Genomic DNA, 56,205 nt, shown 5'->3' with positions numbered 1-56,205 from the left:
GCCGGACACGCGCACGCGGGTGTGCTCGTCACCCTCGGCATCCTGCTCGCCACCCTGACCACGGTCGTCGACGCGAGCCCGGGGTGGGCGGCGGCCGGCGCGATCGCCGTGCTGGTCGCGGCGATCTTCATCCCGGCCGGGTTCTTCCTGTCCGTCCTCGGCCGCGACCCCGCGAAGCCCGGGCCGATGCTCGCGTCGATCTGGATCGGGGCGGCGTGCCTCGTGACCGGGCTCGTGATCTCGGGGATCACGGTGATCAGCGCGGGCGTCTCCGCGCTCTAGGCCTCAGCGCGGGCGTCTCCGCGCTCTAGGCCTCAGCGCAGGTGCTCGCGCGCGAAGCTCAGCGCCTGGCCCAGCATCGACGCGCGCTCGGGCCGGGTCCGCGCGTTCTGTGTGTTGATCTCGACGACGACCTGCCCGGCGAATCCGCTGTCGATCAAATGGCGGCACACCTCGACGCACGGCTGCGTGCCGTGGCCGGGGATGAGATGTTCGTCGACCGACGCGCCGCGGCCGTCCGCAAGGTGCAGGTGCGAGAGCCCGCCGCCCATCCGGCGCGCCAGATCGAGAGCGTCCATGCCGGCGGTCGCGGTGTGCGACAGGTCCAGCGTGTAGTGCTGGTGCCCGGAATCGGTGGGGTCGTACGACGGGCTGAACGCCGACAGCGCCGCACCCGGACCGCCACGGCGGCGCAGCCGCTGGGCCGTCCGTTCCCGTCCGCCGAAGAAGCTGTCGGCGCGCATCGGGAACATGTTCTCGACCGCGACCACGGCGCCGGTCTTCTCCTCGAGCTCGGCCACCTGGTCGACGAACCCGTCGGCGTATCGCCGCTGCCAGCGGAACGGCGGATGGACCACGACGTTCGAGGCCCCCAGCGCCTCGGCGACCTCGACGGACCGGTCCAGCTTCGCGACGGGGTCGGCGCCCCACACGCGCTGCGAGATCAGCAGGCACGGCACGTGCAGGGCCTGCACGGGCACCGCGTACTTGCGGACCAGCCGCTTGACCGCGGAGACGTCCTGGCTGACCGACTCGGCCCACACCATCAACTCGACGCCGTCGTAGCCGACCTCGGCCGCGTACCGGAACGCCGCTTCCGTGTTTTCCGGGTACACGGAGGCCGTGGACAGTCCGACGAGGATCTTCCGATCCGGCATGCGCGCTGTCCCCACGATCTTCCCCTCCGCCGATGCCCGGTCAGCGCGTGCTGAGCAGGAAGGCCAGCGGACCGAGCGTCACGAACACGCCGGCGACGAGCGCGATCACCAGGCTGGTGATGTCGTCGGTGCGGCGCAGGATCCGCACCATGGCGACCAGTCCGACGATCACGAGGACCGCCAGGACGAGCGCGACCATCGGCAGCATGTCCCACAGCTTCTCGAAGCCCTTGAACATCAGTGCGCCGGCGATGAGCGCGACCGCGCCCTGGCCGAGCAGGACGGCCCACTGCTTGGCGCCGCTGGGCTCGGGCTCGAAGTCGTCGAGATCGTCGAGTTCGGCGTCGTCGACGTCCGTGTCCACGTCGACCGGTTCGACGTCGGCGGGCTCGGCGTCGGCCGGCTTTGCGTCGGCAGGCTTGGCGTCGGGCCGGGCGATGCCCTGGCGCAGCAGGTCACCGGCGAGGGACTGCCCCGACAGCATCCGCGGCTCGGGGTCGCCACCGCGCGGGAGCGGGGAAACGGCCTCGATGACGGTGGTCGTGGTCGTCGAGTTGGTCGGCGTCACCGAACGCCAGCCGGTGTCGACCGGCTCGGGGCGCTTAGGCACGTCGGCCTTCACCGCGGGTGCGACGACCGTCGGTGCGTCCGCGGCGGTGGGCCGGACCGGCGGCTTCTTCTCCGGTTGGGCCGGCTTCGGGGGCTGGGCCTTCACCTCGGGCTTTGTCTCCGGCTTGGCCGCGACACCGGTGCCGGGACGGTCCTGGACGGCCCGGTTCCCGACGATCTTGTTCTCGGCGGGCCGGCTGGTAGCGGCATCGCTGCGGACGGCCGGACCGAGGACCGCGCGGCCCTGGACGTTGGCGGGCGGGACGACCGCGGTCGCCGCGGCCTGCGGCGCCGCAACGGGAGCGGGCTTCGGCGCCGCATCAGGCGCGGGTGCGTCGGCCTCGGGCTCGGCGTCGGAACCGGGGGCGGCGACGCGCCCGTTCCGGACGGCCGGGAACTCGCCGGTCAGTTCGGCGACGGAGATGCCGCCCTTGACGCCGCGGCGTCGTCGGCCACCGGCACCGGAGCCGACGCGCTGGCCGTTGCGGGCCAACAGCTCCGCAACCGAGATTGCTTGGCTGTCACCTTCGGGCTCAGTCATCGAGCGCTCACCACCAGTTCTCCACCCATGTCCGTATCGAGCTTGCGAAGAATCAGACCCTCACGCAGTGCCCACGGGCAAATCTCGAGCGTGTCGATCCCCAGCGCGCGCATGCTGGCCTCCGCAACGAGAGCACCGGCCACGATCTGCTGAGAGCGGTCGGAACTCACGCCTTCCAATTCTGCACGGTCCGACGTGGTCATCCGCGAGATGAACGCGATCAGCTGCCGCAGGCCGCTCGCCGTGAGGGTCCGCTTGACGCGCGGACCTGCGGCGGACGGTGCGGCGCCGGTCAGCCGGGCCAGCGAACGGAAGGTCTTGGAGGTGCCGACGTGCAGGTCCGCCTCGCCCGACGCGCGCAGCTGCTTCGCCGGGGCCACCAGCTCGGCGTCGAGCCAGTCCCGCAGCACCGCGACGCGACGCTTGCCGGGCGGGTCCTCCTGCAGCCAGTCCCGGGTCAGGCGTCCGGCGCCCAGCTGCAGCGAGAACGCCACCTCCGGGTCCTCGTCGCCGCCGGCCGTGAGCTCCAGCGAGCCGCCGCCGATGTCGAGGTTGAGGATGCGGCCGGCGCTCCAGCCGTACCAGCGGCGCACCGCGAGGAATGTCAGCCGGGCCTCGTCGACGCCGGACAGCACCTCGAGGTTCACGCCCGTCTCGGCGCGCACCCGGGAGAGCACGGCCTCGGAGTTGTTGGCGTCGCGCACCGCGGATGTCGCGAACGCCATCAGCTCACCGCAGCCGGACGACTGCGCGATGCCGGCGAAGTCCTGCACGGTCGCGACCAGCCGGTCGGCGCCGAGTGACGTGATGTCGCCCCGGTCGTCCGTGTTCTCGGCCAGCCGGAGCGTGGCTTTCGTGGAACTCATCGGTGTGGGGTGCCCACCACGATGTGCGTCCACCACGAGCAGGTGGACGGTGTTGCTTCCGACGTCAAGTACCCCAAGGCGCACACGGCTACGGTACTGGGTCTACCGTCGGGCACTGTGACAGCAGGCAGCACCGGCGGCTCCCACAAGATCGCGCCCACGCCGGAAGTGGATCTCGACTTCCCGCGCGAGTGGGTCCAGTTCGTCGACCCCGAGAACCCCGAACACACCATCAAAGCCGACATGACGTGGCTCCTTTCGCGCTGGACCTGCGTGTTCGGCACGCCCGCGTGCCAGGGCACGGTGGCCGGTCGCCCCGACGACGGCTGCTGCTCGCACGGCGCCTTCCTCTCCGACGAGGAGGACCGCGAGAAACTCGACGCCTCGGTGAGGATGCTCACACCCGAGGACTGGCAGTTCATGGAGAAGGGCCTCGGGAAGAAGGGGTACGTCGAGGAGGACGACCTCGAGGACGAGCCCGCGCTGCGCACCCGCAGGTACAAGGGCGCCTGCATCTTCCTCAACCGCCCGGGCTTCGAGGGTGGCATCGGCTGCGCGCTGCATCAGATGGCGCTGCGCAAGGGCATCGAGCCGCTCGAGGTCAAGCCCGACGTGTGCTGGCAGTTGCCGATCCGCCGCACCCAGGAGTGGGTGGACCGTCCCGACGGCGAGCAGATCCTCGAGACGACGGTCACCGAGTACGACCGCCGCGGCTGGGGTGAGGGCGGCGAGGACCTCGCGTGGTACTGCTCCGGGTCTCCCGACGCGCACGTCGGCAGCAAGCCGGTGTGGCAGTCGTACGCGCCCGAACTGACCGAACTGCTCGGCAAGGCCGCGTACGACGAGCTGGCGTCGCTGTGTCGCCGCCGCGAGGGGCTCGGGCTCATCGCGGTGCACCCGGCGACCACCGCCGCGCAGGCGAAGGCGCAGCCGACGCAGGACTGAACCGACCGCGCTACGGCCGAATGTCACACGCGTTCAATCCAACTGAACGCATGTGACATTCGGCCGGACGCTCACTCCTCGAGCTTGTACCCGAGGCCGCGGACCGTGACGAGGTGCTTGGGCTTGCCGGGGTCGGCCTCGATCTTGGCGCGCAGCCGCTTCACGTGGACGTCCAGGGTCTTGGTGTCGCCCACGTAGTCGGCGCCCCACACCCGGTCGATGAGCTGCCCACGGGTGAGGACGCGCCCGGAGTTGCGCAGCAGGTACTCGAGCAGGTCGAACTCCTTGAGCGGCAACGACACCGGCTCACCGGCGACGTGGACGAGGTGCCGTTCGACGTCCATCCGTACCGGGCCGGCCTCGAGGACGCCGTCGTCGGCGCCCGCCTCGGCCTCCGCGTCCGCGCCGCGGCGCAGCACGGCCCGGATGCGGGCGATGAGTTCGCGGGCCGAGTACGGCTTGGTGACGTAGTCGTCGGCGCCGAGTTCCAGGCCGACGACCTTGTCGATCTCGCTGTCGCGGGCCGTGACCATGATGACCGGCACCGACGACTTGGCCCGCAACTGCTTGCAGACGTCGGTTCCGCTCATCCCGGGAAGCATGACGTCGAGCAGGACGATGTCGGCGCCGGAGCGCTCGAACTCGGCCAGCGCGGACGGCCCGTCACCGACGATGGTGGTCTCGAACCCCTCCTTGCGGAGCAGGAACGCGAGCGGATCGGCCAGCGATTCCTCGTCCTCCACGATCAGCACACTCGTCAACGGTTGGCCTCCAAACTCGTGCCGCGGCGCATCACGACGCGGCTTTCTTCTCGATTTTCTCGATGATTGCGGGTTGGTGGGTCGCACCGGGCGGGGCGGCGTCGGCCGCGTCGAAGTGTCCGGGGATCTGCAGCGTGAACGTGGATCCGGTGCCGGGCCGGCTCCACAGGTCGATGGATCCGTTGTGGTTGGCGGCGACGTGTTTGACGATGGCCAACCCCAGGCCGGTGCCGCCGGTCGCGCGTGAGCGGGCCTTGTCGACGCGGAAGAAGCGCTCGAACACGCGCTCCTGGTCCTCCTTGGCAATGCCGATGCCACGGTCGGTGACCGCGATGGCGATGTTGTCGCCCCGGACCGTCCGACTCAACGACACCGCGGTTCCCTTGGGCGAGTACGCGATCGCGTTCTCGACGAGGTTCGACAGCGCGGTCACCAGCAGGGTGCGGTCCCCCATCACCTCGAGCCCGCTGGGGGCGTCGGCGTGGACGGTGATCTCGGCGGTCTCGGCGGCGACCGTGGACCGGCGCAGCGCCTCGGCGACGACGTCGTCGACCTCGACCACGTCGAGGTCGGGCAGCTTCTCCGCGCCCTGCAGTCGCGACAGCGCGATCAGTTCGGTGACCATGTTGCCCAGCCGGTGCGACTCGCTGAGGACGCGCTGACCGAAGTAGCGCACCGAATCGGGGTCGTCGGCGGATTCGAGGAGCGCCTCCGCGAGCAGACCCATCGCGCCGACCGGCGTCTTGAGTTCGTGGCTGACGTTGGCGACGAAGTCGCGGCGGGTGGCCTCCATGCGGACCTGCTCTGAGTCGTCGTCGGCGAACACCACGACGAACCGGCGGTCCGACTCGCTCAGCAGCCGCACGATGCCGCGCACCGCCATCTTGTCCCGGCCGCGCTGCGACGTGCGCCGTGTGAGATCCACCTCGACGGGCTCACCGGTCTCGAACACCTCGGTGGCCGCGACCCACGCACGGTCGTCGATCATGCGGTTGCGCACCAGCCCCAACTCCTCGGCGCGCGGGTTGACCAGGACGACGTCGTTGAACTTGTCGACGACGGCGATGCCGCTGTCGGAGGTTCGGACGATCAGATCGAGCACCTGCGACAGGGTCAGACCGGCCTGGGACTGCTGCCGTCGCGCCCGTCGGGCAGCGAGTCGGGGAACCAGCACCGCACCGACAATGCAGCCGACGACGGCGGCCGCGACGGCCAAGAGCACGGCCTGAACAACAGTCACACGTGAATCGTACGTTCGACTAACCCTGGCCCGAAGCCGGGTGTGACGGTTTTCCCGCACGTCATAGGCCCGAGAGCTGGAGTTTTCCGCTCGTTCACCATCCGTTTCCGTTCTCCGCCGAACCGCGCGTCGAAACGACGAAGGCCGGTACGGATCGGCGATCCGTACCGGCCTTGGAGCCGTATCGGCGGAGGACTACTTGGCGCCCTGGTTCGCGACGGCGGCGGCACCGGCCGCGGCGGCCGCCGGGTCGAGGTATGTGCCGCCCGGGTTCAGCGGCTTCAGGTTCTCGTCCAGGTCGTAGCGCAGCGGAATACCGGTGGGGATGTTCAGGCCCGCGATGTCCTCGTCGGAGATGCCGTCGAGGTGCTTGACCAGTGCACGCAGTGAGTTGCCGTGCGCGGTGACGAGGACGGTCTTGCCCGCCTGCAGGTCGGCCGCGATGGTCTCGTCCCAGTACGGGATGAGGCGCTTGACGACGTCGAGCAGGCACTCCGTCAGCGGGACCTCGGGCAGGTCGGCGTAGCGCGCGTCCTGGTCCTGGCTGTACTCGCTGCCGGCCTCGATCGCGGGCGGCGGGGTGTCGTAGCTACGACGCCACAGCATGAACTGGTCCTCGCCGAACTCGGCCTTGGTCTGGGCCTTGTTCTTGCCCTGCAGCGCACCGTAGTGGCGCTCGTTGAGCCGCCAGTCCCGCACGACCGGGATCCAGTGCCGATCGCACGCGTCGAGCGCGAGGTTCGCGGTGCTGATCGCGCGACGCAGCAGCGACGTGTAGAGCACGTCCGGGAGCAGGTTGTGCTCGGCGAGCAGTTCACCGGCACGCTTGCCCTCGGCCATGCCCTTGTCGGTGAGGTGCACGTCCACCCAGCCGGTGAACAGGTTCAGCGCGTTCCATTCGCTCTCGCCGTGGCGGAGCAGCACAAGTGTTCCGGTACTCATGCCCCCAATCCTGGCATGACCGGCTCGGACGCCCGCGACAGCCATCGGTGTGCACCCCGTGACTTCGTCACGACAGGCCGACGGTGTGATGCGACTCCCACCGTTCGATCACCGGGCCGAACTCGTCCAGGAAGGCCCGGACATGGTCCGTGGTGCCGTGATCGTCGAACGAGCAACGGGTGTCCCAGTGCTCGCCGGATGAAAGCGGTGCATGTCGAGGCGTCCTCTGGTAGACCGACCGGTCGCCACACCGTAAGAGCGAGAAGGCAAGTCGATTCGGTCCACCCGGAACGACTGAAGGGACCCTCCATGCGCTCGAGGCGCTCGAAGGGTCCCTTCAGCTGTCGACGGGGGCTCAGCCCAGCCCGGCCGTCAGGCTCAGAGGTACTTGCCGCACACCGGCCACGCGCCGCGGCCCTGGCCGGCCAGCACGTTCTCGGCGACGCGGATCTGCTCCGCGCGGGAGTTCTCGTGGGCCATCCCGGAGCCGCCGTAGGCCTTCCAGGTGCTGGAGGTGAACTGCAGGCCGCCGTAGAAGCCGTTGCCGGTGTTCGCGGCCCAGTTGCCGCTGCTCTCGCACTGTGCGACGGCGTCCCAGTTGCCGGACGCGGCGTTGGCGGTGCCGGCGCTCATCGCGAGCGGTGCGGCGACGAGGGCGGCGGTGGCGGCGACGGTACCGATGGTGCGCTTGACGTTGAACTTTGCCATTGGGGGGTGGATCCTCTCCGTGTCTGCGACGAGGCGGCCGGCGGACGACGTGACGGTCGATCCGGGCTCTCGATGGGCCTCGTCTCTGCCCCTCATAGGTCTTGCGGTTCCGATCCCGCGGGGCAGATCAGCGGTGGCGGGTCGGTGGCTTGCGTGTCTTTCGCGTCTTGCTCCCGATGTCTTGCGTCTCGGGCTGGTTACAACCGTAGGAGCCCATCACGGAAAGGTCACGGGTCGATTTTTTGAGACGGCCGTACGCGAAAATGGCCATGAGCAGGTAAAAGTCGCAGATCAGCGACCGTGAATCGCGGGAAACTACCCGCGTCGTTGCATATCCGTTATGTGACCCGGATCACATGAAATGCGTGAAGGGTGTCACAAAATCTCGGCCGGATAACGCCGGAACGGCATCGTGCGACGTCAGCGAGACCCGGCGGGCGGGCCCCACGTCGGGGCGCCGGAAGTCTCGTCGGGCCCCTCGACGAGGTGCTTGAACGGCTCCAGATTCGTCAGCGACTCGCCGCGCGAGAGGCGCCACGCCCACTCCCGCTTGATGGAGGTCGCGAAGCCGAGCTCGAGCAGCACGTTGAAGTCGCCGTCCGCCGCCTCGAGGACCTGCCCCAGGACGCGGTCCAGCTCGTCCCCGGTCACCGCGTGCGCGGAGATCCGCCCGACCAGATAGATGTCGCCGATCTTGTCGATCGTGTAGTGCACGCCGTACAGCCTGCGGTTGCGGCGCAGCAGGTACTTGTAGACGCCCTCGAAGTTCTCGTCGGGCTTGCGGCACACGAACGCCTCGACACGCACACCGTGGTTGCCGACCGTGAGCAGCGTCGACGTCTCGAGCTTGTGCTCACCAGGCAACTCGACGACGAACTGGTTCTCGCCCCGGCGGCTGTACTCGAGTTCGCGCTCCTTCAGCGCCGCGTCGATGACGTCCGCGATGCCGTTCCGGGTCGGATCCGGTTCGCTCATGCGCGCACTCCACTCGTCCGGCGCAGCTTCCACAGCCCACGCGACCTGCGCGGCGAGAAGTCGCCGCCCTCCCCCACCGTCCGCTGGTACTTCGCGCTCGCGGCCCGGTAGCTGGCGAGCAGCGCGTCCGCGGTGTGCTCCCAGGAGAAGTTCTCGGCGTGGCGGGTCGCCCGGGCGGCCAGTTCGTCGAGCCGATCCGGCATCGTGACCAGCGACTGCAGCGCCGACGCCCAGTCGTCGGTGCGGTGCCCCTGCACCAGCAGACCGGTCTGTCCGTCACGGACCGCCACTCCCAGCCCACCGACGTCGGCCGCGATGACGGGCGTTCCACACGCCTGCGCCTCGATCGCGACCAGGCCGAAGGACTCGGAGTAGCTGGGCACCGCGACGAGGTCGGACGCCCGGTAGACGTCGGCGAGCCGGTCCGGCGGCTGGGGCGGCAGGAACGTCACACGCGTGCGGATGCCGAGCGTGTCCGCCAGCTCGATCAGCGAGTCGGGACGCTCGAGGCCCGTGCCGGACGGGCCGCCGACCACCAGCACTCGCAGCGCCAGCCCAGGTTCCCGCGCGACGACCTCGGCCGCCGCCCGCAACAGGACGTCGGGCGCCTTGAGCGGCTGGATCCGGCCGACGAACGTCACGATCGTCTCCGACGGGTCCAGCCCCAGCGCGGCACGCGCCTCGAGCCGGTCGCCGGGCCGGTACCGGGCCAGGTCCGCGCCCGGGGCGACGACGTCGATCTTGCTCGGCGAGGCACCGTAGATCGAGGTGAGCTGCGCGGCCTCGTCGGTGGTGTTGGCGGTGAGGCGGTCGGCCTCGGCGACCACCTGCTGCTCACCGATCTGCCGCGCCGCCGGCTCGGGGGTGTCGCCGTCGGCGAGGGACGCATTCTTCACGGCCGCGAGCGTGTGCGCGGTGTGGACGAGCGGCACACCCCACCGGTCCCGGGCGAGCCAGCCGACCTGACCCGACAGCCAGTAGTGCGAGTGCACGAGGTCGTAGTAGCCCGGCTCGTGCCGGACCTCCTCGCGCAGCACCCCCGCCGCGAACGCGCACAGCTGCGTGGGCAATTCGTGCTTGTCGAGGCCCTCGTACGGGCCGGCGGCGATGTTGCGGACGCGGACACCCGGCGCGGCTTCCTGGACCACCGGCGTGGCCGACGACGTCGCCCGGGTGAAGATGTCGACCTCCACGCCACGACGCGCGAGTTGGAGCGCGGTCTGCAGCACGTACACGTTCATTCCGCCCGCGTCGCCGGTGCCAGGCTGGGCCAGCGGCGACGTGTGTACGGAGAGAACGGCGACCCGGCGGGGTCCCGCGCTGTGCTTGGGTGTCACGCGTCCATACTGCCCTGTCGCTCGGTCAGGGGGTAATTGCGGCCGACACGCTCTCACCGACCGGGACACCCCCGTCGATTCCGGCCACGAAGGCCCGCACCTCGCCGACGAACCGGTGCGGATCCTCGACGAACGGCCCGTGTCCGCACCCCTCCCAGTACGACGCGGTGACGCCGGGGATGAGCGCGGCAGCGTGCTCACCTGCGGAGACGTCGACGACGGCGTCGGCGGTGCCGTGCAGGACCAGCGCCGGGACGTCGAGGGTGCGCAGCAGGTCGTCGTGGCCGACGGCACGGGTGAACAGCGCCGCCCGCACCCGCGGCGGGGTCGACAGGCTGGCCCCGAACAGCGCCTGCGACCACGCGCCCTTGCCGGACGCGTCGTCGATCGGGCCGGTGAGCGCGGTCCCGAAGCCGCCGAGCGCCCCGATCGCGGTCGCCGGGTCCTCGGCCATCGCGGCGGGGATCGCGGCCTTCATCGCCGCGCCCACTCTGCCGCCCGCCTCGCCGCGGCCGATGCTCGTGATGGCGCCGACGAACACGAGGCCGTCGACCGCCGTAGTGCCGTGCGCGGCAAGGTAATCGCAGATCACCAGGCCGCCGTAGGACCAGCCCAGCAGGACCGCTCCGGACGTGACGCCCTCGGCCGTCAGGACCGCGTCGACGTCCGCCGCCCAGTTCGCCGAGTCGTCGTAGCCGGACGCCGGGACGTCCGAGTAGCCGTGCCCGCGCAGGTCGACGGCGATCACCCGGTGGTGCTCGGCCAGGTCGGCGAGCACGTCCTCGCCCCAGCAGCGCGACGACTGCGCCCAACCGTGGATCAGCACGAGCGGACGTGCCTGCGCGTGGCCGAGCGTTCGGTAGACGAGGGTGGTGCCGTCGGCACTGACGGTTTCGCGAATGGCCATGCGGCCACCCTAGGGGCAGCCCCTACTCGGCGCCGCGCGCGCGGTATGCGAGGTACGCGCCGCCTGCGACGACGAACGCGGCGACGCCCGCGGCCACCGCCACGGCGAATCCCGCGCCGGTGCCGAAGTGGTCGATCGTCTGGCCCGCGACCGCCGATCCCACCGCGACACCCACACCGAGTCCGGTGACGGTCCACGTGATGCCCTCGGTGAGCTTCGTGTGCGGAACCACCGACTCCACGAGCGTGGTCGCGACGATCATCGTCGGCGCGACGGTGACGCCGGCGAGCGCGAGCGCGCCGGTGAGGGTGGGGATCGAGTCGACCGCCAGCAGCGGCCACAGCAGGACCGCGACCGCGGCGGTCGCGAACATCAACTGGCGGCGCAGCGCCGCCCCGGGACGCAGCGCGCCGAACACGACGCCCGCGACGGCGGACGCACCCGCGAACAGCGCGAGCGCGATCGTCGCGGCGGCCGGGATGCCGCGCTCGGTGGCGAACGCGATGCTCGTGACGTCGACGGCACCGAAGATCGTGCCCATCCCGAGCATCACCGCGACCAGCGCCCACATCGCCGGGGTGCGGACGACGGATCCGCCCGAGTCCTCGGTGTGGGCGAGCGCCGCGGGTTCGGTGTCGCGCTGTGCGACCAGCGCGAAGGTGCCGATCAACAGGAAGATCAGCGCCAGCAACGGACCGGCCTCCGGGAACACCGACACCGACAGGCCCACCGAGATCACCGGCCCCGCGATGAAGCACACCTCGTCGAGCACGGACTCGAACGCGAACGCCGTGCGCAGCTGCGGCTGTCCGCGGTACAGCACGGTCCAGCGAGCGCGGACCATGGCCCCGATGGTCGGCATGCACCCGGCCGGGATCGCGAGCAGGAACAGCACGACATCGGGGGCGCCGAGCCGCACGCACAGCAGCAGCGCGGCCAGCGCGCACGCGCTGACCCCCGCCGCCGCCGGCAGCACCCGGCGCTGCCCGTAGCGGTCGACGGCCCGCGAGACGAGCGGGGTGATCGCGGCGTAGGCGAGAGCGAACACCGCCGACAGCGCGCCGGCCACCCCGTAGTCGCCGCGCAGCTGCGACAGCATCGTCACGATCCCGATGCCGACCATCGCGATGGGCAGACGCGCGACGAACCCCGCCGCGGAGAAGGCCGCGGCACCGCGGGCGGAGAAGATCTCCCGGTAGGTACCGATCATCGCCGGTCGACTCCTCACGCGTCCTCGAAGAGGCGCGGGTGCCGTCCTCCGGTGGTCAGATGTGCGAACAGTTTCGCACCCTTGCCCGACGGTGGTGTCCGCGTGTAACCATTCACCGTATGAGCGTTCTGGTCTGTTTCCACGCCCACCCCGACGACGAGGTGTTCGTGACGGGCGGGGTGATGCGTCAGGCGGCCGACGCGGGCCATCGCGTCGTCGTGGTCACCGCGACGGATGGCGCACTGGGCGAGGTGCCCGACGGTCTGCTCGTCGACGGCGAGACCCTCGCGCACCGCCGTCGGCGCGAACTCGAGGCGTCGACGAGCGTGCTGGGTGCCCACCGCGTGGTGATGCTCCACTACGCCGATTCGGGCATGGCGGGGACGCCGGACAACGCGAATCCGGACGCGTTCTGCAACGCCGACGTCGAGGAGGCCGCGGCGCGTCTCGCGGCGGTCCTCGTCGAGGAGTCCGCGGACGTCCTGACCATCTACGACCCCAACGGCGGCTACGGGCACCCCGATCACGTGCAGGTCCACCACGTAGGGGTGCGGGCGGCGGAACTGGCCGGCACCCCGCACGTGTACGAGGCCGCGCTCAGCCGCGACCACATCCGACGCCTGATGCAGGCCAACCCCGACTGGTCGGAGGACGCAGCGCCACCGGACCTCGACTCGATCGGGCTGTCGGACGCGGAGATCACGACCGTCATCGACGTCAGCGCCGCAATCCCCGCCAAGCGGGCCGCGATGTTCGCGCACGAGACGCAGATCGGCGACTTCGGCCCGTTCCTACAGATGCCCGAGGAGATGTTGCAGGCGGCATTCGGTCTGGAGTGGTTCCGCCGCCGCGGCGCCTCGGACGGACTGACCGAGAGCGCGCTCCCCCTGTAACCGCCAACTGCCTGCGGATTCGCCGGGCCCGGGCTTAGCATCGCGGCATGCCCGGCCTTCTCGCGCGCTACCGGCGGAGCGGCGCCGACCCGCCGTTCGGCGATCCGCTCGCGGCGCACGACGTCGCGATGGAGGGGTACTTCTGGCGGTTCACGCAGCGCGACACCGGCCGCGTGCTGATCGCGCTCGCGGGCATCAACCGCGCCGACGACGGCCGCTGGGCCACTCTGGGGCTGGCCGCCCATCCCGGTGGATTCCTGCGCACGACAGCGCATCCGGTGGCGGGCGCCGACCCCGACCGGCTCGGCGCGTTCGCGGGCAACGCTTTTCACGGCACCGCGGACCGGCTGCGCGTCGACCTGGGTCCAGCTGCGCGGCTGGACGTCCGCATCACCGATCCGGTGCCGTGGCCGCGGCGCAGCCTGGGCGGGTCCGGCCTCTTCCACGTCGTGCCCGCGCTCAACCAGTACTGGCACCCGTGGCTGCTGGGCGGTCGTGCCGTCGGGTGGGCGGACGTGGACAGCGAGCGGTGGGACCTCGACGGCGCCCAGGTGTACGGCGAGAAGAACTGGGGCAAGGAAGGTTTCCCGGACTCGTGGTGGTGGGGTCAGGCGCAGGGCTTCGACGACCCCCGGGTGTGCGTCGCGTTCGCCGGCGGCGATGTCACGGCGGGGCCACTGCGGACCGAGGTCACCTCGGTGGTGGTGGCGCTGCCGGACGGTGCCGTGCTGCGGCTGGCCAACCCGATCACCGCCCCGATCCGCGCGCGGGTGGCCGACGGGGCCTGGCTACTCAGGGGCGGTAGCCGACGGTGGTCCGTCGAGATCGAGGGGCACGCCCCGCTGTCCGGCGCGTGCGTCCTGCCGGTGCCGCTGCCGGCACAGCGCCGGAACGTCCCCGGCGCGTTGCACCACCTCGCGGGGAGACTGCGCGTCGCGGTGCGCCGCAACGGTCGCTGCGTGTTTTCCGGTGAATCCCGGCTGGCCGGGCTCGAGTGGGGCGGGATCCCACGGGCACACGACGAACTCCGACGGCGGGAAGCGGGCGGAGGGGGCGGGCAGGACTGACCGCCCGCGCCGACCGCCCTGCCTGGGCGCTGTCACACCCGCACAGTCGCCTTCCGCATGGCCACCAACGGATTCGAGTACAGCGAACTGAGCGAGACGACGGCGGCCGCGTGCTCCTGGACCCGGTTGCCGAAGCCCGTGATGCGCACGTCGGAGCTCCCCGCCCGGGACGCCTTCGACAACGCCTGTCCCACGTGCGGCACGGCCTCGGGGTAGTCGGTGAACGCCTGCCCGCCGAGGGTCACCCGGTCGGGGTTGAACAGGTCGCGCAGCATCGCCACGGCCCGCCCCAGGATCCGCGCTCGCTCGGCTAGGATGTCGTGCGCCGCAACCGATCCCGCGCGCGCCTCCCGGTACAGCGCGGCGATCGGCGGGAGGTCGTCGCCCGCCGGCAGCACCCCGGCCCGCTGCGCCGCGCGCAGCACGCCCCGGTCGCTCACCGCGGCCTCGAGGCACCCGGTGGCACCGCAATCGCACAGCACGGTCGAATCGGTGGGCAGGTGCGCGACGGAACCGGGTCCGGCCGCGGGCGTGTGCACCTTCCCGTCGAGTGTCAGTGCGAGACCGACGGTTTCACGCGCATAGAAGTACAGACCACTGCCGCGCGCCTCGGTGTTCTCGGCGCGCTGCGGGGTGAGCAGCAGTTCGGACGCGGCCATCGCCTCGACGTGCGCCGCCACCGACACCGGCAGCCCGAACCCGGCGCCGACGACGTCACCGACCCGCGCCGCGGTCCAGCCGAGGCGCGCGTGGTCGACCACACCGGTGTCGGGGTCGACCCGGCCGCCGAGCGCAACACCCACCCACAGGGGGCGCCGACGGTGCCAGCGGGCCGCGAAGCCGCGGGCGCTGGCCGTGATCGTCGCGAGCGCGGCGTCCGGCGCGCCGCGCGGGGTCGGGATCTCCACCGCGCCGAGGATCCGTCCGCGCAGGTCGGAGGCGATCACACTGGTGACGATCGCTCCGACATGGATGCCGACGGTGAGGTGCTGTTCGTGATCGACCTCGAACGGGATGCGGGGACGACCGATCGCCCCGGAGACGGCGAGGTCGGGGCGTTCGCGCAGCAGTCCGGCGGACAGCATCGCCGACACGTGCCGGTTGACGGTCGCGATGCTCGCACCGGACGCCCGGGTGGCGTCGTCGCGGTAGAGGGGTCCGCTCGCGGCGGCCGCCCGGAACACCGCCGCGGACGGGCCGTCGGCGATGCCCAGGGTGGGCGGGACGATCCGCGGACGGACGGCGGGACGCACGGGTCTCGCGGTGGCGGGTCGGGTGGTCACGGATCTCGTTCGGGGTGCGTGGGGTGCTGCGGTGAGCATGCGGTGGTCCTTGCCTCGTCCCGCTCGGGGACGGCTGTCGACGCGGTCGGGGGACGCGCTGCCGACGGGCGATCAGCTCCGACGCGGAGGTCGGGCGATCAGCGAGAAACGGGGTGTGAGCAGCGCAGAATCAGCGGCGAGAGATGCGGCAGGGACAACAGAGTTCCCGCGGATGCGGCAGCCGGGAACCCAACGCGGCGGTCACATAGGTGACCCGCGGGGCGGAGGTGGCGCCGGATGACATGTCGATCAAGCTAGCATCCGCGGGCCCCGTCCACCGAGCCCGTGCCCGGTCCGACGGCCGTGTCGGCACTACGATCGGGCCATGAGCCTGTCACCGGACACCCGCGTCGCCGTCGTCACCGGAGCCAGCTCCGGCATCGGGGAAGCCACCGCCCGCACCCTCGCCGCGCAGGGATTCCACGTCGTCCTCGGCGCCCGCCGACTCGACCGCCTCGAGGAGATCGCCGCGGAGATCGGGGGCACGGCACTCGAACTCGACGTGACGGACGAGGATTCGGTGGACGCCTTCTGCGCGGTCCTCCCCCGCGTCGACGTGCTCGTCAACAACGCCGGCGGCGCCAAGGGTCTCGCCCCGGTCCTGGAGGCGGACCTCGACGACTGGCGGTGGATGTGGGAGACCAACGTCCTCGGCACCCTGCGGATGACGAAGGCGCTGCTGCCCAAGCTCATCGAGTCCGGCGACGGGCTGATCGTCACGGTCACGTCGGTGGCGGCGTTCACCGCGTACGACAACGGCTCGGGCTACACGTCCGCGAAGCACGCGCAGGCGGTGCTGCACCGCACGCTGCGCGGCGAACTCCTCGGCAAGCCGGTCCGGCTCACCGAGATCGCCCCGGGCGCGGTGGAGACCGAGTTCTCGCTGGTGCGCTTCGGGGGCGACGAGGAGCGCGCTGCCAAGGTGTACGAGGGCATCACGCCCCTGGTCGCGCAGGACATCGCCGAGATCGTCGGCTTCGTCGCGTCCCGCCCGCCGCACGTGAACCTGGACCAGATCATCGTCAAGCCGCGCGATCAGGCCGACAGCGGACGATTCCACCGCACCGCGCAGTCCTGACAGCGGTCCGGGTAAACCGGCCGCTCGATCAGTCGACGCACGGGATGCCGCCGGAGGTGTCGGCGGCGATGGGCGCCCCCTGCGCACCGGACGTCGGGATGACGGCTGCGGCCGCGCTCGGGGCGGGTGTGTCGAGGAGCGTCATCAGATCGTCGGCGAGGTCGCGTCCGATCACGATGCGGACGTGGTCGGCCGCAACCGACGTGTCGGACTCGGTCTCGGCCCCGAGTTCGTCGGCCAGGCTCTGCGCGACGGCCTCCGCGCCGGTGCCGTAGGCGATCGTCGTGGTCGCCGTGCTACTCGCGGTGGCCGTGGAACCCGCTGTGTACCCGCGCAGTTGGAGCGCGGTGGCGACGGCCGCGGCGAGTCCGTTGTGGCTGGTGCCGTTGAGAACATCGACGGTGATCCGCGGGTCGGGAGTCGGCGCCGCGGACGTCGTCGGTGCGGCGCTCGCCGACGCCTGCGACCCGCTGAACAATCGAGCGACCTCTCCGCGGAGCCGGTTCGCGTCGACGACGTTCACGTCCTGTCCGTTGACCGTGTCGTACCCCTCGATCGGCAACGTGTAGAAGTCCACGCTGCCGTCGGTCAGGTTGCGCGAGTGCAGCGCGAAATCGACAGGGTCGAAACGGGAGTCGATGACGATATCGTTCTTGACGGCGTCCGCCAGCCCCCGCATCTTGGTCAGGTTGCCGAACACCCCGGTCGACTTCAGGTTCCGGATGACGGCACTGAGGAACGCCTGCTGCCGGTGGGTGCGGTCGAGGTCGCCGTTGTCGAGACCGTGTCGCTGCCGCACGAACGAGAGCGCCTGCGACGGATCGAGGAACTGCCGGCCGGCCGGGAAGCTCGCCCCCGAGTACTCGGAGTCGTCGACCGGCGCGTTCAGACACACCTCGAGCGGGCCGAGGACCTTCGCGATGTCGTAGAAGCCGACCAGGTTGACCTCGGCGAAATGGTCGATCGGCACGCGCAGCAGGTTCTGCACGGTCTTCAACGTCGAGCGCCGCCCGGCGTCACGGGCCTTCTGCTCGCGCTCCGCCGGATCGGTCACCCCCTGCGCCTCGAGCTCGGAGTCGGCGTCGGCCTTCGCCAACCCGTACGCCTCCTTGATCTTGCGTTTGCCGTAGCCGGGAACCTCGACGTAGTCGTCGCGCGGGATCGCCGCCGCGGTCGCCCGGCTGCCGTCGCCCGGCACGTGCAGCAGGATCAACGTGTTGGTGTTGTAGCCGCCGACGTCGCTGTCCCCGGCGTGCAACTGGTCGGTGACGAACGCCGCGGGAAGATCGTTGCCGTCCATGTCCTTTCGGCTGTCGAGGCCGATCAGCAGGATGTTCGAGTCGCCATGCGACGACGCGCCGTTCTCGTCGGACACCGCGTCGAGCGCATCCGATCGGGTGAGCCCCGAGATCAAGTCCCGCTGGGCACCCCACGCGAGACCCGTCGAAGTGAGGATCAACACGGACGCCACAGCGCCGGTCGCCCGTGCGAACACGGGCGACCGACGCCGACGGGGAGCCTGATGGCGACCCCGTGCCGTGGATGCTCGGCGCGTTTGCACCGCGCCACGGTAGCCCATCTTCCTGAAAGAAGTCTGGGAGCTACAGCCACCGGCCGAACTTGCGGATGAACAGCACCTTCACGCATTGGGTGAGGACGCAGTAGGTCACCAACGTCAGCACCAGCCACGGGAAGTACGTCCACGGCAGTGGCACCAGCCCGAGCGACTGCCCCCAGCCCGAGAACGGGAAGACCAGGCCGAAGACGCAGGCCGCACCGGTCGTGATCATGACCGGCAGCGACGCCCGGGACTGGACGAACGGAATCCGCTGGGTGCGGATCATGTGGACGATCAGCGTCTGCGAGATCAGCGACTCGACGAACCAGCCCGACTGGAACAGTGCGGCGTGCTCGGGGTTGTTCGCGCCGAACACGAACCACATGAGCGCGAACGTCGTGATGTCGAAGATCGAGCTGATCGGCCCGATGAAGACCATGAACTTCGCGATGCTGTCCGCCGCCCACTGCCGCGGCCGCCGGACGAACTCCTCGTCGACGCGGTCCCACGGAATCGTGAGCATCGACAGGTCGTACACCAGGTTCTGCACCAGGACGACGGCCGGGATCATCGGGAGGAACGGCAGCAGCGCGCTCGCGACGAGCACCGAGAAGACGTTGCCGAAGTTCGAACTCGCGGTCATCTTGATGTACTTGAGGATGTTGCCGAACGTGCGCCGGCCCTCGATCACACCGTTTTCGAGGACCCCGAGGTCCTTCTCGAGCAGGATGATGTCGGCGGACTCGCGGGCGATGTCCACCGCCGTGTCCACCGAGATGCCGACGTCGGCGTTGCGTAGCGCGGGCGCATCGTTGACGCCGTCGCCGAGGAAGCCGACGGTGTGACCGCGCCGCTTGAGCGCGTCGACGATGCGGGCCTTCTGCAGCGGGTTCACCTTGGCGAACACGGTTGTGTCGTCGACGATCTCGTCGAGTGCTGCGTCGTCGAGAACGTCGATCTCCGCGCCCGTGACGACGGTGCCCACGTCGATGCCCACCTTGCCGCACACCGTTTCCGCGACGATCGGGTTGTCGCCGGTGATGACCTTGACGGCGGTGCCGTGCCCGCGCAGCGCAGCGATGGCGGGTGCCGCGGATTCCTTGGGCGGGTCGAGGAAGGTGAGGAATCCGACGAGAGTCATCTCGGACTCGTCCTGCGTCGAGTACTCCCGCTCGTGCCGTTCCACCTGGTCGTGGGCGAGGCGTCGCGTCGCGACCGCGAGCACCCGCTTGCCCTGGCTGTTGTAGCCGGCGACCAGTCGGTCGAGTTCCGCGAGCAGCCCGGGCGTGAGGTCCCGTGTGGTGTCCCCGACGATCGCGGTGGTGCACACCGCGAGGACCTCGTCGACAGCGCCCTTGGTGACGATCAGATCGCCATCGGCGGCGTCGACGACCACGGACATACGGCGGCGCTTGAAGTCGAACGGGATCTCGTCGACCAGTCCGTGAGCACGGTTGACGTCGTCGATCGTCTCCGGCCCCGCAGCGGCGATGACCGCCTTGTCGAGCATGTTGCGCAGTCCGGTCTGGAAGTGCGAGTTCATCGCCGCCAGGCGCAGCGTCCGCTCGCTCACCTGCCCCTCGGTGTCGAGGTGCTCCTCGAGCACGATCCGATCCTCGGTGAGGGTGCCGGTCTTGTCCGTGCACAGCACGTCCATGGCCCCGAAGTTCTGGATCGAGTTGAGCTGCTTGATGATCACCTTGTGCCGCGACATCGACACGGCACCCTTCGCCAGGTTGGCCGTGACGACGAGCGGCAACATCTCCGGGGTCAAGCCGACCGCGACGGCGACGCCGAACAGCAGCGCCTCGGTCCAGTTCTTGGTCAGGCCGTTGATGACGAAGACGGCCGGCACCATGATCGTCATGAACCGGATCAGCATGAAGCTGACCTTGCGGACTCCGATGTCGAAGCTGGTCTCGGGACGCTTACCCCCGAGCCCGGCGGTCATCGCGCCGAAGTAGGTGCTGCGGCCGGTGTCGACGACGACCGCCGTGCCGGACCCGGAGACCACCGACGTCCCCATGAAACCGAGATTCTCGATATCGAGGACGTGTGCAGAGTCCGGCGTGACAGGATCGGCGGTCTTCTCGGTCGGCATCGACTCGCCGGTCAGCATGGCCTGGTTGACCTGCAGGTCCTTTGCCCGGATGAAGCGGACGTCGCCGGGAATCATGTCACCGGCCGCGAGTTGGACGACGTCACCGGGCAGCAGTTCCTCGATCGGCAACTCGATGGTGACGGACTTGCCGTCTACCTGCCGTGTGATGGCGGCGGTGGTCGTGACCATGGCCTTGAGCGCTTCGGCCGCTTGACTCGACCGATACTCCTGCCAGAATCGCAGGGTGACGCTCACCGTGATCATCACCGCCACGGTGATGACGCCCTTGTAGTCCGCGCCCTCCTGCGGATCGGCGAGAACCACGTCGGTCAGATACATGACCGCGCCGATGACTACCAGGATCAGGATGAACGGGTTCTTGAACGTGCCCAGGAACTGGACGATCACGGGAGCCGGACGGTCATGCCGAACCTCGTTGAGTCCGTGGACACGACGGAGAGGTTCGATCTGGTCGGTCCGCAGACCCTGCGCGGTGGTCCGCAGGTCCGCCAGCACACCCGACACCGCGAGACTCGCGGATCGGGCAAGCTTCGTGGTCTGGTCCTCGGTGAGGAAGGCGGCCCTAGCGGCGCCTGGCTTCTTCGGCTTCGTGGCCGGTGCCGAAACGGCATTCATCGACATGGGTGATGTCTTTCGGTCAGCGCACCCACCACCCGGTAGGCACGTTCGAACGTCTTGTGGGACAGGTGAATACCTGAAGGAAAGCGGTCCGGTCGTCAGCGGAACATTCCGCCACCCAGCGAGGCGGCGATGACGGCCGGCGGCGTGTAGGACGCGCGCAGGTTCGCCCGCTCCTGCGGGGTGAGATTGCGCCGCGCCCAGAACTTGCGCACGTTCGACAGAGTGAAGGCCATGGCTGTCTCCTTGCATGGAAAATCAACCAGGGCAGGACATTTCGTACACGAGAGACTACGCCGCGTCGTCACGAACGCACACGCGACAACTGGTCGGTTGCGCGTCGAGACGAAGAGACGTCAGGCCACTCGGGGCAGGATCCGGCCGAGGCTGAGGAACTGTTGGTTCGCGGGACTCGGATAGCGACTGTCGCTACTACTGGTGTCAGTACTCACCGGGGGTTCCTCACCTCCTCGAAGCCGGGACGCACGGGGGCGTCGAGCCACGCACGGGGAGTTCACCCGGACCGGATCCGGGTGGGCACCCCTCTCGTCAGAGCTTTGGCACTACGCGACGTGTCCCGGTATGGGAAGCCACTTTGGGTCACCCCTTCATCCGGGGAGACCTGTCCTAACCTTGGGCGTCTCTCGACGTCGTCAGATCAGTGGCCTGTGTTCACGTAGGAGCCTCACCTATCGAGGTGCTTTGCCAAGCAAGCATGACGCGGCCGCAGCAGCCTTGTCAATCCCGCGTCGGTCCATGTCCGCGCGTGTGGCCACGAGTAGCCTCGCGGCATGCAGCACCGATTGCACCAGGGAGAACTCCTGAACGCGCGCGGACGACTGGCCCAGACCGGGTGGGCGACCGCGGAGGTCCGACGCTACGACCGCGCAGCGATCTCGGCGCCGTCGTGGCGGGTGAAGGAGTGGGACTACTACTGCGTCCTCACTCCGGACCACGGGCTGGCGCTCACGGTCGCGGACAACGGCTACATGGGTCTGTTGGGCGTCTCGTGGCTCGATTTCGGGGCCCGCCGCGAGGTCACCGAGAACGTGATGCTGCCGTTCCCGATGGGCCGGATGGGCCTGCCGGCCAGTGCGGATCGCGGCGACGTCGTCGCCGACCACGAGAAGATGCGGATCGCGTTCCGCCACGTCACCGATGGCCGCGTCCTGACGGTCGACTACCCGGGGTTCGACGGTGGTCGCGGACTGCGCGGCGAACTGCACCTGACGCAGCCACCGACCGCGACATCGGATCACTCCGCAGGCACCGCTCCCGCCCGCATGGTGATCGCGACGCCGTTCCCCAAGGTCCCCAAGGCGTTCTACTACAACCAGAAGATCAACTGCCTTCGAGCGACCGGCGAGATCACCGTCGGGACAGACACTTTCACGTTCGATCCGAAATCCGCTGTGGGAGTGTTCGACTGGGGTCGGGGCGTGTGGACATACGACAACATCTGGTACTGGGGGTCGGCGTCGGGCGTCGTCGACGGTCGACCGTTCGGCTTCAACATCGGGTACGGGTTCGGGGACACGTCCGCGGCGAGCGAGAACATGGTGTTCGTCGACGGCGTCGCACACAAGCTCGATCAGGTGACGTTCCATCTCCCCGAGGGGACGTACGACGGGGCGCCGTGGAAGTTCAGCAGCAACGACGGACGCTTCGAGATGGCATTCGAGCCGATCCTCGATCGTTCTGCCGCAGTGGATTTCAAGGTGCTCCGGTCGCTTCAGCACCAGGTGTTCGGACGGTTCACCGGACACGTGGTGCTCGACGACGGCAGCCGGGTCGCGGTCACAAACCTCCTCGGGTTCGCCGAGGAGGTCCGCAACCGCTGGTGAACCGGCGGGCTCACCACTCCCGGAAGGTCGGGGTGGGCGCGGGATCGACGGTCGACGCCGGGCCGCCTTCGAGTTTCTCCGCATACTCCTTGTTCGCCCGACGCACCCGGTACGCCGAGTGCCCAACGAGCGCAACGAACAGGGGCACGCAGGTGAGCAGGACTGCCTGAATCATGCGCAATCACTCCTAGTTCATGTTGAGCGAACTCGACGGCGGGGCGCTCGGCTCCGGCCGCCGGACGCTGTCGCGCATGCCGTCGACGGCCTCGGTGGCCGCCCCCTTCAGCACGCCCTCCAGTGTCACCTCCTCGCCCTTGGCGGCGTCGCCGGCCGCCGTGCCGATCCCGCCGACGCCGAGGTCCACGGCCAGCCCAGCCGCGGCCTTACCTCCGGCGTTCCCGATGCCGTCGACGACCAGTCCGCCGGCCCCGCCCTTGCCGATCAGCCCACCGACGACGCCCTCGGCGGCGGCGCCGAGGGCGTCCTTCCCCAGCGCGCCGAGGTCGAGCCCGGCCCGATTCCCCTCCGCGATCTGCAGCAACTGGACACCGCCCGCGAGCGCGACCTCCTTGACGACACCGACGACGACCTCCTCGGCGACACTGCGCAGCAGCTTCATCAGGATCTGCCGGATCGCGAACTGTGTGGCCAACTCCGCGGCCGGGATCGCGGCGGCACTGGTACCGAACGTCGCCACCGCCGTCGCCGCAAGCGCCGCGGTCTCCGCGGCGAGGGTGACGAGCGAGCCGATGATCATCAGCTTCGCCTGTTCCACCTCGGCCGCCGTGGCTTCGCAGGCGTCGGCGAGCTGTCGGCACACCTCGGCGAGTTGCTCGACGACACCGTCGCCGCCACCGACCGTCTGCCAGTGCGCGTGCATCGCCTCGTTCACCGCGCCATCCACGCCCGCGAGGGCCATTTCCAGCGCGTCGTTCCCCGCAGCGCCGATCTGCTCGACGTCCACCGCGGTCACTGCCCACGCGTCCGACAGCCGACGCAGCGATGTCTCATCGGCCTCGGGCCAGTCCTGCCCCACCACGACGGACGCGACTGTCCGCAGTGGACCCGGTATCTCGATACCCATCAGTGGCCGCCACCGAGTGTGCGGGAGAATCGGTCGTCCGTCATGTCGAAAGCCGTTGCGGTACTGCGTAGCCCTCCCGCAATACCGGCCAGGACATCGGTGAGATTCCGCAGCGCGGCGAGGGCGCCGTCCACGCCGGGAACGTACTGTGCCGCAAACGTGGCTCCGGTCGAGTCGGATCCCCAACTCGCACCCTCCGCGTCGAGGACCGTCGCCAACTGACGCTGCCGGTCGACGAGGTCGTCGACCGCGCTGTCGAACAGCGGCGCCGCCGAACGAACCTGATCCACATCGATCCACATCGAATCAGTCACGGTGCGCCTCCCGCATGATCGGCGCCCGCCAGTCGTGCAGGTCGTCGGACCGGTCCGATTCCTCCGAAGGTGTTGCGGCGGGCGTGAACTGAGTCGCGACCGTCGGCACGAGGTTGCGGATGCTCGGCGATCCGGGCACGAGAGCGGGCAGGTCGGGAATGTCTGCCGTCAGCGCGGTGACCGGCCGCATCAGTTCGGCGACCCGCGCACGCACATCGGCGGCGGCGGCACGCGCAGCCGCGCCGAACGACTCGGCGAGCCGATCCGGGGTGGTGCGGGTGAACGCGGTCGACTCCACCCGCGCCGACACGACCGCTCCCGCCGCGTCGACCGTGACCCGGACCAGACCGTCCGGCGATTCGGCCTCGGCCGTGGCGCTCGCGACGGCCCCCTGCGCCGCCGCGAGCGCCTCGGTCTGCGCTTGCAGGCCCGCGAGCATCGTGTCCACCTGCTCACGCAGCGCGGCGTTGCTGTGCCGGAGTTGTTGCCGAGCTTCCTCTCGAATGTCGTTGTCCGTCATCACTCCCCCTCCCGTTCGTCCCCTTCGCTGGAGTAGACGCGGGCGGGAGGGATTCGGTTCCATCGAATCGGTTTGGGGTCAGTACGCGTTCTGTCGTGCACGAATCCCGGCGACGAGCCGCGAGATCTCCACCGCGAGATGGGGCCCGGATGCGGGGGTCACCACGACGTCGGTCGTCTCCCGGAGGCAGTAGCGGCCGTCGCCGTCGAAGTCGAGCCAGTGCAGTCCGATGCCGTCGGTGGTGGGCCGACTGTCATACGCGGAGCCGGCGAACGCCGTGATCTCGCCGATTCCGGCGCGGGGCCGCCGCAGCAGGCCCATCGCGTCGTCCCGGATGCGGGTGGAACCGGCGGAGACGAGCAGAGGCCCGGTGCCGGGCTGCAGATCGGTGCGACGGAATCGAACCGCAGGACGCGATCCAGCGGGCACCACGGGGAGGGCAGCCGCGATCGCGTTCGGTATCTGCGCCGGATCCATGCCGTGCACGAGCACGTCGCTGCCGCTGTCGGCGTCAGGTCCGGACAATTGGAGCGCGAGTGTCCCGCTGGCACCCCGGATTCCGGCGTGCATGCGAATCCTGGTGCCGTGCTCCGTCCCGGCGAATCCGGCCACCTCGATCCGCACGTCGGGTTCGGCGAGAACCGCGAGATGGCGGTCGAGCGAGTCGGTCATCCGCGGCAGGCACGATGCGGCCGCCGCCCGACGCTGCCGGTCCAGGTCGTCCTCGGTGTCCGCGACCGGACGGAAGCGCATCGGGTATGGGAGGCGGTCACGTCCCAGCCGAGTCCACAGGACCTCGAACTCGAGTCCAGTGAACCGCCAACTGGCGCCGCTCACCGCCCGATCACCGGGTGTACCCCGTCAACGCACGCTTCATCCCCATCACTCCTCCCCGAGTGCACGACATCGCTCACCGACAATAGACGCGCCGAATCGGCGAACGGTTCCACCGGTGTTCCCGTCGCAGCCGCGATCGGCCTGAGCGCCCATTCCTTCTCACTGCAGGGCCGATCCCGCCGCGGCGGACGAAGAATGGGCGCCCAGGCTCACAGCGCGGACGCGGCCCGATCGATCACGCCCGCGACATCCCCGGGCCGGGACACGAGGACCGCGTGCGAGGCGCCCGGGACGTCGGTGATCCGCGCGCCCGCCCGCTCCGCCATGAACCGCTCCGACGCCGGCAGGATCACCCGATCCTCGACGGGGATCACTGCCCACGTCGGGAGGGCCTTCCACGACGGGTCCTGGGTCGGTTCGAGGTTCGCGACCACGGCCAGCGAGCGCTGGTGCGCGTTCATGTCGGCGGCCATCGCCGGCTCCCTTGGTCGGGAGCGAACGCGGCGACGTAGACCATGCCGACCACGTTGGGCGAAATGGGTGTTGGTGATGACGACACCGCCGTACGAGTGCCCGACCAGCAGGACCGGGCCCGGGATGTCCGCGAGGACCTTCTCGATCGCGGCCGAGTCGTAGCCCGGCCCCCGCAGCGGGTTCGACGGCACCACGACGTCGTAACCGCGGCCACGGAGTTCGGCCGCGACCGAAACCGGTCAGGCCGGTTCTGCCGAGTCGAGACTCAGCTGTGCCCTACCCAGGACTCACGCAAGCGCCGACATCGACAGCCACGTCGGCCAGTCGATGGCCCAGTCGTAGATGTCGCCGTCCGCGGCGGACAGGTCGATACGGGTGCCGGTGACCTCCACCGGGTCGCCGTAGATCGCGGTGCCGAAGTACTCCTCGGCGTCCGACAGCGACAGGTTGATACACCCGTTCGTCACGTTCGACGCGCCCTGCACCCCGACCGTCAAGGGATTGGCATGGATGAACTCGCCGTTGTTGGAGATGCGGACCGCCCACCGCTCGCGCACGTTCTCGTAGAACGGCGGGTTCGACATCAGGAAGTCCTCGTGCTTCTCGGACACGACGTGGATGCCGCTGCGGGTGACGTTGCGGTTCTCGTTGCCCTCGCCGTAGCTGACGGGGATGTCCATGATCGTGGCGCCGTCGCGGACGACCTGCATGCGGTGGCTGGGCGCGTTGGCCTTGACGATCTGGCTGCGGCCGATCGTGAAGTTCAGCGAGACGTCGCTCGCGCCGTACGCGCCGCCGCCGAAGTCGACACCGTACAGCTTGGCCTCGACATCGACGGTCGTGCCGGGCGCCCAGTAGTTCTGGGGCCGCCAGTGCGCGCGAGCACCGTTGTCGTCGGGCAGCCATGCCCACGCGCCGGGCGTCGGCGGATTGGTCGTGATCTTCAGGGCCTTCTCCACGGCAGCCTTGTCGGCGATCGGGCCGTCGAATTGCAGGATGATCGGAGCCCCGATACCGACGACCTGGCCGTCGGCGATGTTCGTGCGCACCGACGTCTTCGTGTCGGGGTTCACAGTGGAGAACGTGCCGGCAATCGGGACGGTCTTGCCGTCGGTGCCGATGGCGCTGCCCGACCACGTGTACTTCGCGTCGTAGCCGAGCGGTTCGGTGACGGTGAACGACGTCCGGTCCGGGCTCAGCGCGCCCTGGACCGGTTTGCCTGAGGCGTTGGTCAGCGCGACGTTCTCGAGTGTGCCCTGGCTCACTCGCACCGAGATCGGTTCGACCGGGTTGACGTGTACCGCACCGGGGCCCGGCGTCTGGATCACCTGCGCGACGGGCTCCGCGGCGACGGCCTTGCCGTCGCCGGCACCTCCGGTCGCGATAGTGCACCCCGCCAGCAGGGTGATCCCCAGCAGCGCGGCCACCACCATCAGTAGCCGCGTCCGTTTTACCCGAATCCCCTGTTCACGCACGGAAACCACGGTACTCGCAGTGCGACAGTGGCTTTCGTCACACAGCGACGATCGGGGAACGATCAGGGCACGATCGGACCGCTCAGATCACACAGCCGACAGCCACGGGCTCGGGTTCGAGCCGCACCCCGAACGCCGCCTCGACGCCGTCCCGGACGGCGCGAGCGAGGTCGACGAGGTCGCGCGTCCTCGCCTGCCCGCGGTTCGTGAGCGCGAGAGTGTGCTTGGTGGACAAGCGGACCCGCGAGTCGTCACCCGGGTATCCCTTGCCGAATCCGGCGCGCTCGATGAGCCAGCCCGCCGACAGCTTGGTGCCCGCCTCGCCCGGGAACTGCGGAATCCGCACGTCCGCACCGACCCTCGCCCGGATCGTGTCGAGGATCATGGGCAGGTCCACGTCCGCGACGACCGGATTGGTGAAGAACGAGCCCGCGCTCCACGTGTCGTGGTCGTCGGCGTCGAGCACCATGCCCTTGCTGCGGCGCAGCCCGAGCACCGTGTCGCGCACCTCCCCGGTGGGCCGACGGTCGCCCTCCTGCGCCCCCAGCGCCGCCGCGAGCTCGCGGTACGCGAGCGGCGCGCTGGACCCGTCGGGCCGCACCGTCATCTCCACGGCCAGCACCAGCGCATCGCTGCGGTGCTTGAGGACACTGGTGCGGTACCCGAGGCCCAACGCCGACGGCTCGACCCAGCGCACGTCGCCGGTGGTGCGGTCGAGCAACTGCACCCGACGCAGCAGCGAACCCACCTCGACGCCGTACGCGCCGACGTTCTGCACCGGCGTCGCGCCGGTCGAGCCGGGAATCCCGGACAGACACTCGAGGCCGCCGAGGCCGGCCGCGACGGTCTTGGCGACGACGTCGTCCCACACCGCCCCGGCCTGCGCCAGCACGGTGTCCTCACCGAGTTCGACGCCGGCGTCGGCGACGCGGACGACCACGCCGGCGAAGCCGTCGTCGGAGATCACCAGGTTGGATCCGCCGCCGAGGATCAGCGTCGGCACACCGGCGTCGTCGAGGAGGCGGACGACGTCGACCAGGGTCGCAGTCGAGGAGCATTCGGCCAGTACCGCGGCGGGGCCGCCGAGCCGCAGGGTCGTCAGGGTCGCCAGCGGCACCTGCTCGGACAACTGCGCACCGGCCTGCTCGAGGCGCCCCCGGATGAGTGGATCCAACACGTGCAAACGGTAGCGTGCCGTCCATGGCCCGACACATCGAGCATTCCGCGCAATACCCCCACTCGGTTGCGACGCTGCACGCCGCGCTCACCGACGAGCGCTACTGGCATGCCCGCCTGCAGGAGGTCGGCGGACCCAGCGCGAAGCTCGACGACGTGGCCCTCGGCGACGGCACGATCGACGTCGCGATGACGCAGGCCGTCCCCGCCGAGCACCTGCCGGCCGTGGTCACCAAGATCCGCCCGGGTGACCTGATCATCAAGCGCACCGAATCGTGGGGTGCGCTACAGGGCGACCGCGCCGAGGGCACGTTCTCCGCGGAGGTCGAGGGCGCCCCCGGGCAGCTGCGCGGCACGATGACCCTGACCGCCAAGGGCGACGGATCGCTCCTGGTCATGGAGGGCGAGGTGGAGGTCAAGCTGCCGCTGATCGGCAGCAAGGTCGAGGCCGTCATCGCCGGGCAGGTCCTCGAGCTGCTGGACGCCGAGGAAGACTTCACCGGCCAGTGGACGGCAGCGAAGTAGTCGCCGCTTTCGCCGACGGGCGGGCCATCGACCGGTAATCTGCCGGTCATGGCCCGTCGCATCGACTATTCCGCCAGGTTCGAACATCCTGCCGAAAAGGTGTACGCCGCGCTCAGCGACCGGGACTACTGGGAGGCGCGGATGGAGGAGATGCGCAAGTACTCCGAGAACCACGTCGACACCCTCGAGGTCACCGACGACGGGATCCACCTGGTGCTGCACCACGTGCTGCCGCGCAAGGACCTGCCGGAGATCGCGCAGACCGTGCTGAAGAAGGACCTGATCATCACCCGCAGGGAGAAGTACACCCCGTTCGGGGAACCGGTGACGGGCACCTACGAGGCGTCGATCCCGGCGGGGCCGGGCAGTCTCACCGGAACGATCGAGTTGTTCACCACCGACACCGGGAGCACGCTGCGCACGTCGTCGGAGGCGAAGGTGTACCTCCCCTTCGTCGGCGGCAAGCTCGAGCAGCTGATGCTGGTGAATCTGGTCGACCTGTTCCGGACCGAGGCCGAGGTCACCGCTGCCTGGCTCGCGCAGCAGTAACCGGCGTGCGTGAGGGCAAACCCGTCGGCGTCATCACCCGCGGAACCACAGGTATCAATCGGCTGCGCCGCAGCGACCGCTGGCTCGTCCACAGCCCGGTGGTGGCGCGCACGCTGCGTGACGCGCCCGACCCGCTGATCGTCGATCTCGGTTACGGCGCGATGCCGGTGACGACGTACGAGCTGGCGTCCCGCCTCCGCACGGTCCGCCGCGACGTCCGCGTCGTCGGGCTCGAGATCGATCCGGACCGGGTGGTGGAGGGCCGCGACGGCGTCAGCTTCGCGCGCGGCGGCTTCGAACTCGCCGGTCTGCGACCCACCCTGATCCGCGCGTTCAACGTGCTGCGGCAGTATCCGGAAGACGCCGTCGACCACGCGTGGGGACGGCTACGCGGCGGGCTCGCTCCGGGCGGTCTGATCGTCGACGGCACGTGCGACGAACTGGGCCGCCGGTGCGCGTGGGTGCTGCTCGATCGCGACGGCCCGCGTTCGCTGACCCTCGCGTGGGATCCGTTCGCCGCAGACCGGCCCAGCGACATCGCCGAGCGGCTACCCAAGGCACTCATCCATCGGAACGTGCCGGGCGAGCGCATCCACGATCTACTGCTGACCGCCGATCGCGCGTGGGCGACGTCCGCGGGACTGGCACCGTTCGGCCCGCGGATCCGCTGGCGGGAGGCGCTGCGCCAACTCGCCGAACAGGGCGTACCGGTCGCGTCGCAGCGACGCCGGATCCGGGACTGTGTCCTGACGGTGCCGTGGAGTTACGTCGAGCCCGGGCGCTAGCCGGGCCGCTACCGGCACGCACCCAGCGCGTGCTCGATGCGCTCGGCCACCTGCTGCGGCCGGCCCTCGCACTGGGCGCGCAGTTCCTCGGGGTCGATCCGGCCGATCGCGACACCGTCGCTGACGACCTCGTCGAACAGGTCCTGCGCGATGCCGCCGGAGGCGAGGTCCACGGCGGTGCACAGCGGAGTGGTGATACCGAACGTTCCGGCCAACTCGTAGTCCTGGGCGCGAATCTCCCGACGGTGCAGCGCGAGTCGACGGGTGGGCGCGGGGGCCGAACCCTCCGTCGACAGGTGCACGAAGCTCGGGTGCAGGTGGCCGAGGCCGTGCAGTTCGGCCGCGCTCTGGTGGGAGACCACCGCGGATCCCTCGAACCACGCGCACCACTTGGCGTACTCCTCGAGGTCGCTGCGGGGGAACGAGGCGAGGCGGAACAGATCCCGTTCGATCCGCAACCAGGACCCCTCGGCCAGGCGGCCGCCGATATCCTCGGCAGTGCAACCAAGACGCAGCGCCTGCCCGGTCGTGAAATACCCCGCTTGCCGGAGCGCAAGACGACGCAGATCCTCCCCCGCTGCCGGAGTGGGTTCGCGCCGCGGATCTGTCCAGCCCGCCATGCAGCCACCCTACTGCCGGCCCGTGCCGCAGATCACAGTTTTCGAGTCGAGGTGTCCATACCGAGTCCTCATTCACAGAAACCGCTCAGAGTATTGCTGAAGAATCCCTGTCATGTCGGCACCAGTGAACGCACCCCAGAAGCCCACGGCCCCAAAGCCCAAACGGCGCAAGGCACTCGTGATCTCACTGATCGTGGTCGCGGCACTCGTCGTCGCGTTGGTCGGCGGTGAGCTGTTCATCCGGCAGCGCGCGACCAGCTGCATGGAGTCACAGTTCCAGAGCCAGCTCGGCTCCCCGGTGGACGTCGGCCTCAGCTGGAAGCCGGTCCTGCTGCAGATGATGGACAAGGACATCCCCTACGTGACGATCGACAGCACCGGCTCGTCGTTCGGTCCGGCGCAGGGCATGCAGGTTCACGCCCGCGCCAACGACATCAAGGTGACCAACTCCCCCGACAGCAGCGGCACGATCGGCAGCTCCACGGCCGACGCCACGTGGAAGAGCGCCGGGATCCTCGCGACGGTGCAGTCGGAGACGCTCGGCAACCTGGTCAGCTCGGTGACCCCCGCCCCGGCCTCGGGCACGCTGAAGTTCGCCGTCGGCCCCGCGGGACTCGCCGACCTCACGGTTCGGCCGACGGTGCAGAACGGTCAGATCAAGGTCGAGACCGTCGGCGCCGAAATCCTCGGCCTGGGCTTGCCGACGGCGCTGGTCGACGGCATCGTGCAGACGCTCACCGACAGCCTGCAGCAGTACCCGCTGGGCATGGCGCCGACGTCGCTGACCGTCACCGACGATGCGATCGAGGTGCACCTCGAGGGCGGTCAGTACGTGATGCCGGCGCCCGATCCCAACGCGCCGCAGTCCGGCTGCAGCCTCCTGTAGCCCAGAACGCGTCCGGGCCGGTCACGAGCGGTCCGGGAACCCGTCGAGGACGGCGCGCGTCCGGGACAGGCCCAGCCGCGTCGCTCCGGCGGCGATCATCGCCAGCGCGTCGTCGGCGGTCCGGATGCCGCCACTGGCCTTGACCCCGAGTCGCCCGCCCACGGTCTGTGCCATCAGCCGCACCGCCCGGGTGCTCGCCCCGCCCGCCGGGTGGAAGCCGGTGGAGGTCTTCACGAAGTTCGCGCCGGCCCGTTCGGCGGCGCGGCACGTCTCGACGATCGCGTCGTCCGAGAGCGCGGCCGATTCGATGATCACCTTGAGCACCGGCTTCGCCCCGATCGCCTCCCGCACCGTGAGGACGTCGGCGAGCACCGCGTTGTACTCGCCGGCGACGGCGGCGCCGATGTCGATCACCATGTCGACCTCGGCGGCGCCCTGGTCGACCGCGAGCCGGGCCTCGGCGCCCTTGACGAGCGAATGATGCTTACCGGACGGGAAGCCCACGACGGTCGCGAGCACCGGTCCGTGCGGGTCGTCGATCCGCAGCGGAAGCATCGACGGCGACACGCACACCGCGTGCACCCCCAGCTCCCGGGCCTCGTCGACGAGCGCCCGGACGTCGGCGTCCGAGGCGGTCGGGTCGAGCAGCGTGTGGTCGATCATGGCGGCGACGTGGGAACGACTGAGCGCGATGTCGGACATGCCCCGAAGCTTGGCACAGCCCGCCGACGGCGCGCTGTCTCACTGAGCGGAAGACCGTCTGGGCGATCCGCCGCCGGGGAACTTGAATGACCCCACGAGCGGGGTGACCGGCATCACATCGCGTTGCCCTGCAGTGGCATGCCGTTCGGTTCCCCGGCCTCGATGTCCACCGACCGACAGGAGCAGATCGATGCGATTCACCTATGCCGAGGCGATGACGAACCCCGACTACTATCTCCCGCTGGCCCAGGCCGCGGAGAAGGTCGGGTTCCACAGCATGACCGTCCCCGACAGCATCTGCTACCCGGAGGAATCCGATTCGGTCTACCCGTACAACGCGGACGGCAGTCGAGAGTTCCTCGAGGACAAGGCGTTTCCGGAGGCCTTCATCCTCACCTCGGCAATGGGTGCGGTGACGAGCACGCTGCGCTTCACCCCGTTCGTGCTCAAGCTTCCGGTGCGGCCGCCGGTACTGGTCGCCAAGCAGGCGGCGACGATTGCACACATGACGAACAACCGGCTCGGGCTCGGCGTCGGGGTCAGCCCCTGGCGTGAGGACTTCGAGGTGATGGGCGTGCCTTTCGCCAAGCGCGGCAAGCGCATGGACGAGGCGATCGACATCGTGCGCGGCCTCACCCGAGGCGACTACTTCGAGTTCCACGGGGAGTTCTACGACGTGCCGTCGATCAAGATCAATCCCGTTCCGACCGAGCCCATCCCCATTCTCATCGGCGGGCACAGCGACGCCGCGCTGCGTCGCGCGGCGGTTCGCGGCGACGGCTGGATGCATGCCGGCGGCGATCCCGACGAACTCGATCGCCTCCTCGGCGTGCTGCAGAAGTACCGGGAGGAAGCGGGCACCGCGGACCGCCCGTTCGAGATCCACGTGATCTCGCTGGACGGCTACACGCCGGACGGGATCCGGCGGCTCGAGGACAAGGGCGTCACCGATGTGGTCGTCGGGTTCCGCAACTCGTACGCCGAGGGGCCGGACCTGGAGCCGCTGGAAGCGAAGATCGCCAATCTCGAGGGCTACGCCGAATCGGTCATCGCCCGGACGTGACGTTCGGCCTGAGCGCCCATTCCTTGCCGATCGCCGCGGAATCCCGCGGGCCGGCTCGAGGAATGGGCGTTCAGGCTCGGGTCCACCATTCGGCTCATTAGCATCGATCCATGGCCGACCGGAGCGCCGAGGAGATCGCCGCGACCTTCGACGCGGCTGCCGCCGACTTCGACCGGGTGTCCGCCGACGTGTGGGGCCCGACCGGGCAGTGCCTGGTGTTCCAGGCAGGGCTGCGGCCGGGGGACGCCGTCCTCGACGTCGGCAGCGGGACCGGGGCGTCGGCGCTACCCGCCGCGGCCGCGGTCGGTCCGACCGGCCTGGTGCATGCGATCGACCTGTCCGACGCGATGCTCGAACGGGGCCGGGTCAAGGCGTCGGATCGGGCGCTGCTCAACATCGAGTTCGTCTGCGCCGACGCCACGACGTGGGAGGCTCCGAGCACCGTGCCCGACGCCGGCTACGACGCGCTCATCAGCTCGTACGCGGTGTTCTTCCTGCCGGACATGGACGACGCGTTCGCGCGCCTGCTGCGGCTCGTCCGCCCCGGGGGCACGGTCGGGGTGACCGCCTGGCAGCAGAGCGCCCTGCGCGAGTATGCGACGACGTTCTTCGACGCCCTCGGCCCGCACCTGCCGCAGCCGCTGCCCGATCGCGCCGGGCGGATGGAACCCGCACAGCGCATCGACACCCCCGACAAGCTGCGGGCGTGGCTCGCCGCGGCGGGCAGCGAGGCGGTGGAGGTGCGTGAGCTGCCGATCCTGATCCCGGCTACGGAGGAGTTCTGCTGGAACTTCGTACTGGGCAGCGGTTTGCGCGGGACCCTGTCGGGGCTGGCACCGGACGTCGTCGAGCGGATCCGGGCCGACTTCATGGGCCTGATCACCGACCGCGGGCTGCACACCGTCGACGCGACGACGCTCGTCGGCACGGCGAGGGTCGTCGGATTTCCGTGACCTGAGAGACTGGGGCCATGAGTTCTGCTGCCTCGACCGACGACCGTCGTTACGTTCTGTCTCTGGGTTGCCCCGACCGCACCGGCATCGTGGCCCGCATTTCCGCGTTCCTCGCCGAGATCGGCGGTTGGATCGTCGAGGCCGCATACCACGCCGACGCCGACACCGGCTGGTTCTTCACCCGGCAGGCGGTGCGGGCGTCGTCGATCAGCCTGAGCCTCGAGGAGATGCGGGAGAGGTTCGCGGAGGTCGCCGCGGAGCTCGGCCCGGAGACCGAGTGGACGCTCACCGACACCGGTGAGCGCAAGCGGGTCGTGCTGCTCGTGAGCAAGGAAGGCCACTGCCTGCACGACCTCCTCGGCCGCGTCGCCGCCGGGGAGCTGCAGTGCGACGTCGCCGCCGTGATCGGCAACCATCCCGACCTCGAGCGGGTCACCAAGCGGCACGGCGTCGACTTCCACTACGTCTCGTTCCCGAAGGACCCGGCCGAGCGCGGTCCCGCGTTCGAGCAGGTCCGCAAGCTCGTCGATGCACACGACCCGCATGCGGTCGTGCTGGCCCGCTTCATGCAGGTGCTGCCGCCCGAGCTGTGCGAGCACTGGGCCGGCCGCGCGATCAACATCCACCACAGCTTCCTGCCGTCGTTCATCGGCGCACGTCCGTACCACCAGGCCTTCGCGCGGGGCGTGAAGTTGATCGGCGCCACCTGCCACTACGTGACCGCCGAACTGGACGCCGGCCCGATCATCGAGCAGGACGTCATCCGGGTCGACCACACCGACGAAGTCGCGGACATGGTCCGGCAGGGCCGGGACATCGAGAAGCTGGTGCTGGCACGCGGTCTGCGGTGGCACCTGGAGGACCGCGTCCAGGTGCACGGCCGCAAGACCGTCGTCTTCAGCTGAGCCCGGAGCCCCCGCCCGTCAGTTCAGGCCGCGCAGGCGCTCGACCTCGGCGTTGAAGTCGGCGACCGCCTCCACCGACGTCATGTGGCCGATGCCCGGAAGCACGATCAACCGCTCGAGGTGCTCGGCGTCGTCGAGGACCTGCGCGAGCCGGCGCGCGTGCGACGGCGGCGTGAGCCGGTCCGCGGTACCCACCAGCACCGTGGTCGGCACCTGGAGGTTCTTCAGGCCGTCCTTGATGTCGAGGGTGCTCAGCGCGGCACCCCAGCCGCCGCGGGTGCGGGGGTGACACGCGGTGACGATGCGCTCGCAGAACGCGACCTCGGCGGGCGTCGAACCGGGCGCCAGCGCGATGTACTTGATGGCGCGGGTGGCCATCGGGGACGCGGGCATCGGCATCGCCGAGCCGAGGATCACACGCCCCACCGGCACCGGGATCCGCGGAAAGCGTTGCGGCAGTGGAATGACCGTAGTCTCGGCGACCAGGCTGTCGGTGCCGGTGCTCGCCAGCAGCACCGACTGGGCGTAACGCTGCACCTGCTCGGGGTACCGGCGGGCCCACGCGACGATGCTCATCCCGCCCATGCTGTGACCGACGATCTCCGCCTTGCGTCCGTCGCGCACGGTCGCGGCGAGGACGGCGGCCAGGTCGTCGGCGAGGACGTCCGGGGTCAGCGGAGCGGAACCGATCCCACTGCGGCCGTGTCCGCGCTGGTCGTAGGTGATGACCCGATACTTCTCGGCCAGCGCATTGACCTGCGGGTTCCAGAAGTCGGTCGAACACGTCCACCCGTGGCTGAGCACGATCGGATCGGCTTCGGGCGGTCCGTAGGCCCGCACGTGGAGTTCGGCACCGTCCGCCGAGATGACCGGGATGATCTCCGGTTCCACGCGCGGCGTCGCGAACACCGCGGCCCCCTCGGCCGCGTTCCCACGCGTCGCCGACCCGGACGCCGACCTGCTACGCGCCACGACCACCGCGGCACCCGCCACACCGGCGACACCGATCAACGTCCACAGCCCCCTGCGGGACTTCCGTTCGCTCACTTCCACTCCCATGTTCGCTAGCCGGCGCGCGTCGAGTCCGCCTCGGGCGCAACCTGTTCGAGCTGACTCGCGGCCTTCGCGAGCGCTTTCGAGATCTGTTCCTCCATCGCCTCCGAGAACAAGGCGTGCACCGCGTCGTGCGCAAGCGGGCGCACCTGGTTCACCAGGGCCGCAACCTCCGACACCTTCGCCTCGTCGAGCTCGAGCATTCCGCCCTCGGGAGCGAGGTAGCGGTCCGAGACGAGTTCGACGAATCGTGCGGCGACGTCGCCCAGATCGCGGCGCACCGCCTCGGTCTGCTCGAGGATGTCGGACAGCGGAACCCCCGCGTCGACGAGGACCTGCGCGGCCTCCATCAGCCGCGGGTTTGCCACCGAGTAGTCCTTGCCTGCCTTCGCGAGGACGCCGAGCTGGGTGCCGAGGGCGATGTTGGCCTCGGTGGTCTGGTCGCCGAACATGCGGCGCAGCTCCGACATGGTGAGCTTCGCGGCGCGGCGATACTTCTTCCACCGTCCGCCCGGGTCGTCGGTCTCGAGGACGTCGCGCACCTGCAGGCCGTACTGGGCGGCGGTGAGCAGCTCACTGATCGTGGCGAAGGTGTAGCCACGGTCGAGCATCCGGCCGATCAGGTTGAGCCGCGCGAGGTGCGACTCGTTGTACCAACCGGCCCGGCCCTCCCTGCGCGGCGGGGGAAGCAGGCCCCGATCCTGGTAGACCCGCACGTTCCGCACACTGACGCCGGCCTCGCGCGCGAGGTCGTCGATGCGGTACTCCTTCATGTTCCGCCTTCCCCACTGGAACCGCGACGACGTCGGCGGTTCCGGCGCGGTCGACGGCGTGGGAAATTCTATCGCGGTGAGGGTCGGCACTAGACGATGTGCGCGCGGCGCAGCAGCAGCTTCGACGGCCCGCCGACCAGTCCGCACTCGTCGAGGAACTCGATCGTCTTGCGGGAGCCCTCGCGGATCATCGCGTGGTAGTGCTCGTTGGACTTCGAGGCCCGCTTGGCCTCCTCGACGTCCAGGCCCGCGGCCGCGTACACCTGCTCGTTCACCAGGCACGTGACGATGAAGTACGCCGACACGCCCAGCACGAACCGCTGATAGGCGAGCTTGCGGCGCGACAGGTTCTTCACGCGGCGCACCGTCTCCTCGCGGGCGAACTTGATGTGGCGCGCTTCCTCGAGGACGTGGATCTTGCTGACGGTGCGAGTGATGGGCTGGACCCGCTCGTCCTTCATGAAGTCGCGCTGCATCATGTCGAGGATTTCCTCCGCGAACAGCGTGCCGCCGTACGCGAGGGAGCCCGACGCGGTGGCCTTGAAGAGGCGAGCGGCGTTCAGGATCCACTTCTTGGGTCGGTACGAGGGGATCCCCAACCGCTGCGCCGAGCGCGCGAACATCGTCGAGTGCCGGCACTCGTCGGCGATCTCGGTGAGCGCGAACTGCACGTGCGGCGTCGACGGGTCGTGCGAGTAGATGTCGCGCAGCAGCATCTGCATGAGGATCATCTCGAACCAGATACCGGTGCCGGCAACGCTCGCGGCCTCGTGCCGGGTGAGCGTGATCCGCTGCTTCTCGGTCATCCGGTCCCACAGCTCGGTGCCGTACAGGCTGCACCACTCAGGCGTCATGCCGTACAGGTCCTCGGGAATCGGGGCCTCCCAGTCGACCTCGACGAGCGGGTCGTACGACTTACGCGCCGCCGAGGCGAGCAGACGGGCCGCGGTGTCCTGACGGTCGCCCACCCGCATGTGCCGGCTCGGTGGGAGTTCCAGAGACTCGCCGGGCTTCCCGCGGTGCGCGCTCGGATGGGTGATCGACATCGTCAACTCCTGCTCGGCCGGGCGCTCGCGTGAGTCGCGTTCACGCAGGTCACAGCCCGTAAATCGGAGGCGGATCAGACCTCTTCCAGGCCCTGGTCGACGATAACACTGTCACAATGACCGTTGTCAAGGTTTATCTGTAACTTCGCGTCACGCCACACGGGCGATCGGCATCCGGGCCGGTCCGGTGGCAGTCTCTGTCACGACAGGGCCGACCCGAGCCCCCTCGACAGGAGACATTCGTGGCCAACCGCAGCTACCTCTACACGACGTCCTTCGCGCCGGACGGAGATGCGCCGCGCACCCCCGCCGACCGCGTCTCGGGAATCTCGGAGTGGCCCTACGCGATTCCACTGGTCTTCCGCATCCTGGTTTCGGCGGACCCGCGTCCCTGCCGATCGCTCATCTGGACCGACCACCCGGACCCGATCGCGATCAGCGGACGCTGCGCCCCGGGGATCGACCGACTCGAGCGGTTCCTGGCGCGGATCGATCACCCGGGCCTCGGCTCGCTGGCCGACGACGCCATGACCTTCCTCCGCGCGCACACGGAACCCGACGGCTGCTTCGTCCTCGAGTGCGGCGAGATCTTCGACATGGACGACGAACCGCTCGGCGACCAGAACACGCGCACGCTCGGGGAGCTCGGCGAGATCGACACCGAGGTCGAGGCGACACTGGCCGGCCTCGCACTCACGAAGCCGAACGTCTGGCAGAGGATCTTCAAGCCCGCACCGGAGAGCGTCGAGGCGCCCATCCGCGAACTCGGACTGGGTTACTGGTCCGACACCCTCTACTTCGACCTCGGCGACGAGCGGTAGCTACCAGCAGCTACCAGCGCGGACCCCGCTGGATGTCGTCGACCCGGGGACGGACGTCGACGAGGTAGACACACACGGCCACCACCGCGATGAGCCCGAGCATGTGGACCGGCCCGAACAGGAAGATCACGAGCAGGGACGCGACGAGGATGCCGAGCCAGATCGGCTTGGTCAGCTTGTCCACGGCGGTGAACGCGTCCCTGCGCTGGCGGACCGCATGGAAGACCGCGAAGACCGCTCCGGCGAGCGCGATCAGCCAGAGCACGGTCATGATCAGGCCGGTGAGCCCGTGGGCGTTGAATGTCACGACTCCATCCTACGAACCCGACCGGTATACGCGCAGGCCCCCGCGCAACGGAGTGCGCGGGGGCCGATCCCCGATGGTGGTGCGTGCGATCAATCCCCGCTCAGTCGGTGGCCTTCTTCGCCGGGGCCTTCTTGGCGGCGGGAGCCTTCTTGGCCACCGAAGCCGGGGTGGTCTTGGCGGGTGCAGCCTTCTTCGCCGGAGCCTTCTTGGCGGCGGGCCGCGGGGCCGGGGCAGCCTTGGGAGAGGCAGCCTCGACGCGCTCGGCGGCGGCAGCGGACGTCGACTCGGCACGCTCACCGGCGGCCTCGACGCGGTTCGCGACGGTGTCACCGGTCTCGGACAGGCGGCTGGCGACGGAGTCCCCGGTCTCCGACAGCACCACGGCGGCCTCGTCGGCGACGTCGCTGATGCGCCCGGCGGCGCGGCCGGCGAGCTTCGCGGCCTGCTCACCGACGGCGCGCGTCTGACGCGCCACGGTGCCGAGCGCCTCCTCGGTCAGTTCGACGGCGTCGCCGAAGGCAGCCTCGGCACGCCCGATCTGCTCCTCGACGGCCGGCTGCCGGCGGATGCGCTCGACGGCCTCCTCGCCGCGCTCGGCGAGTGCGACGTACAGGTCGGACGCGACCTTGAGGTACGCCTCGGCGACCTTGCGCAGCTCCTCGGCGGTGAACCGCTCGCGCAGCTCGGCGAGCTCCTCGGGAAGCTCGGACGGCAGCGCGGCGAGGCGCTCGCGCAGCTGCTCGACGCCGTCGGACACCTCGTTGGGCAAGTTGGCCCAGCGCTCGCGGGCCTCGTCGAGCCGACCGGACATGTCGGTGTTCGTGTTCTCGGTGCGTGCCCGCACCTGGGACACGACGTCGGCGACGGCCTGGACCACCAGGTCACCGGTGCCGACGGCAGCGTAGAACGGGGTCTTCACGTTCTCGATGAACTTCGGATCAGTCATTCTCGGATCTCCTGTCGAGTGGATCTGCGATCTCGTGCTCTTCTTCGTCCGAGGCAGCCATACCCCCCGGGGCCTGATCGGCGGTTTCGGACTGTTTCGGGTCGTTCTCCCGACAGAACGACTCGTAGATCTCGAGCAGCACCTGCTTCTGGCGTTCGGTGATGGCACCGTCGGCCAGCAAGGCGTCCCGGACCGGGCTGTGCGGGCGCTTCTCGAGGATCCCTGCCTGCATGTACAGAACCTCGGACGAGACCCGGAGCCCCTTCGCGATCTGCGCGAGGACGTCGGCGGACGGCTTGCGCAGTCCACGTTCGATCTGACTCAGGTAGGGATTGCTGACGCCGGCGAGTTGGGCGAGCTGGCGCAGTGAGACCTGTGCCGCTTCTCGCTGCGAACGAATGAAACTGCCGATGTCCTGAGCGGCGCCGGCGACAACGCGTGCCGCACCGCTCATGTCGTCGGGCTCGTCGACCATCAGTACTCCCTGTTCTGTACGCAAATCCCACGGTAGAACAGGGTGCTAACTATTGCAAGCACTCTTGTTAGCACGTGACCGGCGCCACACGGAACCGGACCGATCAGGTGAAGAGCAGCTCCGAGATCGTGTAGATGGACAGGCCGGCGAGGGCGCCGACGACGGTGCCGTTGATGCGGATGAACTGCAGATCTCGGCCCACCTGGAGCTCGATCTTGCGGCTCGCTTCCTCGGCGTCCCACCGCTGCACGGTCTCGGTGATGACCGCGGTGATCTCGTCGGTGTAGTTCTCGGCGATGTACCGGGTACCCGACAGCAGCCAGCCGTCGACCTTGGCGCGCAGGTCGGCGTCGTCGCGCAGTCGCACCCCGAGATGGACGACGTTCTCGGCGATCTTGCGGCGCAGGGTGCTGTTCGGGTCGTCGACGGACTCCATGATGAGCCGCTTGGCCACGCGCCACGTCGCGGCGGCGAGCCCGGTGATCTCCTCGCGCCCCATGATCTCGGCCTTGATCGACTCGGCCTTCGCGATGGTCGCGGGATCGTTCTGCAGGTCGTCGGCGAAATCGATGAGGAACCGGTTCGCGGCGAGCCGCACCTCGTGCTCCGGGTTCGACCGGACCTTCCACGTGAACTCGACCAGCTCGCGGTAGATCTTCTCGCCCAGCATCGCGTCCACGAACTTGGGCGACCACGACGGCGAGTCCCGGCTGATGATGCGGTCGATCGTGTCCTGGCTGTTGAGCGCCCACTGGTGGGCCCGTTCGGCGAGCAGGTCCAGCAGCGGCAGCTGCCGGTTCTCGCGCAGCAGTTCGGCCAGCACCTTGCCGATGGGCGGACCCCAGTCGGGCTCGGCGATCCGCCGGACGATGGTGTTGTCGATGATTGCGGTGATGTCGTCGTCCTCGAGGACCTCCACGACGCCCCGCAGCAGCGTCGCCGTCTCCGCGGCGACGCGCTGCGCGTGCGCGGGTTCGGCCATCCAGGTCCCCACCCGCAGCGGGATCTGCGCGTTCTCGACCTTGGCCGAGACGACCTCGGGGGCGAGGAAGTTGTCGCCGACGAAGTTGCTCAGGCTCTCGCCGAGCTGATCCTTCTTGCGCTTGATGATCGCGGTGTGCGGGATCTTCAGCCCGAGGGGATGCCGGAACAGCGCGGTAACCGCGAACCAGTCGGCCAGCGCGCCGACCATGCCGGCCTCCGACGCGGCACGCACGTACCCGACCCACGCGCCGGCGCCGCGGACCTCCTGCCACCGGCAGAACAGGTAGATGACGGTCGCGAAGACCAGGAAACCGGTCGCGACCGCCTTCATCCTCCGCAGTTCGTGGCGCTTGGCGGCGTCGTCGAAGACACCGGCGAACGCCGAGGGGCCTTCGGGCCTCGGAGACTGCGGACGGGACCGGCGTGCGGGCGGCACGGGTGACTGTTCGGACTGCACGGGCTGCACATCCGACATTGTGCCGAAATCCGTGTTCAGACCGCAGAGATAGACCTCACTCCCGGCCGATACGCCGATTAAGCTGACCTTCTGGATCAACCCCGAACGGATGTGGCGAACCCCAGTGCCGAAACAAAGCGCAGATCTGCAGCAGACAACCGAAGAGACGACCGTCAAGAGCGAGAAGCCCGACGGCCGCAAGCGTCGCTGGCGCGAGCACAAGATCGCGCGCCGCGAGGAACTCGTCGACGGCACGATCGCCGCGATCCGAGCGCGGGGACGCGACGTCGGAATGGACGACATCGCGTCGGAGATCGGCGTCTCGAAGACCGTCCTGTACCGGTACTTCACCGACAAGAACGACCTGACGAGCGCGACGATGATGCGCTACGTCGAGACGATCCTGGCTCCGCGGATGTACGAGGCGATCGGCGAGGATCTCGACGAGTACGACCTCACCCGCGTCGCGATCTCCGCGTACGTCGAGACCGTCGCGGCGGATCCCGAGGTGTACCTGTACGTGATGGCGAACAGTTCGGGACCCAACCGCGACGTGGTCGCCGATTCCGAGCGCATGATCGCCGAGCTGCTCGCCACGGTCCTCGGCGAGCGGCTGCGCGGCATGGACATGGACTCCGGAGGCTCGGTGCCGTGGGCGTACGGCGTCGTCGGGGCGGTGCAGTTGGCGACGCACTGGTGGATCTCGAACCAGTCGATGTCGACGGACGACCTCATCGACTACCTCGTGATGATGACGTGGGGCGGTATCTCGGGCATCGCGGCGTCCAACGGTTCGCCGACCCGGTTCAAGTCGGTACCGCACCCGCTGCGCGAGGAGTCCTCCGAGGACTGACACCGACCGACCACATCTTGTGTAACCGTCGGTAACAGGTATCCTGGCGGTGTGACCGACTTCACCGACCAGCACGACGAACCGGCCGGCTACCGGGGCCCCGCCCACGTCACCGTCGCCCCGCACCCCCCGGTGATCGTCGACGTCGAGCTGTCCGGCAACTTCGACCCGATCAGCGGCCGGTTCGTGTGGCGCGGACGGGTGCGGGAGCTGACGCCCGCGCTCGGCGGCGGAGTCGACGTGCCCGCAGCGACCGAACTGACCGTCACGACCCCGGACGGGTCCGGGGTGGCCCGGGTCAGCGGCACGGACCTGTGGGGCAGCCACATGGTCGACGGCGTCACCCGCCCGCCGTTCCCGATCCTCGAGGATCTGGAGAACACCGAGGGGCTCATCTAGTGTGACCCGCGGCACGCAGCCGCAGCCCGACCCGTGCCGCAGTCCGTCGTCACCCCCGCCCGGAGGTCTTCGTTGACCGACAAGGTCCCCACGTCCCGCCTCGTGCGCGGTTCCAAGCTCGGACAGGTGGCCGCCGGCCGCGTCATCCGGGGCGCCGGCACCCGCATGTCGATGATCGGTCGTTCCGAGCAGGTCCGTGCCCGGCTGGCGGAGAAGTCCGCGATCGCCGCCGCCGACCAACTGGTCACCGTCCTGGGCGGCATGAAGGGCGTGGCGATGAAGCTCGGCCAGATGCTGTCGATCCTCGACCTCGACCTGGTTCCCGAGGAACATCGAGAAGACTTCCAGCGCAAGCTCGCCGCGCTGCGCGACCAGGCGCCGACGACGTCGTTCGACACGATGCGCGGCGTGATCGAGGCCGACTACGGGCGCCCGCTCTCCGAGGTGTTCGCGGACTTCGACCCCGAGGCCGTCGCGGCCGCGTCGATCGGCCAGGTGTACCGGGCCCGGCTGCACGACGGTCGTGACGTCGCGGTCAAGGTGCAGTACCCGGGGATCGACGCCGCGATCCGGGCCGACATGAAGAACCTGACGATGTTCCTGAAGATCTGGAAGTCGACGGTTCCGACGCTGTCCACCCCGGCACTGCTGGGCGAGCTGCAGCTGAACTTCGAGGGCGAACTCGACTACGAACGCGAGGCCCGCACCCAGCACGAGATCGCGCGCCTGTACGCCGATCACCCGTTCATCGCCGTCCCCGACAGCATCCCGGAACTCAGCACCCGGCGCGTGCTGGTGAGCGAGTTCTTCGGCGGCACCGGGTTCGCGGGGATCCAGGCGCTCCCCCAGGAGGAGCGAAACCGCATCGGCGAGATCATCTTCCGCTTCTACATCGGATCGCTGTACCGCTATCACGAGTTCTGCGGGGATCCGCATCCCGGCAACGTGCTGCTGGGCGACGACGGCCGGATCGGGTTCGTCGACTTCGGCCTGTTCAACCGGATGGACGCCGAGCACGTCGCGTTCGAGAAGCAGTGCCTGCGCGCGGCGACCGAGGGACGCCGCGACGACCTCTTCGCGCTCATGGTGCGGCGCGGCGTCATCGACCCCGATGGCGACGTGACGCCCGACGAGTGCCTGGAGTACGTCTACGCCGCGGCCGAGTGGAATCTCGTGGACGAGGAGATCGCGATCACCCCGGACATGGCGAGCACGGGCTTCCTGCTCGCGATCGATCCGCGGGCGTCGGAGTTCTCGGGCATGAAGAGTCAGAACCTCCCGCCCGAGCACCTGTTCTCCCGCCGGGCCGACTTCCTGACCTTCGGCATCCTGGGGCAACTCGACGCGAGCGCCAATTGGCACCGCATCGGTCGAGAATGGGTGTACGGCGATCCCGCGGCAACCGAACTCGGTGTCGCAGAGGAACTCTGGCGACTCGGCCGCTGAATCCTTCCCCACCCGCCCACCCTGTGGCACAGTCTGTGCATGGCAGCGGACGGGCACGACGAACTGTGGAAGACACCGGCGGTCGAGGCGCTGCGCGTCGGACCACACACCAAGGTCACCAAGATCGACCCCAAGGCGACGCCCGGATTCGTCGGCCACAAGGCCGACGGTGAGCGGATGCTCGAGGAGCGCGGCGCGGTACTGTCGGCGTTGCAGGAGAAGCTGTACGCCAACGGCCGTTCGGGCGACAAGCGCTCGGTGCTGCTGATCCTGCAGGGCATGGACACCGCGGGCAAGGGCGGCATGGTCCGCCACGTCATCGGTCACGTCGATCCGCAGGGCGTCGACCACGCGGCGTTCGGCGTGCCGACCCCCGAGGAGAAGCGCCACCACTACCTGTGGCGCATCAACAAGGCCCTTCCCCGCGGCGGACAGCTGGGGGTGTTCGACCGATCGCACTACGAGGACGTGCTGGTGGTCCGCGTGCACGATCTCGTACCACCCGAGGTGTGGAGCGGCCGCTACGACGAGATCAACCAGTTCGAGCGCGAACTCGTCTACAACGGGACGACCCTCGTGAAGGTCGCGATGTTCGTCTCCCTCGACGAACAGAAGCAGCGGTTGGCGGAGCGACTCGACCGCCGCGACAAGTACTGGAAGTACAACCCCGGTGACATCTCCGAGCGGGCCCTGTGGCCGCGGTACCAGGAGGCGTACCAGGCGATGCTGGACAAGACGTCGACGGACTACGCGCCGTGGTACGTCGTGCCGTGCGACCGCAAGTGGTACAGCCGAATTGCGGTGACGGAGCTACTGATCGACGCGCTCGAGCGCCTCGACCTGGACTGGCCGCCGGCCGAGTTCGACATCGAGGTCGAGAAGGCGCGCTTGTCCCGCGCCTGACCTGGACCTCCGGGCGGCATCGACGTCAGAGCATGTGCGGCGTGCTGTGGTGCATCTTGTGATCGTGGTGGGTGACGCCACCGAAGATCGCCGCCGACGACGCGAACGACGTCAGCGACACGAGCCCGGCGATCACCGCCCAACCAGCGAATCCACCACCGGCGGCCACCAGGAACAGTCCCATCGTGGCGATACCGGTCAGCGCGAGTCCGTATCCAGCCCATCCGGCGAAGTCGTTGACAGTCATCTTCAACTCCTCCCTCGTGCCACGACGCTACGCCGCACAGGTCCGGTTCGCGAGAAACCGACCGGTCGACGCCGCGCCCGAAATGACCTGCCGCCCGCGCGATCGCGTCCGCGGGAGGTCAGGACGGGCGCAGCACCGCCCCGAGTGGCCGGGGTCGGCCGTGGCGGCGTCGCAGGGCACGTCGGACGCGCGCGTCGATCACGGCGGGGTTCGACAGGTCGTGCCACGTCCACCGGACAACTTCCCAGCCGGTGTCGCGGATCGAATCCTCGCGCTGCTTCTCGGCGAACACCGCGTCGCCGGGGTCCTGGCCGTCTCGAAGGTATTTGCCGTACTTGATCTTTCCGTCGAACTCCCCGACGACACCGGCGCCGGCGAAGAGGAAGTCGACGCGGCCGAGGACCCTCCCGTCGGCGTCCAGCAGCGAAGCCTGCAGCTCCGGCACGTCGTACCCGAGTGCGGCCAGCGCGACGCGGCTGCGCGATTCGCCGACGCTCTCACTGCGCCCGTCGAGGAATCCCAGTGCCCGCCGGGCAGCGGGGTGGCCGGGCCGACGCTCGGCGTAGGCCAGTGCGTCGGCGACGGCGGTGGCCGGCAACTTCGCCGCGCGTAGGCCCGCGTCGCCGACGACGACGGCGGCCTCGAACGGTACGGTCCGGCACAGGTCGGCCACGGTGCGGGCGATCGAGGTGACGGCGATTCCGTCGCACCGCACCACATCCGCTGCCGGAAGCGGTGCGGGGTGCGAGTGCAGGTGCCGAGTGCGCTTGCCGCCGCCGGATCTGTCGCGGGTGACGTGGACGCGATCGAGAGGCAGCGCCCACACCGGCAGACCGTGCAGCACGGCGGCGGACTGGTGACTGACGACGGCGTCGGCGCTCACCCCGGGCAGGGTCGCGCGGATCAGTTCGCGGTGGAGCTGGGCCGCGTCGAGCGCGGCGAACGCGTCGTCGGCCAGATAGGTCCCGGGCCGCAGACGCCGCAGCCCCCCACTGCGACAGGTCGCCCGGAGTTCGCCGTCGGTGTAGCCGCGAGCGAGCGCGTCGCGCCGACGCAGCACGGTGGGAATCGGTTCGCTCATGCCCCGATCCTGGCCGGGCGGTGCTCCGCCTCCGGCGCGGAAACCTCCGTCCACAGCCGTCCTGTGGACAACCGCCGGGCTGTGCACAACTGCTCCCGCTCCCGAAGTGACCCGCCGCCCGACCCGCGCAATCGCGTCCGCGCGAGGTCATTTCGGGAGCGGGGCGGCCCGTCAGAACGTGGACGCGTCGATCACGAAGCGGTAGCGCACGTCGCTGGCGACGACGCGGTCGTAGGCCTCGTTGATCCGGTCCGCGGAGATCAGTTCGATCTCGGCGCCGATGCCGTGCTCGGCGCAGAAGTCCAGCATCTCCTGGGTCTGCGGGATGCCGCCGACGAGCGACCCGGCGAGGCTGCGACGGTTCTTGAGCAGCGAGAATCCGCGCACACTGATCGGGTTCTCGGGCAGGCCGAGTTCGACGAGGGTGCCGTTGACGGCGAGCATCGACAGGTACCGGTCCATGTCGAGGTTGACCGAGACCGTGTTGAGGATCAGGTCGAACGCTCCGCGCAGCGCCTTGAAGGTCTCCTTCTCGGCGGTGGCGTAGTAGTGGTCGGCGCCGAAGCGCAGGCCGTCGTCCTTCTTGCTCAGCGACTGGCTCAGCACGGTCACCTCGGCGCCCATCGCGTGTGCGATCTTGACGCCGACGTGGCCCAGGCCGCCCATCCCGACAATCGCGACCTTCTTGCCGGGGCCGGCGCCCCAGTGCGCGAGCGGCGAGTACAGGGTGATGCCGGCGCACAGCAGCGGTGCGGCGACGTCGAGCGCCAGACCGTCCGGGATGGACAGCACGAAGTCCTCGTCCACGACGATGTGCGTGGAATATCCACCGGCCGTGCGCTTTCCGTCACGACCGACAGTGTTGTAGGTGTCGACGACGCCGTTCTCGCAGTACTGCTCCTCACCGGCCTCGCAACTCGGGCAGGTGCGGCACGAGTCGACGAAACAGCCGACACCCACCCGGTCCCCCACCGAGTATCGGGCGACCTCCGACCCGACCTCGGCGACGATTCCGGCGATCTCGTGGCCGGGCACCACCGGGTACGAGGTTCCACCCCACTCGTTGCGCGCGGTGTGGATGTCGGAGTGACAGATACCCGCGTACTTGATCTCGATGAGCACGTCGCGGGGGCCGACGGCGCGGCGTTCGATGGTGGTCTTCTCGAGGGGGCCGTCGGCGGAGTTCGCCGCGTAGGCGGAAGCGGTAAGCATCCCCCATGCCTACCCGGTACTCGGGAACACACGCAACGGACCCCCTGCTACCTGCACGGACGAATCGGACCGTTCCATCCGAAATCGCCCGCACGCTCGATTCGTCCGCCTAGCATCTCCGCAACTGAACACATGTCCACATCGCCATCCGGAAGTTGCTCACACGACGTGAACCGAGGGATCGAATGTGCAAATACCGTGTTGCGTTCGTCGCGGCGTTAGCCGCGTTCTCAGTCGCCGCCCTGCCCTCCGCATCGGCGGCGCCACCGCCCGCCACTATCACCGCCCTGCACGCCGACGGCACCGCACTAGTCGACGGCTACGGGCGCACCGTGCTGCTGCACGGCGTCAACAACGTCGACAAGGATGCGCCGTACCTGCCTGCGGGTGAAACCCTGACGCCGCAGGACATCGATATCCTCGTCCGGCACGGCTTCAACACCGTCCGCCTCGGCACCTCATTCGACGCGCTGATGCCGCAGCGCGGCCAGCTCGACGAGGCGTACCTCGACCGGATCACCGGCGTGGTCGACGCGCTGACCGCCCGCGGCATCCATGTCCTGCTCGACAACCACCAGGACGGCCTCTCGAAACCGTGGGGCGGCAACGGCTTCCCCGCGTGGTCCATCGAGTCCCGGCCGCAGGAGTGGGAGCCGAACCCGAGCTTCCCGCTCTTCTATCTGATGCCGAGCATGAACGCCGGCTGGGACGAGGTGTGGAACAACACGCACGGCACACTCGACTACCTCGGCACCGCCCTCGGCGCACTGGCGGCGCGAGTCGAGGGCAAGCCGGGCGTGATGGGAATCGAGCTCTTGAACGAACCGTGGCCCGGGTCGAAGTTCCTGACCTGCTTCCCGAACGGATGCACGGACTTCGACCGCACGTACCAAGCCGCGATGCAGAAGCTGACGGACGCCGTCCGCGCGCAGAACCCGACGATTCCGGTGTACTGGGAGCCCAACGTCACGTGGAACCAGATGATGCCGTCGAACCTGTTCAACCCACCGAAGACGCCCGCGGTCACCGGCCCGGACATCGTCTTCGCGCCGCACGACTACTGCATTCCCAGCCAGCTCGCGATCTACCTCGGGCTGCCGCAGGAACTGCGCGGGCTGTGCGTTCCGCAGCAGGACCTGACGTGGTCCAACATCGACGCGATCACCGAGCGCGCGAACATCCCGACGGTGGTCACCGAGTTCGGCGACGGCGATCCGACGGTGCTGAAGAACACGCTCGCCCGCGCGGACGAACGCTTCATCGGCTGGCAGTACTGGCATTTCGGCGCCGGCAACACCACGGACCCGTTCCTCGGTGACGTGGGACGTCAGCTCGTGCGCACGTATCCGCAGGCCACGGCCGGGGAGCCCGGGCGCATGATCTTCGACGCCGACGACGGCGACTTCGCGTACCGCTACACGCCGCGGGCCTCGACGAGGCCCACCGAGATCTTCGTGTCGGATCTGCACTACCCGGACGGGTACGCCGTGCAGGCCGACGGCGGCCAGGTCACGTCGGCACCGGGCGCGCGGATCGTCACCGTCGTCGCCGACGGCAGCGGCCCGGTCACCGTCAAGATCAACCGTCCGGGCTCGCCGGGCGCCGAGGTGCCGGACGGGCCGATCACCACCGGATCGTCCGGCAGCTCCGAAGGTTCCGGCGGATCGAGCAGTTCCGGAAGCTCCGGCTCACTCGGCAGCAGCGGGTCGCTCGGCAGCTCGGGGTCCTAGAACACAGCTCACCGGGATCGGATCCGCAGACGATCCGATCCCGGTGAGCTGCAAGGGCCGGCGTGCCTACCCCTGCGCGGCACGCCGCCGCAGTCGCCGAGCCGCCGCGACGAGGTTGCGCAACGACGGCTCGAGCTGCCAGTAGTGGCGGGTCTTGAGTCCGCCGTCGGGGTTCGCCCACAGCCGGTCGAGGTCCACCGATTCGGCGGCCTCGGTCAGCAGAGCGTCGAGTTCGTCGATGTCGGGGATCCGCGCCGAACGGCTCTCGTAGACACCGGGTCCGACACCGTGCGTGAGCGCTTTCTCCTTGATCGCATCGAGCACCCATCCGATCGACCGGGTGGCGACGATCGCGGTGACGTCCGCGTCGAGCCGCTCGATCGCGTCGACGACCGACCGCTGGCCCGAGTACGTCAGGTGCGTGTGGATCTGCGTCTGCGGCTTGGCACCGCCCGTCGCCAGACGGAACGCGTCGACCGCCCAGTCCAGGTACTCCTTACGCCCGGTCTCGCGCAGCGGCAACAGTTCCCGGATCGCCGGCTCGTCGACCTGGATGATCGCGATTCCCGCGGCCTCGAGGTCGGCGATCTCGTCGCGGATCGCGAGCGCGAGCTGGTCCGCGGTCTCGTGCAGCGGCTGATCCTGACGCACGAACGAGCGTGCCAGCATCGTCACCGGACCGGTGAGCATGCCCTTGACCGGCTTGTCGGTGAGCGACTGCGCGTACGCGATCCACTCGACCGTCATCGCCTTCGGACGACGGATGTCGCCGTACAGCACCGGCGGACGCGTGCACCGCGAGCCGTACGCCTGCACCCAACCGTTGTGCGTGAACGCGTACCCCTCGAGCAGTTCCGCGAAGTACTGCACCATGTCGTTGCGTTCGTGCTCGCCGTGAACGAAGACATCGAGGCCGATGTCCTCCTGCAACGCAATGGTTTTCGCGATCTCGTCCTGGAGCCGCTTGTAGTACTCGTCCCAGCCGAGTCGCCCCTCGCCCAGTTCGTAACGGGCCTGGCGGATCTCGTTCGTCTGCGGGAACGACCCGAGCGTGGTGGCCGGCACCGGCGGCAGGTTCAGCCGCGCCTGCTGCGCGAGGCGCCGCTCCTCGTACGGAGCACGGACGCGATCCGCGGGGGTGATCGCGTTGACGCGCGCGCGGACGTCGTGCTTCTGCTTGAAGTGCACCGACGTCGGCTTCTTGCGCCAGCGTTCGGACGGTCCCTCGGTGAGGGCCTTCGCCAGCGAGACGACCTCGCCCACCTTCTGTTTCGCGAACGCGAGGCGGTCGGCGACGTCGCCGTGCATGTCGTACTCCATGAGCACGTCGTACGGGACGTGCAGCAGCGAGCACGACGTCGACACGACCAGGTCGGGGGTGACGTCCTTGATCTGGTTCAGGTAGGTGAGCGTGTTGAACCGGTCCACCCGCCACACGTTGCGGCCGTCGACGATGCCGGCGTAGATCCGCTTGCGCCTGATGCCGGGGATCTTCGCGAGTTCCTCGGCCGTGATGCGACCGTTGACCAGGTCCAGGCCGAGTGCCTCGATGGGCGTCGCGGCGAGGATCGGCAGTGCCTCGCCGAGGTGGCCGTACGGCCCGGTCACGAGGATGCGCGGACGCAGGGGGGCGTGCGCGAGGTCCTGGTACGCACGGCCGAGGGCAGCGAGTTCCTCCGGGGTGCGGTCCTCGGTGAAGCACGGCTCGTCGAGCTGCACGCACGTCGCACCGGCCTTGGCGAGCTGCGCGAACAGCTTCTCGTATTCCGGCAGCAGCTTGTCGAGCAGGCCGAGGGTCTCGAAACCCTCCTGGGTGGAGCCGGGAGCGATCTTCGACAGCAGCAGCAACGACACCGGCCCGAGCACCACCGGACGCAGTTCGATGCCCATCGCCTTGGCGCGCTCGAACTCGTCGAGCAATGCGCCCGAACGCAATTCGAACGTAGAGTTCTCGGACAGCTCGGGCTGACGGTAGTAGTAGTTGGTGCCGAAGAACCGCACCAGTTCGAGCGGCGGGAAGTCGGGACGACCGCGGGCGATCGTGAAGTAGAAGTCGAGCGGATCGAGTTCGCTCTCGAGCTGGGCGAACCGCTCGGGGACCGCGCCGAACAACAGTGCGTTGTCGAGGACGTGATCGTAGTAGGAGAACGTGTTTCCGGGGACCTGCGTCAACCCGGTGGCGGCCAGCTCGCTCCAGGTCTGCTCCTGCAATTCCTGTGCGACGGAGACGAGTTCGGCCTTGGTTCCCGTCCCGTGCCAGTAGGCCTCGAGGGCCCGCTTGAGTTCGCGACGGGGCCCGATGCGCGGGTATCCGAGGACGCTGGATCCGTACCCGGCGGTGTTTGCGGCGGACATTCGGATCGACCTTTCCCTTCAGCGCCTGGAGCCCGTGCGCCTTTTCCGCTACCGAGAGCGCGGAGAAGGCGCACGGGCGCCGAGGAGCGGGCTTGGTGTTGCCGTGAAGTGCTGGCTAGCTTGCCTTCTTGGTGACACGGCCGTTGTCGGCGTATTCGTAGAAGCCGGCACCCGACTTCTTGCCGACGAGCCCTGCCTCGACCATCCGCAGCAGCAGAGGCGGTGCCGAGTACAGCGGCTCCTTGAACTCCTCGTACATCGAGTCGGCGATCGACTTGACGGTGTCAAGCCCCACCAGATCGGTCAGCGCGAGCGGACCCATCGGGTGCGCACATCCGAGCACCATCGCCTTGTCGACGTCTTCCTTGGTGGCGAACCCGGATTCCACCATGCGGATCGCGGAGAGCAGGTACGGCACCAGAAGGGCGTTGACGACGAAACCGGAACGGTCCGCCGAACGCACGATCTGCTTGCCGAGCAGCTCGCTCGCGAAGGTCTCCGCCCGCTTGGACACCGCCGGGCTGGTCTTGAGAGTGGTGACCAGCTCGACGAGCGGGAGGACGGGCACCGGGTTGAAGAAGTGCATGCCGATGACGCGCTCGGGCGCCTTGGTCGCAATGCCCAACTTCATGATCGGGATGGACGAGGTGTTCGATGCGAGCACCGCGTCCGGATCCGTCACGATCTGGTCGAGTTCGGCGAAGATCTCACTCTTGATCTTCTCGTCCTCGACGACGGCCTCCACTACGAGCTGCCGGTCTGCGAAATCACCGAGGTCGGAGGTGAAGCGCAGCCGCCAGGCGGCCTGCTCGCGTTCCCGCTCGGTGATCTTGCCGCTGCTCACTCCGCGATCGAGCGAGCGCAGGATGCGCGCACGTCCGGCCGCGGCGAGTTCGCGGCTCGGCTCGTACACCAGCACGTCGACGTGTGCGCGTGCGCACACCTCTGCGATTCCCGAACCCATGATGCCGGCGCCGATCACGCCGACGCGCTGAATCTTTTCGCTGGTCACGTCAGCTCCTTTTCGGAAGTGGAGGTCGGTCCCCGGGAGGGATCGACGTGGAGGACACCCCGCCGATCCCTCCCGAGAGGTCGAGAGGCCTAGTGGAACTGGCCCTCTTCGGTGGAGCCCTTGAGGGCAGCCGTCGAGGTGTTGGGGTCGACGGTGGTGGCGATGGAGTCGAAGTAGCCGGCGCCGACCTCACGCTGGTGCTTGACGGCGGTGAAGCCACGCTCGGCAGCGGCCTTGAACTCGCGCTCCTGCAGGTCGACGAAGGCGGTCATGCCCTCGCGGGCGTAGCCGTGCGCCAGGTCGAACATGCCGTAGTTGAGCGAGTGGAAGCCAGCGAGGGTGATGAACTGGAACTTGAAGCCCATCGCGCCGAGCTCCTTCTGGAACTTCGCGATGGTCGCGTCGTCCAGGTGCGCCTTCCAGTTGAAGGAGGGCGAGCAGTTGTAGGCCAGCAGCTGGTCCGGGAACTCGCTGCGGACGGCCTCGGCGAACTTCTTCGCGACCTCGAGGTCCGGGACGCCGGTCTCCATCCAGATGAGGTCGGAGTACGGGGCGTAGGCCTTGGCACGGGCGATGCAGGGCTCGATGCCGTTCTTGACGCCGTAGAAGCCCTCGGCGGTGCGGGTGCCGTCGAGGAACTCGCGGTCACGCTCGTCGACGTCGGAGGTCAGCAGCGTGGCAGCCTCGGCGTCGGTACGGGCGATGACGACCGTCGGGACGTCGGCGACGTCGGCGGCCAGACGCGCGGAGGTCAGGGTGCGGATGTGCTGCTGCGTGGGGATGAGCACCTTGCCACCGAGGTGGCCGCACTTCTTCTCCGACGCGAGCTGGTCCTCCCAGTGCGAACCGGCGACACCGGCCGCGATCATGGCCTTCTGCAGCTCGTAGACGTTGAGCGCGCCACCGAAGCCGGCCTCACCGTCGGCGACGATCGGGGCGAGCCAGTTGTCGACGGAGGTGTCACCCTCGACCTTGGCGATCTCGTCGGCACGCAGCAGCGCGTTGTTGATGCGGCGGACGACCTGCGGCACCGAGTTGGCCGGGTACAGCGACTGGTCGGGGTAGGTGTGGCCGGAGAGGTTCGCGTCACCGGCGACCTGCCAACCGGACAGGTAGATGGCCTTGAGGCCCGCGCGGACCTGCTGGACGGCCTGGTTGCCGGTGAGCGCACCGAGCGAGTTGATGTAGTCCTCGTTGTTGACGAGATCCCAGAGGATCTCGGATCCGCGACGAGCGAGGGTGGCCTCCTCGACCACGGTGCCCTGGAGCTTGACGACCTGCTCCGCGGTGTAGTTGCGGGTGACGCCCTTCCAGCGGGGGTTGGTGTCCCAATCCTTCTGGATCTCTTCTGCGGTCCGCGGGGTGCCAGTGGTCGACATCGAAAGCTCCACTTCTTCTCTGCTGCTGCGCCCGGTACGGATGTACTGCTTCACATCGTTGCCAGGCCGTTCGGATGTACAAACCGACAATGACACAGACGAAAACCGCCGTCTACCTGTTGCTAATGCCAATCTTCGCTAGCTTTTCATTTCAATCTGCGAAGCTTGCTAATTTTCCGGCAGCCAAGCAGTTGCTTGGGTTACCGGTCAGTAGCAACGGAAGTTACCCGCAAGTAGGCCTCTACCTCGGCATTAGCGTGAGAACGGGACACGACCAGAGAACGTGAAATCGGACACGTGACGGACGTCTCGACCGAGCGAGTCCGCGCGAGCCCTCGCCGGCCCTGTGAGGGCAATCACACGAATCGGACACCGTTCCATACAGCGGAACAAACGAAAACGCGGGTTACAGATACCCCCGCGAGGCCGATCGGGGCGTTATCGGCCCGCCTGCCGGCCGAGGATTGCCACGCGCGCGAATCCGTAGCGCGCGTCGAGCGACGTCGACGACAACAGGTCGTACGCACGCGATCCGAACTCCGCGCACTCGACGACAGCCGAACCGGTGACGATCGGCGACAGCCGTGTGAGCTCCCACTGGGTGCGGACGACGTCGCCGGAGTCTCCGCTGCTCGCGACGCCGACGGGCTCGACGAGGTCCGTCCGCCACGACTGACAGGCGAGCCAGTCCGGCGTCAGCTGCGCCTGCTCGGACCCGCATTCGGACAGCTCGACCCGCCCGAGCAGTCCCCGCCCTCCCCCGTCGGCCGGGGGGATCGCGAACCCCATGCCGCCGACGCCGTTCACCAGGCTCAACTCGGCCTGCGGCAACGCCGGCAGCGCGAAGGGGTTGCGGTCCTCGTCTCCGATCGGGGCGCCCACCAGCAGATCGGACGTGAACGCGCTCTCGTCCTGCTCTCCGGGCAACAGGCACGAGCACGACATCCCGGCGAACAGCCGGCCCTGGGGCACACCCACCGCGTCGGAGTCCGCAGACAGCGGCTCGACGATCCACACCGCGATGCTCGGCCGCTCCGGCACCTCGAACGATTCCGGCAGGAGTGCACGGCTGAAGGACCGGCTGATGTCGGTCGTGAGGATCAGCCATCGCGCGGTCACGGATATCGCGTCGAGGTCCTTCGGCTCCTCGGCGACGGA

General features: G+C 69.1%; 58 protein-coding genes, 1 pseudogene and 1 riboswitch (2 of these 60 cut by a window edge). Of the genes and pseudogenes, 20 read left to right on the top strand and 39 right to left on the bottom strand.

All coding sequences use genetic code 11. From position 1 onward, the window contains the following. Positions 1-282 carry the 3' portion of a hypothetical protein gene (locus ABI214_RS19095; protein ID WP_280758360.1) on the top strand. It extends 135 nt beyond the left edge of the window, so the window shows 282 of its 417 coding nt (coding positions 136-417); the start codon falls outside the window, past its left edge; the stop codon is at positions 280-282. 32 nt (positions 283-314) lie between these two features. Here ABI214_RS19095 and ABI214_RS19090 read toward each other — a convergent pair whose 3' ends face one another. The 3 genes from ABI214_RS19090 to ABI214_RS19080 are packed head-to-tail and all read right to left on the bottom strand — an operon-like array spanning position 315 to position 3,257. Beyond that, positions 315-1,157, bottom strand: coding sequence for a sugar phosphate isomerase/epimerase family protein (locus ABI214_RS19090; RefSeq protein ID WP_348611783.1), 843 nt, complete (start codon positions 1,155-1,157; stop codon positions 315-317). 40 nt (positions 1,158-1,197) lie between these two features. Next, positions 1,198-2,307: a hypothetical protein gene (locus ABI214_RS19085; RefSeq protein WP_348604076.1), complete on the bottom strand. Its 1,110-nt coding sequence runs from the start codon at positions 2,305-2,307 to the stop codon at positions 1,198-1,200. Then, positions 2,304-3,257: a Ppx/GppA phosphatase family protein gene (locus ABI214_RS19080; RefSeq protein WP_348604075.1), complete on the bottom strand. Its 954-nt coding sequence runs from the start codon at positions 3,255-3,257 to the stop codon at positions 2,304-2,306. Before ABI214_RS19080 ends, ABI214_RS19085 begins: the two co-directional genes overlap by 4 nt. Positions 3,258-3,323: 66 nt before the next feature. Between ABI214_RS19080 and ABI214_RS19075 the strand changes: the two genes are divergently transcribed. Continuing rightward, positions 3,324-4,118, top strand: coding sequence for a hypothetical protein (locus tag ABI214_RS19075; RefSeq protein WP_348611780.1), 795 nt, complete (start codon positions 3,324-3,326; stop codon positions 4,116-4,118). 71 nt (positions 4,119-4,189) lie between these two features. Here the strand turns inward: ABI214_RS19075 and ABI214_RS19070 are convergent, their stop codons facing one another. The 3 genes from ABI214_RS19070 to ABI214_RS19060 all read right to left on the bottom strand — a co-directional run bounded on the left by ABI214_RS19070 (position 4,190) and on the right by ABI214_RS19060 (position 7,070). Then, a complete protein-coding gene (locus ABI214_RS19070; protein ID WP_348604074.1) occupies positions 4,190-4,879 on the bottom strand; it encodes a response regulator transcription factor in 690 nt (229 codons plus the stop codon). Positions 4,880-4,910: 31 nt separating this feature from the next. Beyond that, on the bottom strand, positions 4,911-6,119 hold the full coding sequence (locus tag ABI214_RS19065) for a sensor histidine kinase (RefSeq protein WP_348604073.1): 1,209 nt from the start codon (positions 6,117-6,119) through the stop codon (positions 4,911-4,913). 195 nt (positions 6,120-6,314) lie between these two features. Then, positions 6,315-7,070 (bottom strand): phosphoglyceromutase, encoded by a 756-nt coding sequence (locus ABI214_RS19060; protein WP_348611777.1) that lies wholly within the window; start codon positions 7,068-7,070, stop codon positions 6,315-6,317. Between the two features lie 49 nt (positions 7,071-7,119). Between ABI214_RS19060 and ABI214_RS19055 the strand changes: the two genes are divergently transcribed. After that, entirely contained in the window at positions 7,120-7,263 is a 144-nt protein-coding gene (locus ABI214_RS19055) for a hypothetical protein (protein WP_348604072.1), read from the top strand. A gap of 176 nt (positions 7,264-7,439) precedes the next feature. On the opposite strand, the gene ABI214_RS19050 is transcribed toward ABI214_RS19055, so the two are convergent. The 5 genes from ABI214_RS19050 to ABI214_RS19030 all read right to left on the bottom strand — a co-directional run bounded on the left by ABI214_RS19050 (position 7,440) and on the right by ABI214_RS19030 (position 12,198). Next, positions 7,440-7,769, bottom strand: a complete 330-nt coding sequence (locus ABI214_RS19050) for a transglycosylase family protein (protein ID WP_348604071.1) — start codon at positions 7,767-7,769, stop codon at positions 7,440-7,442. Positions 7,770-8,189: 420 nt separating this feature from the next. Next, positions 8,190-8,744 (bottom strand): YbjN domain-containing protein, encoded by a 555-nt coding sequence (locus ABI214_RS19045; RefSeq protein ID WP_348604070.1) that lies wholly within the window; start codon positions 8,742-8,744, stop codon positions 8,190-8,192. After that, positions 8,741-10,081 carry a D-inositol-3-phosphate glycosyltransferase gene (gene mshA / locus ABI214_RS19040; protein WP_348604069.1) on the bottom strand — a complete coding sequence of 447 codons (1,341 nt, stop codon included), beginning with the start codon at positions 10,079-10,081 and terminating at the stop codon, positions 8,741-8,743. The genes ABI214_RS19045 and mshA overlap by 4 nt, the downstream gene beginning before the upstream one ends. 25 nt (positions 10,082-10,106) lie before the next feature. After that, entirely contained in the window at positions 10,107-10,988 is an 882-nt protein-coding gene (locus tag ABI214_RS19035) for an alpha/beta fold hydrolase (RefSeq protein WP_348604068.1), read from the bottom strand. Positions 10,989-11,010: 22 nt separating this feature from the next. Continuing rightward, positions 11,011-12,198, bottom strand: a complete 1,188-nt coding sequence (locus ABI214_RS19030) for an MFS transporter (RefSeq protein WP_348604067.1) — start codon at positions 12,196-12,198, stop codon at positions 11,011-11,013. Positions 12,199-12,317: 119 nt separating this feature from the next. Here ABI214_RS19030 and ABI214_RS19025 point away from each other — a divergent pair, with 119 nt between their 5' ends. Together ABI214_RS19025 and ABI214_RS19020 are read left to right on the top strand one after the other, a co-directional pair. Next, positions 12,318-13,091 (top strand): PIG-L family deacetylase, encoded by a 774-nt coding sequence (locus ABI214_RS19025; protein WP_348604066.1) that lies wholly within the window; start codon positions 12,318-12,320, stop codon positions 13,089-13,091. A 47-nt stretch (positions 13,092-13,138) separates the two neighbouring features. Beyond that, on the top strand, positions 13,139-14,158 hold the full coding sequence (locus tag ABI214_RS19020; protein ID WP_348604065.1) for a tocopherol cyclase family protein: 1,020 nt from the start codon (positions 13,139-13,141) through the stop codon (positions 14,156-14,158). 32 nt (positions 14,159-14,190) lie between these two features. Here the strand turns inward: ABI214_RS19020 and ABI214_RS19015 are convergent, their stop codons facing one another. Then, entirely contained in the window at positions 14,191-15,480 is a 1,290-nt protein-coding gene (locus ABI214_RS19015; protein WP_348604064.1) for an ROK family protein, read from the bottom strand. A 325-nt stretch (positions 15,481-15,805) separates the two neighbouring features. Between ABI214_RS19015 and ABI214_RS19010 the strand changes: the two genes are divergently transcribed. Beyond that, the gene (locus ABI214_RS19010; protein WP_348604063.1) at positions 15,806-16,558 is read left to right on the top strand and encodes an SDR family oxidoreductase; all 753 of its coding nucleotides are present in this window, start codon (positions 15,806-15,808) and stop codon (positions 16,556-16,558) included. Positions 16,559-16,586: 28 nt separating this feature from the next. On the opposite strand, the gene ABI214_RS19005 is transcribed toward ABI214_RS19010, so the two are convergent. The 3 genes from ABI214_RS19005 to ABI214_RS18995 form a co-directional block, all read right to left on the bottom strand. Next, positions 16,587-18,137 carry an LCP family protein gene (locus ABI214_RS19005; RefSeq protein ID WP_408587140.1) on the bottom strand — a complete coding sequence of 517 codons (1,551 nt, stop codon included), beginning with the start codon at positions 18,135-18,137 and terminating at the stop codon, positions 16,587-16,589. 22 nt (positions 18,138-18,159) lie between these two features. Next, complete coding sequence (mgtA, locus tag ABI214_RS19000; protein WP_348604061.1) at positions 18,160-20,859, bottom strand: magnesium-translocating P-type ATPase; 2,700 nt, start codon at positions 20,857-20,859, stop codon at positions 18,160-18,162. Between the two features lie 95 nt (positions 20,860-20,954). Further along, positions 20,955-21,092 carry a hypothetical protein gene (locus ABI214_RS18995; protein ID WP_348604060.1) on the bottom strand — a complete coding sequence of 46 codons (138 nt, stop codon included), beginning with the start codon at positions 21,090-21,092 and terminating at the stop codon, positions 20,955-20,957. A 298-nt stretch (positions 21,093-21,390) separates the two neighbouring features. Beyond that, positions 21,391-21,560: riboswitch (M-box (ykoK) riboswitch) on the bottom strand. An 87-nt stretch (positions 21,561-21,647) separates the two neighbouring features. On the opposite strand from ABI214_RS18995, the gene ABI214_RS18990 reads away from it, so the two are divergent. Then, complete coding sequence (locus ABI214_RS18990; protein WP_348604059.1) at positions 21,648-22,700, top strand: DUF2804 domain-containing protein; 1,053 nt, start codon at positions 21,648-21,650, stop codon at positions 22,698-22,700. Positions 22,701-22,710: 10 nt separating this feature from the next. On the opposite strand, the gene ABI214_RS18985 is transcribed toward ABI214_RS18990, so the two are convergent. The 8 genes and pseudogenes from ABI214_RS18985 to ABI214_RS18950 all read right to left on the bottom strand — a co-directional run bounded on the left by ABI214_RS18985 (position 22,711) and on the right by ABI214_RS18950 (position 28,581). Further along, on the bottom strand, positions 22,711-22,875 hold the full coding sequence (locus ABI214_RS18985; protein ID WP_348604058.1) for a hypothetical protein: 165 nt from the start codon (positions 22,873-22,875) through the stop codon (positions 22,711-22,713). A gap of 12 nt (positions 22,876-22,887) precedes the next feature. Next, entirely contained in the window at positions 22,888-23,784 is an 897-nt protein-coding gene (locus ABI214_RS18980) for a hypothetical protein (protein WP_348604057.1), read from the bottom strand. Further along, a complete protein-coding gene (locus ABI214_RS18975) occupies positions 23,784-24,098 on the bottom strand; it encodes a WXG100 family type VII secretion target (RefSeq protein ID WP_348604056.1) in 315 nt (104 codons plus the stop codon). The genes ABI214_RS18980 and ABI214_RS18975 overlap by 1 nt, the downstream gene beginning before the upstream one ends. Next, positions 24,091-24,618, bottom strand: coding sequence for a YbaB/EbfC family nucleoid-associated protein (locus ABI214_RS18970; protein WP_348604055.1), 528 nt, complete (start codon positions 24,616-24,618; stop codon positions 24,091-24,093). Before ABI214_RS18970 ends, ABI214_RS18975 begins: the two co-directional genes overlap by 8 nt. Before the next feature lie 78 nt (positions 24,619-24,696). Further along, the gene (locus ABI214_RS18965; RefSeq protein WP_348604054.1) at positions 24,697-25,455 is read right to left on the bottom strand and encodes an ESX secretion-associated protein EspG; all 759 of its coding nucleotides are present in this window, start codon (positions 25,453-25,455) and stop codon (positions 24,697-24,699) included. Positions 25,456-25,664: 209 nt separating this feature from the next. Beyond that, positions 25,665-26,141, bottom strand: a pseudogene (locus ABI214_RS18960) (alpha/beta fold hydrolase); the annotation flags it as partial. Between the two features lie 75 nt (positions 26,142-26,216). Beyond that, positions 26,217-27,404, bottom strand: a complete 1,188-nt coding sequence (locus ABI214_RS18955) for a L,D-transpeptidase (RefSeq protein ID WP_408587145.1) — start codon at positions 27,402-27,404, stop codon at positions 26,217-26,219. 82 nt (positions 27,405-27,486) lie between these two features. Next, on the bottom strand, positions 27,487-28,581 hold the full coding sequence (locus ABI214_RS18950; RefSeq protein WP_348604053.1) for a UDP-N-acetylmuramate dehydrogenase: 1,095 nt from the start codon (positions 28,579-28,581) through the stop codon (positions 27,487-27,489). Between the two features lie 23 nt (positions 28,582-28,604). Here ABI214_RS18950 and ABI214_RS18945 point away from each other — a divergent pair, with 23 nt between their 5' ends. From ABI214_RS18945 to ABI214_RS18935, 3 genes are read left to right on the top strand one after another with little or no spacing between them, the layout of a single operon-like run. Then, complete coding sequence (locus ABI214_RS18945) at positions 28,605-29,105, top strand: DUF2505 domain-containing protein (RefSeq protein ID WP_348604052.1); 501 nt, start codon at positions 28,605-28,607, stop codon at positions 29,103-29,105. 48 nt (positions 29,106-29,153) lie between these two features. Beyond that, positions 29,154-29,654: a DUF2505 domain-containing protein gene (locus ABI214_RS18940; RefSeq protein ID WP_348604051.1), complete on the top strand. Its 501-nt coding sequence runs from the start codon at positions 29,154-29,156 to the stop codon at positions 29,652-29,654. 5 nt (positions 29,655-29,659) lie between these two features. Then, entirely contained in the window at positions 29,660-30,439 is a 780-nt protein-coding gene (locus tag ABI214_RS18935) for a class I SAM-dependent methyltransferase (RefSeq protein WP_348604050.1), read from the top strand. Positions 30,440-30,447: 8 nt separating this feature from the next. Here ABI214_RS18935 and ABI214_RS18930 read toward each other — a convergent pair whose 3' ends face one another. Beyond that, on the bottom strand, positions 30,448-31,059 hold the full coding sequence (locus tag ABI214_RS18930; protein WP_348604049.1) for a type IV toxin-antitoxin system AbiEi family antitoxin domain-containing protein: 612 nt from the start codon (positions 31,057-31,059) through the stop codon (positions 30,448-30,450). A 112-nt stretch (positions 31,060-31,171) separates the two neighbouring features. On the opposite strand from ABI214_RS18930, the gene ABI214_RS18925 reads away from it, so the two are divergent. Further along, entirely contained in the window at positions 31,172-31,945 is a 774-nt protein-coding gene (locus tag ABI214_RS18925; RefSeq protein ID WP_348604048.1) for an LmeA family phospholipid-binding protein, read from the top strand. Positions 31,946-31,966: 21 nt separating this feature from the next. On the opposite strand, the gene deoC is transcribed toward ABI214_RS18925, so the two are convergent. Beyond that, positions 31,967-32,647 (bottom strand): deoxyribose-phosphate aldolase, encoded by a 681-nt coding sequence (deoC, locus tag ABI214_RS18920; protein WP_348604047.1) that lies wholly within the window; start codon positions 32,645-32,647, stop codon positions 31,967-31,969. A 190-nt stretch (positions 32,648-32,837) separates the two neighbouring features. On the opposite strand from deoC, the gene ABI214_RS18915 reads away from it, so the two are divergent. The 3 genes from ABI214_RS18915 (at position 32,838) to purU (ending at position 35,568) form a co-directional block, all read left to right on the top strand. Next, positions 32,838-33,710, top strand: coding sequence for a TIGR03619 family F420-dependent LLM class oxidoreductase (locus tag ABI214_RS18915; protein ID WP_348604046.1), 873 nt, complete (start codon positions 32,838-32,840; stop codon positions 33,708-33,710). A 110-nt stretch (positions 33,711-33,820) separates the two neighbouring features. Then, entirely contained in the window at positions 33,821-34,663 is an 843-nt protein-coding gene (locus ABI214_RS18910) for a class I SAM-dependent methyltransferase (protein WP_348604045.1), read from the top strand. Between the two features lie 17 nt (positions 34,664-34,680). Further along, the gene (gene purU / locus ABI214_RS18905; protein WP_348604044.1) at positions 34,681-35,568 is read left to right on the top strand and encodes a formyltetrahydrofolate deformylase; all 888 of its coding nucleotides are present in this window, start codon (positions 34,681-34,683) and stop codon (positions 35,566-35,568) included. Positions 35,569-35,586: 18 nt separating this feature from the next. Here purU and ABI214_RS18900 read toward each other — a convergent pair whose 3' ends face one another. The 3 genes from ABI214_RS18900 to ABI214_RS18890 all read right to left on the bottom strand — a co-directional run bounded on the left by ABI214_RS18900 (position 35,587) and on the right by ABI214_RS18890 (position 38,368). Further along, positions 35,587-36,615, bottom strand: a complete 1,029-nt coding sequence (locus ABI214_RS18900; protein WP_408587150.1) for an alpha/beta fold hydrolase — start codon at positions 36,613-36,615, stop codon at positions 35,587-35,589. A gap of 17 nt (positions 36,616-36,632) precedes the next feature. Further along, positions 36,633-37,394 (bottom strand): MerR family transcriptional regulator, encoded by a 762-nt coding sequence (locus ABI214_RS18895; RefSeq protein ID WP_348604043.1) that lies wholly within the window; start codon positions 37,392-37,394, stop codon positions 36,633-36,635. Between the two features lie 89 nt (positions 37,395-37,483). Continuing rightward, positions 37,484-38,368, bottom strand: coding sequence for an AurF N-oxygenase family protein (locus ABI214_RS18890; RefSeq protein WP_348611769.1), 885 nt, complete (start codon positions 38,366-38,368; stop codon positions 37,484-37,486). A 314-nt stretch (positions 38,369-38,682) separates the two neighbouring features. On the opposite strand from ABI214_RS18890, the gene ABI214_RS18885 reads away from it, so the two are divergent. Then, a complete protein-coding gene (locus ABI214_RS18885) occupies positions 38,683-39,261 on the top strand; it encodes a hypothetical protein (RefSeq protein ID WP_348604042.1) in 579 nt (192 codons plus the stop codon). Positions 39,262-39,271: 10 nt separating this feature from the next. Here ABI214_RS18885 and ABI214_RS18880 read toward each other — a convergent pair whose 3' ends face one another. The 4 genes from ABI214_RS18880 to ABI214_RS18865 all read right to left on the bottom strand — a co-directional run bounded on the left by ABI214_RS18880 (position 39,272) and on the right by ABI214_RS18865 (position 42,304). Next, positions 39,272-39,568 (bottom strand): DUF2516 family protein, encoded by a 297-nt coding sequence (locus ABI214_RS18880; RefSeq protein WP_348604041.1) that lies wholly within the window; start codon positions 39,566-39,568, stop codon positions 39,272-39,274. A 100-nt stretch (positions 39,569-39,668) separates the two neighbouring features. Then, positions 39,669-40,514, bottom strand: a complete 846-nt coding sequence (locus ABI214_RS18875; protein ID WP_348604040.1) for a heparin-binding hemagglutinin — start codon at positions 40,512-40,514, stop codon at positions 39,669-39,671. Next, positions 40,507-40,989: a helix-turn-helix domain-containing protein gene (locus ABI214_RS18870; RefSeq protein WP_348604039.1), complete on the bottom strand. Its 483-nt coding sequence runs from the start codon at positions 40,987-40,989 to the stop codon at positions 40,507-40,509. The genes ABI214_RS18875 and ABI214_RS18870 overlap by 8 nt, the downstream gene beginning before the upstream one ends. 103 nt (positions 40,990-41,092) lie before the next feature. After that, positions 41,093-42,304 (bottom strand): DUF445 domain-containing protein, encoded by a 1,212-nt coding sequence (locus ABI214_RS18865; protein WP_348611766.1) that lies wholly within the window; start codon positions 42,302-42,304, stop codon positions 41,093-41,095. Positions 42,305-42,539: 235 nt separating this feature from the next. Between ABI214_RS18865 and ABI214_RS18860 the strand changes: the two genes are divergently transcribed. The 4 genes from ABI214_RS18860 to ABI214_RS18845 all read left to right on the top strand — a co-directional run bounded on the left by ABI214_RS18860 (position 42,540) and on the right by ABI214_RS18845 (position 46,031). Then, positions 42,540-43,283, top strand: coding sequence for a TetR/AcrR family transcriptional regulator (locus ABI214_RS18860; RefSeq protein WP_348604038.1), 744 nt, complete (start codon positions 42,540-42,542; stop codon positions 43,281-43,283). A gap of 51 nt (positions 43,284-43,334) precedes the next feature. Further along, on the top strand, positions 43,335-43,682 hold the full coding sequence (locus ABI214_RS18855; RefSeq protein WP_348604037.1) for a DUF4873 domain-containing protein: 348 nt from the start codon (positions 43,335-43,337) through the stop codon (positions 43,680-43,682). A 72-nt stretch (positions 43,683-43,754) separates the two neighbouring features. Then, positions 43,755-45,128 (top strand): ABC1 kinase family protein, encoded by a 1,374-nt coding sequence (locus tag ABI214_RS18850; protein ID WP_348604036.1) that lies wholly within the window; start codon positions 43,755-43,757, stop codon positions 45,126-45,128. 39 nt (positions 45,129-45,167) lie between these two features. Beyond that, positions 45,168-46,031 (top strand): polyphosphate kinase 2 family protein, encoded by an 864-nt coding sequence (locus tag ABI214_RS18845; RefSeq protein WP_348604035.1) that lies wholly within the window; start codon positions 45,168-45,170, stop codon positions 46,029-46,031. A gap of 25 nt (positions 46,032-46,056) precedes the next feature. On the opposite strand, the gene ABI214_RS18840 is transcribed toward ABI214_RS18845, so the two are convergent. The 3 genes from ABI214_RS18840 to ABI214_RS18830 form a co-directional block, all read right to left on the bottom strand. Next, positions 46,057-46,278 carry a hypothetical protein gene (locus tag ABI214_RS18840; RefSeq protein ID WP_348604034.1) on the bottom strand — a complete coding sequence of 74 codons (222 nt, stop codon included), beginning with the start codon at positions 46,276-46,278 and terminating at the stop codon, positions 46,057-46,059. A gap of 118 nt (positions 46,279-46,396) precedes the next feature. Next, on the bottom strand, positions 46,397-47,359 hold the full coding sequence (locus ABI214_RS18835; RefSeq protein ID WP_348604033.1) for a hypothetical protein: 963 nt from the start codon (positions 47,357-47,359) through the stop codon (positions 46,397-46,399). Positions 47,360-47,530: 171 nt separating this feature from the next. Next, positions 47,531-48,571 (bottom strand): NAD(P)-dependent alcohol dehydrogenase, encoded by a 1,041-nt coding sequence (locus ABI214_RS18830; protein ID WP_348604032.1) that lies wholly within the window; start codon positions 48,569-48,571, stop codon positions 47,531-47,533. A 185-nt stretch (positions 48,572-48,756) separates the two neighbouring features. On the opposite strand from ABI214_RS18830, the gene ABI214_RS18825 reads away from it, so the two are divergent. Then, positions 48,757-50,301, top strand: a complete 1,545-nt coding sequence (locus ABI214_RS18825; protein WP_348604031.1) for a cellulase family glycosylhydrolase — start codon at positions 48,757-48,759, stop codon at positions 50,299-50,301. A gap of 66 nt (positions 50,302-50,367) precedes the next feature. Here the strand turns inward: ABI214_RS18825 and metE are convergent, their stop codons facing one another. From metE to ABI214_RS18805, 4 genes are all read right to left on the bottom strand, one after another. After that, complete coding sequence (gene metE, locus ABI214_RS18820) at positions 50,368-52,656, bottom strand: 5-methyltetrahydropteroyltriglutamate--homocysteine S-methyltransferase (protein ID WP_348604030.1); 2,289 nt, start codon at positions 52,654-52,656, stop codon at positions 50,368-50,370. A 115-nt stretch (positions 52,657-52,771) separates the two neighbouring features. After that, a complete protein-coding gene (locus tag ABI214_RS18815; protein WP_348604029.1) occupies positions 52,772-53,668 on the bottom strand; it encodes a 3-hydroxybutyryl-CoA dehydrogenase in 897 nt (298 codons plus the stop codon). An 89-nt stretch (positions 53,669-53,757) separates the two neighbouring features. Beyond that, a complete protein-coding gene (gene aceA / locus ABI214_RS18810; RefSeq protein WP_348604028.1) occupies positions 53,758-55,047 on the bottom strand; it encodes an isocitrate lyase in 1,290 nt (429 codons plus the stop codon). A 438-nt stretch (positions 55,048-55,485) separates the two neighbouring features. Continuing rightward, positions 55,486-56,205: the 3' portion of a hypothetical protein gene (locus ABI214_RS18805; RefSeq protein WP_348604027.1), read on the bottom strand. Its footprint extends 90 nt past the window's final position; only the last 720 of its 810 coding nucleotides appear in the window; its start codon lies off the right edge, out of view — the gene reads right to left on this strand; its stop codon occupies positions 55,486-55,488.

It is taken from the genome of Prescottella soli (assembly GCF_040024445.1).
Classification (GTDB): Bacteria; Actinomycetota; Actinomycetes; order Mycobacteriales; family Mycobacteriaceae; genus Prescottella; species Prescottella soli.
Note: the sequence above shows the minus strand (reverse complement) of the source record. Positions and strands in the feature narration are given on the sequence as shown.

Coding starts and splice junctions, on each gene's coding strand:
- ABI214_RS18925 (WP_348604048.1), top strand. CDS start 31,172: ATGTCGGCACCAGTGAACGCACCCCAGAAGCCCACGGCCCCAAAGCCC.
- deoC (WP_348604047.1), bottom strand. CDS start 32,647: ATGTCCGACATCGCGCTCAGTCGTTCCCACGTCGCCGCCATGATCGAC.
- ABI214_RS18895 (WP_348604043.1), bottom strand. CDS start 37,394: ATGAAGGAGTACCGCATCGACGACCTCGCGCGCGAGGCCGGCGTCAGT.
- ABI214_RS19030 (WP_348604067.1), bottom strand. CDS start 12,198: ATGATCGGTACCTACCGGGAGATCTTCTCCGCCCGCGGTGCCGCGGCC.
- ABI214_RS19050 (WP_348604071.1), bottom strand. CDS start 7,769: ATGGCAAAGTTCAACGTCAAGCGCACCATCGGTACCGTCGCCGCCACC.
- ABI214_RS19035 (WP_348604068.1), bottom strand. CDS start 10,988: ATGGCCATTCGCGAAACCGTCAGTGCCGACGGCACCACCCTCGTCTAC.
- ABI214_RS18915 (WP_348604046.1), top strand. CDS start 32,838: ATGCGATTCACCTATGCCGAGGCGATGACGAACCCCGACTACTATCTC.
- ABI214_RS18845 (WP_348604035.1), top strand. CDS start 45,168: ATGGCAGCGGACGGGCACGACGAACTGTGGAAGACACCGGCGGTCGAG.
- mgtA (WP_348604061.1), bottom strand. CDS start 20,859: ATGTCGATGAATGCCGTTTCGGCACCGGCCACGAAGCCGAAGAAGCCA.
- ABI214_RS18970 (WP_348604055.1), bottom strand. CDS start 24,618: ATGACGGACAACGACATTCGAGAGGAAGCTCGGCAACAACTCCGGCAC.
- ABI214_RS18825 (WP_348604031.1), top strand. CDS start 48,757: ATGTGCAAATACCGTGTTGCGTTCGTCGCGGCGTTAGCCGCGTTCTCA.
- ABI214_RS19045 (WP_348604070.1), bottom strand. CDS start 8,744: ATGAGCGAACCGGATCCGACCCGGAACGGCATCGCGGACGTCATCGAC.
- ABI214_RS18875 (WP_348604040.1), bottom strand. CDS start 40,514: ATGACTGATCCGAAGTTCATCGAGAACGTGAAGACCCCGTTCTACGCT.
- ABI214_RS19015 (WP_348604064.1), bottom strand. CDS start 15,480: ATGCTCACCGCAGCACCCCACGCACCCCGAACGAGATCCGTGACCACC.
- ABI214_RS18860 (WP_348604038.1), top strand. CDS start 42,540: ATGTGGCGAACCCCAGTGCCGAAACAAAGCGCAGATCTGCAGCAGACA.
- ABI214_RS19020 (WP_348604065.1), top strand. CDS start 13,139: ATGCCCGGCCTTCTCGCGCGCTACCGGCGGAGCGGCGCCGACCCGCCG.
- ABI214_RS18995 (WP_348604060.1), bottom strand. CDS start 21,092: ATGGCCTTCACTCTGTCGAACGTGCGCAAGTTCTGGGCGCGGCGCAAT.
- ABI214_RS19085 (WP_348604076.1), bottom strand. CDS start 2,307: ATGACTGAGCCCGAAGGTGACAGCCAAGCAATCTCGGTTGCGGAGCTG.
- ABI214_RS18840 (WP_348604034.1), bottom strand. CDS start 46,278: ATGACTGTCAACGACTTCGCCGGATGGGCTGGATACGGACTCGCGCTG.
- ABI214_RS18980 (WP_348604057.1), bottom strand. CDS start 23,784: ATGGGTATCGAGATACCGGGTCCACTGCGGACAGTCGCGTCCGTCGTG.
- ABI214_RS18835 (WP_348604033.1), bottom strand. CDS start 47,359: ATGAGCGAACCGATTCCCACCGTGCTGCGTCGGCGCGACGCGCTCGCT.
- purU (WP_348604044.1), top strand. CDS start 34,681: ATGAGTTCTGCTGCCTCGACCGACGACCGTCGTTACGTTCTGTCTCTG.
- ABI214_RS18830 (WP_348604032.1), bottom strand. CDS start 48,571: ATGCTTACCGCTTCCGCCTACGCGGCGAACTCCGCCGACGGCCCCCTC.
- metE (WP_348604030.1), bottom strand. CDS start 52,656: ATGTCCGCCGCAAACACCGCCGGGTACGGATCCAGCGTCCTCGGATAC.
- ABI214_RS18865 (WP_348611766.1), bottom strand. CDS start 42,304: ATGAAGGCGGTCGCGACCGGTTTCCTGGTCTTCGCGACCGTCATCTAC.
- ABI214_RS18985 (WP_348604058.1), bottom strand. CDS start 22,875: ATGATTCAGGCAGTCCTGCTCACCTGCGTGCCCCTGTTCGTTGCGCTC.
- ABI214_RS19025 (WP_348604066.1), top strand. CDS start 12,318: ATGAGCGTTCTGGTCTGTTTCCACGCCCACCCCGACGACGAGGTGTTC.
- ABI214_RS18940 (WP_348604051.1), top strand. CDS start 29,154: ATGGCCCGTCGCATCGACTATTCCGCCAGGTTCGAACATCCTGCCGAA.
- ABI214_RS19090 (WP_348611783.1), bottom strand. CDS start 1,157: ATGCCGGATCGGAAGATCCTCGTCGGACTGTCCACGGCCTCCGTGTAC.
- ABI214_RS18870 (WP_348604039.1), bottom strand. CDS start 40,989: ATGGTCGACGAGCCCGACGACATGAGCGGTGCGGCACGCGTTGTCGCC.
- ABI214_RS18990 (WP_348604059.1), top strand. CDS start 21,648: ATGCAGCACCGATTGCACCAGGGAGAACTCCTGAACGCGCGCGGACGA.
- ABI214_RS18890 (WP_348611769.1), bottom strand. CDS start 38,368: ATGCGGGTGGGCGACCGTCAGGACACCGCGGCCCGTCTGCTCGCCTCG.
- ABI214_RS19010 (WP_348604063.1), top strand. CDS start 15,806: ATGAGCCTGTCACCGGACACCCGCGTCGCCGTCGTCACCGGAGCCAGC.
- aceA (WP_348604028.1), bottom strand. CDS start 55,047: ATGTCGACCACTGGCACCCCGCGGACCGCAGAAGAGATCCAGAAGGAT.
- ABI214_RS19005 (WP_408587140.1), bottom strand. CDS start 18,137: ATGGGCTACCGTGGCGCGGTGCAAACGCGCCGAGCATCCACGGCACGG.
- ABI214_RS18930 (WP_348604049.1), bottom strand. CDS start 31,059: ATGGCGGGCTGGACAGATCCGCGGCGCGAACCCACTCCGGCAGCGGGG.
- ABI214_RS18910 (WP_348604045.1), top strand. CDS start 33,821: ATGGCCGACCGGAGCGCCGAGGAGATCGCCGCGACCTTCGACGCGGCT.
- ABI214_RS18945 (WP_348604052.1), top strand. CDS start 28,605: ATGGCCCGACACATCGAGCATTCCGCGCAATACCCCCACTCGGTTGCG.